Genomic DNA, 57,671 nt, shown 5'->3' with positions numbered 1-57,671 from the left:
TTTAACTGGCTTACTAACACGGATAAAGAGTCGAATTAAAACACTCAACGTGCCAAGAAGTTAGCGAGAAGCTGATGTCCTTGCTCTGTTTTAATCGATTCCGGGTGAAACTGCACCGCATCAATCGGCAAGGTTTTGTGTTGATAACCCATGATTTCATCCATGCTGCCATCTTCAAATTCCGTCCAAGACGTTAATTCAAAGCAATCCGGTAGCGTGCCATTTTTCACGACTAAAGAGTGGTAACGCGTTACGGTCAGAGGATTATTAAGCCCTTGAAAAACGCTTTTGCCGTTGTGACGTATAGGAGAAGTTTTACCATGCATCACTTGTCTAGCTCTTACCACTTCACCACCAAAAACTTGGGCAATGGCTTGATGACCCAGACACACACCCAAAATAGGCAATTTACCAACGAAGTGTTCAATCACCTGTAGAGAGATTCCCGCATCATCAGGCGTGCAAGGGCCCGGCGAGATAACAAGATGGCTAGGATTTAGCGATTCAATACCTTCGATATCAATCTCATCGTTGCGTACAACTTTCACAGTCACCCCTAACTCACAGAAGTACTGATACAAGTTATAAGTAAAAGAGTCGTAGTTATCGATGATAAGTAACATGGGTCGAAATCGTTTGCTAAATACTAAGTGATTGGAAGATATAGGGGCGGTATTGTGCAATACCCATGACGAAAGGCAAGTGGAAACTGCATTTCGCCAACAATTAAGGCCAACCTAAGTTGACCTTAATTGTTTACAGATAGTATGAAGTTATCTGAATTGGCTCGCTTATAAAGCTTATAACGAACCTACTTGCGACGGCGCCACATTGCTAAACCAAACAATGACATCAGTGCACCAAAGCCAAATGAACCGCCTACTCGTAGTTCAAGAACAGCAGGATCATGATCCGATGAACGGAAGTGATCTTGATACTTAGGTAGGTCACCTTTGAACTCTTCGTTGTAGTCAAACAACGTCGACTCACCACCATTGATGTGCCAGTCGGTTGCATCTACTACCATCTCTTTCAAGCTGTCACTGATCAACAGATGATCCAGAGCACCAACTTCATCGTTGTATGAATAACTCCAGCTGTCCGGATGCTTTTGAGCCACAGCATTAATGTAGCCGTAATTCTTAGTGATCACAGCACCACTGTCACCAAACTGCTCAGCGCCATCAATGTAAGTGTTACGAGCCGCTTTAATTTGCTTGCCGTATTTCTCTTCAGAGTAATCAGTTAGCACTAGCATTGGATCTTCCATGCCGTACGAGTTCATATCACCCAGAATCACTTTATGGCCTTTGATACCGTCTAGCGCTTCACCTAGCGCAACCGCAGCAGCAACACGGAAGTTCTCACATGAACCTTGCTTATCGGCGTCAACGCCACCTTGGCCACCCTGTTCAACCGGTGCTGCATCTTCCCAACACTTAGAACCTTTCGATTTAAAGTGGTTAATCGCTACGGTGAGTTTCTCTTTGGTGCCTTTAACTTTAAAGGTTGGCGCCAATGAGTCGCGTTGGTAGTTCTTACCGTCTTCAATCACCTTGCCAGAATCGTCTAACACTTCTGGTGCTTGTTGGCTTGGCATCGCAATAACACGACTGTCTTTAAGCTTAACCACTTTCTTACGGTAGATAACACCCGTTGTGATTACGTCAGTACCAATCGAGTCCATCTCGTCGGTCACGCCATCTTCGTTCGAATCGACAGCCACAAAGGTATAGCGGTCTTTCTTACGCTCAATGCGATCATTCAGTTGGTTAACAAGCTGCCCAATGGCAGAGCCTTCACCAAAGCCGTTGTTCTCAATTTCCATCAAACCAATGATGTCAGCGTCTAAGCGGAGAATCGCATTCACAATCTTCTCTTGCTGCATCTCAAACTCAGTCATGGTGTTCGCGCCACGGTTATTACCGTGCTGATTCGCGTCACCACCAAATGGAGAGTTAAAATAGTTCAACACATTGAAAGTCGCGATGCGCAGGTCGCCTTCGTCCATATCAGGCTTGTCTGTGCGAGGGTCGTTGCGAACAAAGTTTTCAGCCGAGATCTGGTTAGTTGCCACTAATCGATACTCGCCGTAGCTGTAAGTCAGTACGCCTTCTAGACCAACAATGGTGTCATCAATACGTATGTAGTCTTCCGTTGAACCATCTTGGTCGATATCGGTGCGGCCAAAGTCAGGGTAAAAAGGAACTTGTCCATCACCCGCTTTTTGATCGGTTTCAACGAAAAGACGACGGTCTGCGTTATCTTCCGTTTGTTGTTTCGCGTCTTCAGAACCTGCTGCGAAAAGCTGGTTCGGTTGCATGTTAATACGCTCATGCGCCAGTACCATGTTGTTACGACGACCTGAATAGTCATAACCAAAGGTGCGAGTTACACGCATATCAAGCGCTTCCGTCGTTTTCACCAACATGCCTTCGTAGCGTTCAAGCGTTGCAGCGAAGTTTTCATCACTGCCTAGCGCTTCAATCGCCGTTGCTTCAGGCGCTTGTTGTTCGCCCTGTTTTAGCCATTGGTTGTTTTCAACTTTAAGCTGAGTATGGCTGTAGTATTCTTGAACCTTACCTTTCACACACACTACATCGCCCGCAGCCAGTTCTGAGCTCGATTGATTCGTGTGGATAAATAGACCTTCAGAAGTGCTTGAATTGAAGTCATCCTCAAGTGCTTGCAGGTAGAAGCCTTTGCTTATGCCCGTTGTCACGGCACTCACAACACCTTTTACGAAGTACTCATCGTCAGTGATGTACGGGTAGCCATCAATGAACGGTGATGTTGCCCCCTCACCTTGGATCTCTTGAATGGTTGTGAATACTGGGTCAGAGCCATCTTGTGTACAAGTGAACGCTTCTGGCAGTTCAACAGTGTCTAATGAACCTAGCCCTTCAATGCTGTCTTTTGGTAGCGATACCCACTGTGAAGCATCGAATGTCGCCGAAGGCGTTTGATCAGCTCGAACCAAAGTAACATCTTTACCCCAGTCCACATCGCCCATCAAACCGACAACATCGTGTACCGAACCATCTGAATTCAAGATAGCCAGTGGATCATCACCATTATGGTTAGCAATCGAAGCATTTAGAATGTCAGCGATTGCTTTAATCTCATCACTCGCACTCGTATGAGCGACCACAAGTACTTCACCGGGCGCTAAAACGTGGCCATCTAAAGGTAAAGTGGCGCCCCATGAGCCGTCGCCGTTCGCTGATTTAGCCAGTGAATAACCATCTAAGTTAATGCTGTTATCGCCGTTATTGGCAATCTCAACCGCTTTGTTGTAGCTGCCGCCTTCCACATATTGTGAAATAAACAAATCAGCGTGTGCACTTGCTGTTAGCAAGCTACCAATTGCCACTGCTAGCAATGAAGGTTTGTGTAAAAGAGCCATCCGTTTCACCTGAGTACATTGATTTATAGTCACTGCCATCTATAGGCAGTCATGTATTTTGTGGTAACTATCAGGTTTATTTATGAAAGGAATAAGTCAGTTGGCAAGAAAATGAGGAACTTATCACTTAGGGATTATCAATTGTTTGGCACGTTATGTATTTCCAACACAAATAGAAATGAGCTTTATTTTATAAAACTTAAAATCAGTGAATAAGATCAATAACACAGCATTAACAATATGAATATGTTAGTCCGACAATGTGTAAATCATCAATTCAAACAAGGGGAGTTACAGGGAATTCAAATAGGACGGGCACTAAAAAGCCCAAAGTAAACAAAATCCACTTTGGGCTTAAATTTTCAAACAGCTTGTTTTAGTTAAACTCTACGGGCGAGTAACAAAACCTACCGCTTCGTATGCTTTTTTCAGTGTTACGGCAGCACGCTCAGAGGCTTTTTCAGCTCCCGCTTTCATTACTGCGTCCATGTAAGCACGGTCAGCACGGATACGGTGGTATTCAGCTTGAATTGGTTCAAGCATCTCAACCAATGCTGCGCCTACATCTTTCTTAAACGGACCGTACATTTCAACGCCTTGGTATTGCGCTTCAATCTCTTCAAACGTTTTACCCGTCGCCGCAGAGTACAGACCCATTAGGTTAGAGATACCCGCTTTGTTTTCCCAATCGTGAGCAATACGTGGTGGCGTTTCTGCATCTGTCTGAGCTTTGTTGATCTTCTTGATGATCGACTTAGGCTCTTCTAGCAGAGTAATTACGTTCTTACGGTTGTCATCCGACTTAGACATCTTCTTAGTCGCATCTTGCAGGCTCATTACACGTGCATTCACTGTTGGAATATAAGGTTCTGGCACTTGGAAGATTGGCGTTTCAGGGCCGTAGATGTTGTTAAAGCGATTTGCGATATCACGCGCTAGCTCTAGGTGTTGTTTCTGGTCGCTACCTACTGGCACTTGGTGAGCACCGTAAAGCAGGATGTCTGCGGCCATCAACACTGGGTAGTCGTATAGGCCTACGTTTACGTCATTTGAGTGACGTGCAGACTTATCTTTAAACTGAGTCATACGGCTCAGTTCACCCATTTGTGTGTAACAGTTAAGAAGCCAACCAAGTTGAGCATGCTCTGGTACGTGTGACTGAACAAATAGCGTGCTCTTCTTTGGGTCAACACCGACAGCAAGACAGATTGCTAATGCGTCTAGAGTCGCTTCATGCAGTGCTTTCGGGTCTTGACGAACCGTAATTGCGTGAAGGTCTACAACACAGTATTGGCAATCGTAGTCATCTTGCATCTGTTGCCATTGACGTAGAGCACCCAAGTAGTTACCGATACTTAGTTCACCAGATGGTTGAACACCACTCAATACGATGGGCTTGCTCATGGTTTTAATTCCTTTGCTTGTTGCTTAGCTTTTTAACTTAGTTTCTTAACTTCGCGTCTTAGCCTAGCTTCTTAACTTAAATATAGAAAAGCCGCACAGCTCTTTCTGTACGGCTCATCCAGTGTACTCATTGATAAGTATTTTGCTAGTAGGTTAACTAACTTTTGTCCGCTTTATGCTGAAACTAAAACGACATCTAGTAATTGCGCAATGTTGTCTGCGACATAGTCAGGGTTTGATACTGAAATTGGCTCGCCGTGGTTGTAACCGTAAGTCAAACCAAACGAGTGACAACCTGCATTTTTAGCGGCTTTGATGTCGTTGCTTGAATCGCCAACCATCAGCATCTCTTCAGCCTTCACATTGTGCTTTTCCAGCAACCAATTCAGTGCCACTGGGTTCGGTTTTTTCTTTGGGAAAGAGTCACCGCCCAACACATCAACAAAGTACTTATCGATACCGTGTTGCGCGAGAACATCTGGCACAAACTTCGATGGCTTGTTAGTGACAAGCGCCATGGTGAAGCCCGCTTTATCTAACTCAGCTAACGTCTCTTTAACCGATGGATAAAGGTGACTCAGCTTATGGCCACCCTGTTCGTAGAAATCATCAAACAGGATGCGCGCTTTCTTTAGCAATTCAGGCTCAAGGCTTGGATCAACCGTAAGATTACGGCTCAATGAACGTCCGATAAGAACATCAGCACCATTACCAACATAGTCGCGAACTTGTTCTTCGCTAACTGAAGCGAAACCCAGTTCCTGACATGCTTGGTCAGCAGCGACAGCCAAATCAGGTACGCTATCTAACAAGGTTCCATCCAAATCAAAGGCGATCAGTTTTATTGAGCTTAATGACATCTTACTTTCCTATTTATTATGTTCGTCTTACCAGTCGAGTAACAAGACGTAAAAAAGGGGCTAATTAGCCCCTTAATCTGAATTTTTGATTTTAGGTCAACAGACCCTAGTTCTACTTTTATGCGTTAACTTTTGCAAGCTCTGCACGCATCTCATCAATCACTTCTTTGTAATCCGGTTGATTGAAGATAGCTGAACCAGCAACGAACATATCAGCGCCCGCTTCTGCAATTTCACGGATGTTATCCACTTTCACGCCACCATCAATCTCAAGGCGGATATCGCGGCCTGACTCATCAATTAGCTTACGAACAGCACGCAGCTTATCAAGCGTGTGTGGAATGAAAGATTGACCGCCAAAGCCAGGGTTCACAGACATCAATAGAATCATGTCTACTTTATCTAGAATGTAATCAAGGCAAGACAACGGTGTTGCCGGGTTTAGAACGACACCCGCTTTACAGCCGTGTTCTTTGATTAGCTGTAGAGTACGATCAACGTGCTCAGATGCTTCAACATGGAAGGTAATCATTGATGCGCCGGCTTTAGCAAACTCAGGAACGATGCTATCCACAGGCTTAACCATTAGGTGAACATCGATAGGTGCAGTAATACCGTAGTCGCGCAGCGCTTTACAGATAGGTGCGCCAAAAGTCAGGTTAGGTACGTAGTGGTTGTCCATCACATCGAAGTGCACAACATCAGCACCCGCTGCGAGTACTTTCTCTACGTCTTCACCAAGACGAGCAAAATCTGCAGACAAAATCGATGGAGCAATTAGAAAATCTTTCATACCAAACCTCTTAAGAGTGAGTAAATTGCGAATATCACCGCCTTGTGAGAACTCATACACAAATACAAGACTCAATCCCAAGACTATTTGGTGTGCAATTCTACCTAAGCACCTAAGCAGATCCTAGCAGTTCGAAAGATTAGTTTATGAAAGTACCCTTTGGTCACTCAATTTAATGAGTTTTAGGGTTATTTTGACCGCTACAATTCTGCTGAAGCGTGTTGCTGGTTTTTCTCTTTATGAAAAAGTGCCAGTAACTCATCAACTTTATTACGCCCAGCGCCATTACGGCTAATGGTGCGCTTAACCTTGACCACATTCAATTCCGCACCATGGTATAAACGGCGCGTTAAGGTGGTGTCATGGTTTGAAATCAAGACAGGGATGTCTCGTTCCATCGCCGCTCTTTCTGCAACATCAGCCAAGGCCGCTTGATCATCTAAGCTGAAGCCATTACCGACATAAGAGGTAAAGTTAGCGGTACTCGACAACGGTGCATAAGGAGGATCACAATAGACGACACACCCTTTACGGGCGCGGCTGAAGGTCTCAGTATACCCTTCACAGACGAACGTTGCTTTTTTCGATTTCTCTGAGAAAAATTCAAGCTCTGCTTCTGGGAAATACGGCTTTTTATAAGAACCAAACGGAACGTTAAAACCACCTTTCTTGTTGTATCGACACAGACCATTAAAGCCAAATCGATTCATATACAAGAATGCAAGCGAGCGATACATGATGTTATCGGTAGCATTGAACTGAGCTCGAACATCTAAAAAAACTTCTTTACGGTTGTTCTCGGGGCAGAACCAACGCTTCGCTTCAGATATGTAGGTTTCAGGATCAGTTTTAAGAAGGTTATACAGGTTGATAAGATCGGGATTGATATCCGCAAGCAGGTATTGTTCAAAATCAGTATTTAGAAATACTGAGCCTGCACCGACAAATGGTTCAACCAATTTCCGAGCAGGTGGCAGGTGACGTTGGATGTCTTCAACTAGGCCATATTTACCACCAGCCCATTTTAGAAAGGCACGCTGCTTTTTCATTTACTGCTCTATCTATCAACTCAAAAATAAGGCTGCGGAATGTAACATATTTTAAGGCTAAGCTCAGGGTTATTTCGCACGTTCTATCTCTCGATGTACCTGATTCATCGATTTTGCCCAAGGTTCCAACTCTTGAAGGGCTTTTGGTAGCGAACTCACCGCATCTCGCGCGACTTGAATCGTCGGGTAATCTTGGTAAGTGATAATAAACCACTTGGTATCATTTCGTAGTGTTGGATAAATACGAACCTTGTTTTCGACTTCATACTCTTCAATAAAAGACTGAACATCTTCTAATGAGGTCATCGCACTCAACTGTAGGGTATAAGCGCGTGGGGAGATAGCTTGTAGCTCCTCGCGAGAAAATGAAAAGGTGATTTTTTTAGTCGGCGGCGTTGATTGTGTCAGGTCCGCATCTTGATCGACTGAAGATTGTGATTCATTTCCTGTTGCATCAGATTGCGAGTTAACTGGTGATCCAGTGCTTTCTTCAACGGCAGCATCAATCGCACTGGTATCGGCACTCTCTGGCTTATCATCAAGCAAAGCATCAACGACATCAGAAGTAATCACCACGCGCTGCTGGTTTTTATCTACCTCACCAACACTGGCAGTATCTTCAACCACAACTGGCGGTAGAGACGAACTATCATCGTCAGCACCTTGGTAACTCATGTCAGTTGTTATTTCTGAATCAACCGTTCCTTCAGCACCAACTTGCTCGCTACCAGTCTTCACTTCAAAAGTAGGGATAGCAGTTTGTTCAATTGGCGAGATAAGAGATTGTACTTTATCGTCAGGTGTTGGTTGACTGAACATCCACCAATAACCGCCACCAATTAAAACCAACAACAAGGCCACCACAATCGCAATGTTGATTGGTGAACCAATAATTGAGCGAATAATAATCCTTTTTTCCACTTTCAATTCTCCTAAAGCCATTAACTCTCCGGGCAGAGGTTGCGCTTTCTTATACGCATGTCGCACGCGAGATTCAGACTCATCATCAACATACCGAATCACTAAAGATTCAAAGAAATGTTCAGCTTCTGGCTGAGAAAGATTATCGATCTCTAGATCGATAGGCTTATGTTGTTGGCCATAACTCAGACGTGTTAATAGCGTGTCTAAGTGGCCAGTGTCAGAAAAGAGAACGATATTGATCGTCCATTGGGGGTTAGATTGAGCTTCCAGTACCAACATCCATAATTCGGATACCAATAGCTCGGAGAGTCGGTGGGCATCATCAACAACGATAACCACGTTACACGCCTCTCCATCAAGTAACCTAGCTAGGCTATCTGATAAGGAATCATGTTGATTAAATAGGGGGTCAGAAACAATTTGGCTAAGAATAAGCGCGCGACGTTGTTGATCGTCTTGGCTCGGGTGACAAAGCAGTAAGCATTGATTTTTTTCTGTCGACCACGCCTCAAGATAACGCTGAGCTAACCAAGAACGGCCTGAACCAGCTTTACCCGCAACCGTCACTAGGTTTGAACCAAAGTTAGTCAAAAGCTGTAAGCGTTCTAGCAGCTCAACTTGAGACTCTAACTCTAATACTCTTAATTCATGAGCCAAACTCATTGGGGATCCCTACTGATAAGACCGATCAGTAAAACGCTTCAGTTGCCTAGAGTTTAGCTAGGCAACCTCACAACCAAATTTAAAGAGTACGGCAGAAATCAATCGCTTGTTTAATGATGTCCTGAGGCACATCAGCAACCACTTCAGCAGTACCAATACTTGTTGGTAATACCAGGCGTAATTGACCAGACAGCACTTTTTTATCACGCATCATGTGCTTCATAAAGTCTTCAAAAGACATGCTTTCTGGCGTATGAACTGGCAGTTTCGCATCCTTGAGTATAGAAATAATTCGCTCAAGCTGCTGCTGAGAGATCAGTCCCTGTAATTGAGCGGTTTTCGCTGCCATTACAGTTCCTGAAGACACAGCTTCACCATGTAGCCAATTACCATAGCCTAGTTCAGCTTCGATCGCATGACCAAATGTATGACCTAGGTTCAATAACGCTCTGATTCCTGACTCTTTTTCATCTAGAGCAACCACTTCTGCCTTAATTGCACAACAACGAGCAATTGCGGTAATCAGTGCTTCTTCATCAAGTTGATAAAGTTTCTCTAGATTCAGTTCCAACCAATCAAAGAAGGCTTCATCGTAAATGATGCCGTATTTGATTACCTCAGCAATACCCGCTGCGAACTCACGCTCAGGAAGCGTTGATAAACAGTGAATATCAATGATGACAGATTTTGGTTGGTAAAAAGCGCCGATCATATTCTTACCAAGAGGATGGTTCACTGCGGTTTTACCACCTACAGAGGAATCCACTTGAGAAAGAAGTGTCGTCGGGATTTGAATGAAATCAATACCGCGTTGATAACAAGATGCAGCAAAACCGACCAAATCACCGATAACACCACCACCTAAAGCAATCACAACCACATCGCGGCTGTAATTCCCTTCAAGCATGTAGCTCATCACTGAGTTGAACGTTTCGAGGGTTTTGTACTGCTCACCGTCTGGCAACTCTAAAAGAGAAGTTTGACAGCCTACTTGATCCAATAGCGATAAAATTTTATCAGCATAAAGAGGCGCTACTGTCACATTACTGATAACAACAACTTTCTGTTTGCCTGATAAAAAAGAAAGGTACGCCGGGTCTTCAAATAACCCGGCGCCAATAGAGATTGGGTAGCTACGCTCAGCTAGATTGACCGTAATCCGTTCCATGGGTTTGCTCTCCGAAAAATGAACTTAACGTTCTTCTAGCATTTTTACGATCTGGTTGGCTACCACTTTTGCACTTTGGTCGTCAGTACGAACTGTGTAGTCCGACACTTCCTCGTATAGTGTGTTGCGGGATACAGCTAGATCTTCTAGCACGTCACGCGGGTTGTCTGTTTGAAGTAGAGGGCGTTTCTTGTCGCGGTTAGTGCGAGCAAGTTGCTTTTCAATTGTTGTCTCTAGGTATACAACAATGCCTCGTGCAGATAGACGGTTACGGTTTTCTTTGCTCAGCACTGAACCACCACCTGTCGCAAGAACAATACCTTGTTCTTCTGTCAGATCGTTGATTACAGATTCTTCGCGTTTACGGAAACCATCTTCGCCCTCAACATCAAAAACCCATGCGATGTCTGCGCCAGTGCGCTCTTCGATCACAGTGTCAGAGTCTAAAAACTCCATATGAAGTTGGGAAGCTAGGTGTCTACCAATTGTACTTTTGCCGGCGCCCATTGGACCAACAAGAAAAATATTGCGTTTCTCAGCCATGTTTTTAGCAGTAATTTACAACGTTAATTCAATGACATCGCCACAAGGTAGGTCAGTACAAGTACTGAAATTAAAAGGCCCGTGGCACCGATTCCTCACAGATAATTCGTGATAAGACCCGAAATTATCAAGGTTAGGTGCCACTAATGCAACTTTATTTTTAATCTAATTGTTCATTACTGAATCACAACTTTAGGTGTAACAAAAATAAGTAGTTCACTTTTGCCCACATTTTCATAGCTGCGACGGAACAATTCGCCTAAAACTGGCAAGTCTCCCAACAGAGGAACTTTATCGACCGTGCTGCTGACACTGTGTTGAAAAATCCCACCGAGCACGACCGTTTCACCATTATTAACAAGCACTTGCGTGCCAATCCTTTGGGTATCAATGGCCACAGCCTCACCTGTTCCCGTTTTCACAACTTGCCCTGGTCTATCTTGAGTCACACTCAAATCCAACACCAAGCGATTATCTGGCGTGATCTGCGGTGTCACCTTCAGACTCAATACCGCTTTCTTAAATGCGACCGATGTTGCACCACTAGAAGAGGACTCTAAATAGGGAATTTCCGTGCCTTGCTCAATATAAGCCGGTTTTTTATTGGTGGTGATTAATCGTGGGCTAGAAATAATTTCGGCTTTCGACTCTTGTTGTAGTGCTGATAACTCAAGGTCGAGCAGAGTATCAGAACCGAGCTTAGCAACCTGAAAAGCAATGCTTGAAGCATTCGGAGATGTCGCACCCAAGTTTACATTTAGAAAGTCATCAATCACGCTGTTTCCACTATTGTCGTCATAAGGAGTAATTGAAGATAAATGGTTACCTTCTATCGAACCGCCAACAGTGAAGCTACCATTTGTTGAAGAAACGCCCCAACGTACCCCAAGTTCATCAAGGTTACCCTCAGTAACCGTCACAATGCGTGCCTCTATCTGTACTTGTTTTACCGGGATATCCAAGGATTCAATAATGCCTCTTATCACCGTAATGTTTTCTTCTAGCTCTCGAATCAAAAGCGAGTTGGTACGCTCATCAATAGTAATTGAACCTCGATCAGACAGCATACTCACCGAGCCATCACCGCCAATCATGTCTGCGATATCGGTCGCTTTGGCAAAGTTAATCTTGATAATTTCCGACTTAAGCTCTCCCAACTCCTCTTCTAAGCGAGATTTTTCTAACGCTTGTTGCTCGCGAAGATCGAGCTCAGCTTTTGGTGCCACTAAGATAACGTTACCATCAACGCGTTTATCCAATCCTTTAACTTGCAAGATAATGTCGAGAACTTGCTGCCAAGGGACGCCATCTAACCGTAAAGTTAAATTTCCTGAGACCGAATCAGACACCACTAAGTTGAAATCATTGTAATCGGCTATCAATTGAAGAACATTACGAACAGGAATGTCTTGGAAGTTAATCGATATCAGCTTGCCTTCTTTTTCCAAGATGCTTTTCTCAACCGCCGCTTTATCGACCTTAGGCTGACTCACAACAACCTCAATAAAGCGTCCTTTAAGGTTGTACTCATATTGGTAGTCATTGGAGATGTTTACCAACAGCCGAGTGCTCGGCGATTCTCTAAAGACTTCAATACCCTCAACTAAGGTCGCAAAATCCCTGACGTCCAGTAGATACAGTTTATCGTCGTCTACCTGAGTATTGATCAACTCAATACTTAAGCCCTCTTGCACTCGCTGAACATCGACAACCGCAGTGGTGGTTGCCAATTCGATAATGATGATCGCGTCTTTGTCTTTATTTACCCTGAAATCAATATTCTCCAACTTGTTGGAGGTTTCGGCGTGAATCGTTACCGTAAAAAACAACATCAAAGACAACACAATGCCTTGCAGCGCTTTGTTCACTATCCCACTTATTCCTTTAATCATAGTTACATCTCATATCCACATCATGTGACATTGGTTTACTTCAGAGCTAACCTAACGTTGCGTTTGTGCCAACAACCTAGGCCATCTGGAAGAGTTTCATTTATCAGAACGTACTGGCTTGTCACTTTAGTGACCCGACCGTTATTTAAGCCGATGAATTGGCCTTTCTTTACATTCACAACGTTGCCTCTCGGCGTTTGCACTAATCCAAGTACATTTGAACCACTTCCCATTACGCCTTTTAAACGCAGCTTGCTCAGCGGGTACTTTTCTAACTTGCCATTCCGAGAGCGAACACTAGGCTGCCAACAGTTTTTCTTAACCAAAGGTTGGTTTTGCACGATCGCTTCTTTAGGAAGTTCAAAGGGGGGACGAAAAGCTCGACGTTGATAAATAGCGGCTGAAAATTCAGTGACCGGGACAAGCTGATCCACCTCTTTCCTGGCCTTAGCTTCGACGTGTACAACAAAGTCATCTAACGAATCCTCGTTCGCTTTGCAGCCCGACAACACAAGCAGTAACAATATGGAATAAAGCACGTTACTGGGTTTCATCATTGACCTCCGCTTTGAACTGGTAGGTATAAGCTCGAACCCTAAAATGCAGTGTGCTGCTTTCTTGACTGACTCGTTGCCAATTCACATCATCAAAGCTAATAATGCGCGGCAGCTTAGCGATGGCCGCAGAGAAATCACCAATCTCGTGGTAATCACCAGTCAGTTCGATATTGAGTGGCAATAGATACAGGAACGCCTTGTTTTGCTTCTGTCCCCAATCAATCCGCGTAAACGTCAGTTTATTATCCAACCCAAGCTCATTCACTGAGGCCAACATGCTGGCTAGCTCTTTCTGAACCGGTAGTTGCTCTAATAGGTAGTCGTAGCGACTGGTCAACTCATCTAGTTGGCTCTGCAGCTTAGGCAAAGCCGCCACCTTATTGGCTTTAATTCTCAAAGTGGCTTTAAGCGTCTGCTCTTGTTGCTTCATCTGTTGAAGTTCATCGTCCAACGGCAGAATATAGAGCCAAGTCCCTACCCCTTGGATAAGCACCATTAACACCATAATCACTAGCAGTTGAGGCAACAAAGGCCATTCAGTGATCTCATCAACATCGAGCTCTCGCAAACTCATCCTGTTTTGCCAACTAATCTTATTTTGAAGGTTAGCCATGATGCGCCCCCTTCTCTTTTCTGCTCGCGGTTGTGCTTTCTAAAGACACAGGGCTAAACACAAAAGAGACCTTGAAGGTCTGAAACTCTTTATTAAAGCGCTTGCGGTTATGAACGATAGAGTGCATCTCGACCCCTTTCAGAGAATCTGAACGCTCGAGGTTGTCCAACATCGTAGCGAGACGAGCAGTACTGTCGCTAATGCCCGACATTTCAATCTCCTGACCATTCATCTTTATCTTGTCGACATACACACCCTCGGGAATCAACTCAGGCATCAGGTTCATAAAGTCGGTAGTTTTATTGCGACCGAGTTGTAATGACTCCACAACATCGAGTCTGGTAAGAATGGCTTTGTGTTCTTGTTCCGCCACTTTTAATGATTGGATCTTCTGGTCGAGCTCTGCGATGTACTTATCGAGGTAACTGAGGCGAGATTGCTGCTTGGCGTGTTGGCCATGAAAATAGTTTCCCATCGCCCATTGCCCCAAGAACGCTATAATGGTGCCGAGAATAACCAAATGAACAAAACGCTTTTTATGCTGACCTCGAATCTCGTCACGCCAAGGCAGCAGGTTAATTTGATGCAACATGCTTTTCTCCTTGCCATTTAAGCCCACTCATTGCCATACCCGCCGCAATACCAAAATGTTGCCAATCCATAGGTAGTCGACGCTTCTTCGCAACCTTATTTTCAAACAAAGACAAAGGATTCAATGACTCACAACTCAACTGAAAATGTCGCTCTAGCTCATCAATGAGCATCGGTGTGCTTGCACCCTCACCCATCAGCCATATCCCTGCAATAGGTTGAAGCGTATTCACCGACGAATAGAGCTGTAACTGACGCTTGAGTTTTTCAATTAAATTGACAATAAATCGGTGCGTCTCCTCGGCTGTGACGAACCCACCTTCGATATCACTAGGTTTATCCGTACCGCGAAGATCTTGGGTACCAAAGGCAAGGTCTTTATAAAAAGGTACTGAACCTTGTGGGATAATCCCTAACGACGTTTGGTCGATGCCAACATCCACGAGCAACCAATTCTTTTTTTCTGGATACAAACGCGAAGCCAGTTGCCAAATATTGAGAAGGCCATGTGCCTGTGTATCAACCAAGATAGGTTTAAACCCTGCTTTCGTTAACGCATCGGCTCGGCTATCAACCACCTCTTTACGAGTCGCATACACTTGGTAGCTGCTTGTTGATCCTTTACCAAATCGTTTGTCTTCCAGCTTTACAAAATCTAAACTCAGCTCCTCGATAGGAAAGGGAGATTGGTGAGCAAAGGTTTGATAGATCGAGAACTCTTTTTCTCTGTCTTCTAGATCACTCTCTATTTGCAGTACTTTGCTGATCACTGTGTTCTCCGGTACCGAAATAGAGACGTTGCGACTTCCAAAAGGCAGCCCTTTCCTAAGTTCTTTGAGTTTCTTAACAGTTTTCTGATACTCCAGAGTATGGTTAGCTGTAAAAATGTCGTCCGAAATCGGCAGCTCTTTGTATCCCACTAGGGCATACGACTCCCCAACGGGTTTTAGGACCACAGCTTTGATGCTGTGATGATTTATATCTATACCTGTAATTAATGATGAACCCATGTGACCTAGCTCCTGAAGTGCCAAGCATTTCGTTGATTATCTAGGGGTTGTGATTATTAGTTAAATAAGCGTTAATAAACGAAAGCTAAGTTTTTAACCTAGAGTACAAGGGTTTGCTGCTTATCAGCCTTAACTAATCAGGGATTATCCGGTGAAGTTCATAAAGCGATTATTCATATTTACATTGATTTGCATGATTCTTGGAGTCAGTACAATTTTTGGGTTTTATTATTACGTAAAACCCGAGCTGCCTGATGTTGCTACTCTGCGTGACGTAAAACTCCAAACGCCAATGCAAGTCTTCAGTCAAGACGGTAAATTGATCTCTCAATTTGGTGAGAAGCGTCGTAACCCAGTGACTTATGACGAGATCCCTCGCCACTTAGTTGAGGCCCTGATTGCCACCGAAGATAGCCGTTTCTACGAACACCCAGGTATTGATCCAATTGGTATCACCCGTGCAGCGCTCGTCGTTGCGATGTCGGGGTCAGCCAAACAAGGGGCGAGTACCATTACTCAACAACTTGCGCGTAACTTCTTCTTATCTAATGAGAAAAAGATCATGCGTAAGATCAAAGAGATCTTCATTGCGATCCATATCGAGCAACTGCTTAGCAAAGAAGAGATCATGGAGCTTTATGTAAACAAGATCTTCCTTGGTCACCGCTCGTACGGTTTTGGCGCGGCAGCGCGTGTTTATTTCGGTAAGGATCTCCCTGAGCTTACCCTGAGTGAAATTGCTACACTGGCGGGTATGCCAAAAGCACCATCCACGATGAACCCTATCTATTCGATTGAGCGCGCGACTCACCGTCGTAACGTGGTATTACGTCGTATGTTAGACGAGAAATACATCACTCAATCAGAGTTCGATGAAGCTCGTAGCGAGACATTGATATCGAAATACCACGGTGCAGAGATTGAACTGAGCGCACCCTATGTTGCTGAAGTAGCACGAGCTTGGATGGTTGAACGCTACGGTGAAGCCGCTTATACGTCAGGTATGAAGGTTTACACGACTGTTGATTCAAAACTTCAAAAAGCTGCTAACCAAGCCGCGATTAAAAACCTACTTGGTTACGATGAGCGTCACGGTTACCGCGGTGCTGAAAAAGTATTGTGGCAAACCGCGCAATCGGCTTGGGATCATGAACAAATCGTTAAGCATCTGAAGTCTCAACCAACCTATGGTGACCTAGTCCCAGCGGTTGTTACGGCCGTTGATTCGAAAAGCGCACAAATCTGGGTTAAAAACCAAGGTGAAGGCTCTATCGAATGGCAGGGCATGAACTGGGCGCGTAAGTTCCTAACAGACAACCGCCAAGGCCCTGCTCCTTCTCAAGCGAAAGAAATTGTTGCGGTTGGTGAGCAAATTTGGGTTCGCCATGAAGCGATTACAGGTGACGAAGTCTCTGAAGAGCCAACAGAAGAATCAGCAACAACTGAACCTGAAACACCGGTTGTATGGCGATTAAGCCAAGTACCCAATGCGAATACTGCTTTTGTTGCCATGAACCCGAACAACGGCGCGATATTGTCGATGGTCGGTGGCTTTAACTTTGTTCACAACAAATTTAACCGTGCGACGCAATCTGTTCGTCAAGTCGGTTCTGGCATCAAACCATTTATCTACTCAGCGGCAATTGATAAAGGCTTAACGCTGGCATCACTGATCAACGATGCACCTATCAACCAATGGGATAAGAGCCAAGGTACGGCATGGCGACCAAAGAACTCACCACCGACATACGTGGGTCCTACGCGTTTACGCATTGGCTTAGCTCAATCTAAAAACGTAATGGCTGTGCGTGTGCTTCGTGAAGTGGGTTTGGATGACACTCGTAATTATCTAACACGTTTTGGTTTTGATATTGATGAAGTGCCTCGCTCAGAAACTATTGCGCTGGGTGCTGGCAGCTTAACACCAATGAAAGTAGCGCAAGGTTACTCGGTATTCGCTAATGGCGGCTACTACGTAGAACCGTTCTACATCAGCCATATTGAAACCCCATTTGGTGAAACTGAATTTGAAGCGACACCAAAAGTGGTTTGTAAGGACAATTGCGATCAGAAAGCTGCCACAGATCCAATGGCCGATGAATTTGCAGAGCAAGATGTCGATGCCAAAGTGCAATACGCACCTCAAGTGATCTCTGAGCAGAACGCATTCCTAGTTCGTGAAATGATGTACAGCAACATCTGGGGCGGCGGTGATTGGAGTGCAGGCACTGGTTGGAATGGTACAGGCTGGCGTGCTCAGCCGTTAAAACGTCGTGATATTGGCGGCAAAACTGGTACCACCAATGACTCGAAAGATACTTGGTACAGCGGCTACGGCCCTGGCATGGTTGCAACGGTGTGGGTTGGCTTTGATAACCACAACCGTAACCTAGGTAGAACCAAAGCAAACTCGAACCTTGGTAAAAACCAGATTACAGGTGCAGAAGCTGGCGCTAAAACAGCAGAACCGGCATGGGTTGATTTCATGGGCACTGCATTAGCAGGTGTACCTGCGCAGCGTAAAGAACTTCCGGAAAACATCATCCGTGTTCGTATCGACCGTGAAACTGGCTTACTGACGAACAAGTTCGATAGCTCATCAATGTTCGAGTACTTCGAAAAAGGCACAGAGCCAACCGAGTACATCACTGAACGTTTCAACGATGATATCTACTCAACGTCATCAGGCGAAGCCGTAGAAGAGCTGTTCTAGCTAGGGTTTGTTGAACCTAGTAAGATGAACCAACTAAAAAGGGTTGATATGAATTCATATCAACCCTTTTTTGTATCTACTGTTTGAACCTTTATATCTATTATTTTAAAACAAACAGCTAAACCACTTTCTCTAATTGCGTGCGAATAGTGTCAGCCAGTTGCTCAAATCGCCCCTTCAATGGAGAGCCTGGTCGGTATGCGACAACAATGCGACGTGAAGGCGTTGGATTAACAGCCGGTACGTAACACACACCATCTTTCTTCTTTTCCTTTGGAACCGATAGCTGAGGTAACAAGGTAATACCCGCCCCTGCCGCTACCATGTTACGCAGCGTCTCTAAGCTGGTCGCTTTAAAACGCTCATCGTCTTTTGCTCCCGCAGCAAAACAGAAGCCTAAGGCTTGGTCTCGTAAACAGTGGCCATCACCTAAAGACAGTACCGTTCTTCCATTGAGTTGCAACATGTCCACACTGTCTTGCTCAGCCCATTCATGGTCACACGGAACCGCAACACTTAATGGTTCATCATAAACATCAAGTTCTTTGAAAGAAGCCGTTTCATCTACAGCAGCCAATACCAAGCAATCCAACTTGCCATCTTCTAGCTGACTCACTAATTGATTCGTCTGAGCTTCATGCAAGTAGAGTTCAAGATCGGGGAAACACTCTTTAAGATGAGGAATAATTTTCGGCAATATGTAAGGCCCCACAGTCGGAATAAAACCGATGTGCATTGGCCCTGTCATCGCTTCACCGTGTCCGCTTGCCATATCTTTAAAGGTCTTCACTTCATTGAGAATGCGTTTTGCCTGTTCCACAAGTTGTAAGCCAGATTCTGTAAAGATCACCTTCCTTGGACTACGCTCGGTTAACTGAAGACCAATTTCATCTTCGAGTTTACGTATCTGCCCACTCAAAGTAGGTTGACTGACGAAGCACGCCTCTGCCGCTTTTCTAAAGTGCTTATGCTCTGCGAGCGCCACCAAATATTCAAAGTCACGAATGTTCATGCTCAGTCTCTTACCTCAGGTTTTAATAAGAACAAGGGTTTTAATAGAAACATTTAAAAGAAAAATGTTCTTGATAGAATTTACCTATCAAAACCATAACATCAAACGATTAGAGCTATCAAAGGATTTATCTAATAATGGGCTCAACGAAACGAAACAGAGCAAAGAAAAACGTTAAGCTCTGAGTGAACAAAATTAAAAATACTATTTAAGGAAATCAATATGTTTGCATCTAAAGAAGGTCAATCAATCCCTCAAGTAACATTCCCAACTCGCCAAGGTGATGCATGGGTTAACGTAACGACGGAAGAGCTATTCAAAGACAAGACAGTTATCGTATTCAGCCTGCCAGGTGCATTTACACCAACATGTTCTTCAAGCCACCTACCTCGTTACAACGAGCTGCACTCTGTCTTCAAAGAAAACGGCGTTGATGACATCCTTTGTGTTTCTGTAAACGACACGTTCGTTATGAACGCATGGAAAGCAGACCAAGAAGCTGAAAAAATCACATTCATCCCAGATGGCAACGGCGACTTCACAGACGGTATGGGTATGTTAGTTGAGAAAAATGACATTGGTTTTGGCAAACGTTCATGGCGCTACAGCATGCTGGTTAAAAACGGCGTGGTAGAAAAAATGTTCATCGAAGAAGACGTACCAGGCGACCCGTTCAAGGTTTCTGATGCTGATACTATGCTTAACTACCTTGCTCCTGAACACAAAGAGCAAGAGTCAATCACAGTATTCACTAAGCCAGGCTGTCCTTTCTGTATGAAAGCGAAACAAAACCTAATCGACAAAGGTCTAAACTACGAAGAAGTGGTTCTAGGTAAAGACGCAACAACAGTAAGCCTACGTGCAATCTCTGGTCGCACTACAGTTCCTCAAGTATTCATCGGTGGCAAACACATCGGTGGCAGCGAAGAACTAGAAGCTTTCCTAGGTTAATCACTTAGTCGCTAATAAACGTTTAGCAATTAAATGACCTAAGTAATTAAATAGCTTAGTAATACCAGCTAACCCACCCTCTTGTGGGTTAGCTATTCCAAATCACTCTTATATGAACTTTGGAAAAGATACAGCTTCTGACTCGCCAACTTTTAACTAACCTATAGTTAGTAACAAGAAGCAGTAAGTAACAAGAAGCAGCTAGTAACAAAAGCTGAATCACCAGCTAAACCTAATAAAACAGAATCACAAAACTGACCCGCTATCCTGACTCTCAACAAATCACCAGAGTCGGAGGGGTTTGTTCAAACTAAATTTAGCCATTGCGAGAAAATTATTATGAAACAAGTCAATGTAGATGTAGCAGTTATCGGGGGCGGTACGGCAGGTCTAGGTTCTTACCGCGCTGCAAAAGCACACACTGACAGTGTTGTGATGATTGAAGGCGGCCCTTACGGTACAACCTGTGCTCGTGTTGGTTGTATGCCATCTAAACTGCTTATTGCAGCTGCAGAAAGTGTACATCACATCGAGAAAGCTCCGGCTTTTGGCGTTCACCCACAAGGTGATATCGTGATTAACGGCCGTGAAGTGATGGACCGAGTGAAGTTTGAACGTGACCGTTTTGTGGGTTTTGTTTTAGAAGGTGTTGATGAAATCCCAGAGCAAGACAAAATCTCTGGCTACGCTAAATTCTTAAATGACAACACGCTACAAATTGATAACCACACAGTAGTGACTGCTAAGCGCATTGTTATCGCAACAGGTTCTCGCCCTGCATACCCTGCAGCTTGGAATGAACTGGGTGATCGCTTAATCATTAACGATGACGTGTTCAGCTGGGATGATTTACCAGAATCGGTTGCCGTATTCGGCCCTGGCGTTATTGGCCTAGAGCTTGGTCAGTCACTGCACCGCTTAGGTGTGAAAACAAAACTATTCGGCTTAGGTGGTCAAGTTGGCCCAGTGACAGACCCAGAGATCATGGCTTATGCAGATAAAGCCTTCAATGAAGAGTTCTATCTTGATGCTGACGTAAAAATCGAAAGCATGAAGCGTATTACCATTGAATCGGGTGAAGCTCGTGTCGAAATCCAGTTCATCAATAAGCAAGGTGAGCTAGAAACTAACGTCGTTGAGTATGTGCTGGCAGCAACAGGCCGTCGTCCAAATACCGATAAACTTGGCCTAGAAAACACCTCTTTAGAGCTTGATGAACGTGGTATTCCAATTGCCGATCACTACACGCTACAAACGTCGCTACCATCAGTATTTATTGCAGGTGATGCAAGTAACCAGCTGCCTCTACTGCATGAAGCCGCAGACCAAGCACGTATTGCGGGTGACAACGCAGGTCGCTTCCCTGAGATTCGAGCAGGCTTGCGCCGCTCAAAAATCTCAGCCGTATTCTCAGACCCGCAAATTGCGATGGTTGGCGAAACGTATAAAGAGATCACAACACGCCTAGGCACATGTGGTTGTTTTGCAACAGGTGAAGTGTCTTTCGAAAGCCAAGGCCGTTCACGAGTGATGCTGCGTAACAAAGGTATTCTGCACGTTTACGGCGAACAAGGTACAGGCCGCTTCCTTGGAGCTGAAATGATGGGACCAAACGCAGAGCATTTAGCTCACTTATTAGCTTGGGCACACCAGAATAAGATGACGGTTTCTGAAATGCTAGATATGCCTTTCTACCACCCAGTGATTGAAGAAGGTGTTCGAACAGCGCTACGTGACCTCAATGCAAAACTGCACCTTGGTCCAGAGACGGTGAAACACTGTCTAGATTGTGGCCCTGGTTGTTAATGACAAATATCAGGTCTTTAATATCAGGCTATCGCTAATCAATTGGCAGTTAGCAGTTAGCAGTTAGCAGTTAGCAAACACTAGATACTAAAAAGGAAAGCCATTGGCTTTCCTTTTTGTTTTTGGTAACAAGCTAATAATAGAATTCCAGAACCGAGTATCGAGGTATCTTTCTTGAAGCCATTACCTGTAGCTAAAGGTTAGCTATTACTTCTCAGCAGCAATCACAGAGATCTCAACAAGTAGCGCTTCGCGAGCCATATCACCCGTCACACATGCACGAGCTGGGGCATGACCTTCTGGAACCCATGCATCCCATACTGCATTCATTTCTTGGAAGTCTTTCATGTCTTTCAAGTAAATCGTTGCTGATAGCATGTGCTCTTTGTCACTGCCTGCTTGCTCAAGTAGAGTTTCAACTTTATCTAGCATGGTCTGTGTTTGTTCTGTGATGTCTTTTGTTGCATCAGCACAAACTTGGCCACATAGGTAGATAGTGCCGTTATGTTTAACAATACGGCTCATGCGTTGTTTGGTTTCTTGGCGCTCAATCATCGACTTTCTCTCTCTGTGTCACCGTGATCCAATATCTTGTGACGTGTTATTATCAGGGCAACAAGCATAACGCGAATCTAGCCCAAGATGACATGTATTCATTGCAATAAAAGTGAAAAAATCCGTGACAAACTCGGTCGCTGCCAGCGCTGCATGAATCAACTAACGGTATTGTCGATAGCCAGTTGGGGAGCGTGGTGGATATTTTTCAAAGATGATCCGAAAGCCATAAACTCTATCGCTTTAATGATGGCCGCTTGTGCATTCAGTGGTTTGTTGTCGCTGCATTGGATAATGAAATTTGTCGTGCTGCCTTTACGAAATAACAAACACTAGATTGAAATTGGAATCGTTTATGGGAATGACAGTGTCAGCAAACAATGTGCGATCCTACCTAAAGGCTCCGTGAGTGAATTCATCCTGAAAAACAGCCTACAAACCAATTCCCAAACAGCAGATAGAAAAAAGCCCCAGAACCAATCGATTCTAGGGCTTTCTTAGAAATTTCTAAGAAAAAGCAGTGGTACTTTAATAGACCGGACTTTTCTTAGTTTGTTCCCAAAAAAGATCAGATTTTTGATCTTTTTTTTAGGAGCTATAAAATCAATGATTTATGCAACATTAACCTTAGCGATAATCTGCTCTACCAAGTTCACTTCCAAGGCCACTTCATCACATGCATGTTGACGAGGACACTGGTCACAATCTTTTAGCACCTTCTCTGGCAGCAAAGACTTTGATGTTGGCAAGAAGTCATGCTTCATAAAGAACTCAGGAGTACGAGTCAGTACAAACACCTTCTTGATTGCCATTTGTCGTGCTTTATCAACCAAATTCTGAACAATCGCAGTACCTTGACCTTGGCCTTGCCAACCCGCTTCGACGCCGAGGGAGCGAATTTCAGCTAAGCCAGAATCATAGACATAGAGTGATGCACAGCCTGTCACTTCACCATGATGTTCAGCCACCGCGAACGAGCCAATATCACGCACCAGTTCATTACGAGAACGAGGCAGGTTTTCACCCATGTTAGCCCAGTAGGCCACCATGCCTTCTAACGCTTCGATATCCGTCAAACGAGCAGGACGAACCTTAACAATTGAAGTATCACGCTGTGATAAACGCTTCTCGGCTTGATCAACCGCGTAAGCGACTTGCTGCGGTGACACACCACCTAGCGCACTACGTTTTTCAAGACACGATTCAATGGTCAAGATGCTATACACATCTTCTTCGATCACATCGGAGAATTCTTTCAACTCTGCGATGGTCAATTCTTCTAGTGCACAGCCTTTAGCAATGGCCGCAACTACCGTCACACCTACAATGTGGTGAGCTTCACGGAAAGGAATGCCTTTCGCAACTAGGTAATCAGCCAGTTCGGTTGAGTTTGCATAACCTTGCTTCGCCGCTTCAAGTGTACGCTCGCCATTCACTTTAATGCCGTCAAAACAAAGTGCCGCCATTTCCATACAATCATTCCAAGTATCTAAAGCGTCGAACAGACCTTCTTTATCTTCTTGCATGTCTTTGTTGTACGCCAAAGGCAGAGCTTTTACTGTCATCATCATTGCCGCTAATGAACCATATACACGGCCAGTTTTGCCACGGATAAGTTCGAGCGCATCCGGGTTTTTCTTTTGTGGCATCAGGGATGAACCTGAAGTCACGGTATCCGCTAACTCGATGAAATTCGATTCACCAGAGTTGTAGAAAATCATATCTTCTGCAAGACGTGAAAGGTGAAGCATAGAGATAGATGCAATCGACATCAGCTCCATCACATGATCACGGTCAGATACTGAATCTAGAGAGTTGCGTGTTGCACGACGGAAACCTAAGTTGTGAGCTAACTCTTCACGGTCCATCGGGTAAGCAGTTCCTGCAAGGGCACCAGAACCCAGCGGACATGTATCTAGACGCTTAATCGCATCATTCAAACGAGAGTAGTCACGCTCAAGCATTTCAACGTAAGCCAGGCACCAGTGAGCAAAAGTTACTGGCTGAGCACGTTGCAAGTGAGTATAGCCAGGAAGCACGGTTTCTTGATGCTGGGAAGCAACGTTCACCATTTGGCTTTGTAGGCGATCAAGCGCTAACAGTAATTGGTTACCTTGTTGACGACACCATAGTTTAAGGTCTGTCGCTACTTGGTCATTACGAGAACGGCCAGTGTGAAGCTTTTTACCCAAATCACCGACCTTGCCAATAAGTTGTTGCTCAACCCAGCTGTGAATATCTTCTGCATCAGAACGTAAGATCTGTTCAGGGTCTTCCATCACTTCGAGTTTTAGCTCATTCAGTGCAAGCTCTAGTCTTTGCTGTTCTTCTTCTGTTAGAACATTGACCGACTGTAGAGCTTTTGACCAAGCAATAGAGCCAACAATGTCTTGCTCAGCCAATCGGTAATCAAAACGAAGAGAATCGTTAAAATCTTTGAACCGAGTGTCTGCTGCTTGGGTAAATCTACCGCCCCATAATGCCATTGTGTATCTCCTAATTGCACAGTGCTCACTGTTTTTTGCAAATGATAATTCTGATTAAGATTCAGTATTTTTCTGATGGTTTAAACTTACGGCAATTCAAAATGAAAATAAAGTATTAATTCATTATTTTCACATATCTATTCACCATAAGTTCGCGCATTGATTGTTTTCAGATTGGAGAGCGAATTATATGCCATTCATTGGTAAAAACCGAAGCTGATTTATTCGGCTAACCGGAAGCAAAAAGCCCATTCACTAATCAGTAGTGAATGGGCTTTGAATAATGATGTCTCGTTTACTGGCCTTTAATCTTTCGCTAAAGACGAGCTCACTAACTCATTGTTAGAATTACTTTTGGCTATTCAGAGCACGGATACGGCTTGATAGAGAGTAAAGACGGATGAAGCCTTCAGCATGGCTTTGGTCGTAAACTTCATCTTCACCAAAGGTTGCAAACTCTTCAGAGTACAGGCTGTTATCAGAACGTTTCTGAGTCACTGTTGCATGGCCTTTGTAAAGTTTGATAACCACTTCGCCATTCACGTCTTGTGCTAGTTCTTCTGTCGCGGCAAGAATTGATTTACATAATGGAGTGAACCAACGGCCATCGTATACAAGGTGAGAAGCCTTAACACCTAGCTCTTCACGGAATTCGAATGCCGCTTTATCAAGAACCAGTTGCTCTACTGCACGTAGTGCTTCCATCATGATTGTGCCGCCCGGAGTTTCGTAACAACCACGAGACTTCATACCAACAAGACGGTTCTCTACGATATCAATACGACCAACACCGTGCTTCGCACCCTTCTCGTTTAGGTAAACCAGTGCGTTGTATGGCGTCATTGTTTCGCCATCTACCGCTACCACTTCACCTTTTTCAACTTTAAGCATCACTGTTTCAGATTCGTTTGGTGCTTGTTCTGGATCTACCGTCCATGCCCAGCAATCTTCATCAGGTGCGTTCCATGTATTTTCTAGCACGCCACCTTCTGTAGAGATATGCCATGCGTTTGCATCACGCGAGTAAATCTTAGTAAGAGAAGCCGTACAAGGAATGTTACGCTCTGCTAGGTAATCCAGACACTCTTCACGGCTCACTAGATCCCATTCACGCCATGGTGCAATTACGTGTAGGTCTGGTGCCAGTGCAGCAAATGCACCTTCAAAACGAACTTGGTCATTACCCTTACCCGTACAGCCGTGACATAGTGCGTCGGCACCTACTTTACGGGCTACTTCAACTTGTGCTTTCGCAATGATTGGACGAGCCATAGAAGTACCTAGTAGGTATTTACCTTCGTAATAAGCACCCGTTTTGAGGGTTGGGTAGATGTAATCAGCCACCATCTCTTCTTTAAGGTCAGCGATGTAACACTCAGATGCACCAGATGCGATCGCTTTTTCTTCGATACCAATCAGTTCTTCATCACCTTGGCCTACATCAGCAACAAATGCGATAACTTCGCAGTCATAGTTCTCTTTCAACCATGGAATAATTACTGATGTGTCTAGACCGCCAGAGTAGGCTACTACAACTTTCTTTACGTTAACTTTGCTCATTTTCTTTCTCCTAGTTTCCATACTGCACATGGCGGTCAGCGTTGGAAATGACTTTAATAGTTATTATTTAAATTTATTTGTCTAAATTCTTTAAGTAGTGACTCGTTGTGAGGCCTACTGAGGTAAAAACTGTGTTCCTATGCTTTTACCTGAAAAAAGTTGTGTCAGTTTGTCTGGGTATCGCCAAGTGGCAACTTCGATTGGTCGTCCAAGGTCGTTAGCGGCTTCTAATGCGGCTTTGACCTTAACGATCATGCCGTCAGTAATGACTTTACCTTTAATAAGGTCATCAGCTTGTTGTTGATTAAGGCTTGGAATGAGGTGACCTTTGCCATCCAAAACACCACTCACATCAGAAAGTAGTACCAATTCAGCATCGAGTGCACCTGCCACAGCCACAGCCGCTTGGTCTGCATTGACGTTCATCAGTTGTCCTTGCTCAGTCAGACCAATGGAACTAATGATTGGCAATGCACCAGCATTAAGGATGGCTTGCAGAACGGTTGAGTCGCCCGGCTCAGCTTTACCTACTGCACCCAATTCAGGGCTCAGCTCGCTGACTTTACATAGACCACCGTCGGCGAGGCTCAAACCAACGGCGTTGATACCGTCTTTAATTGCCTGACCTTGAAGTAATTTATTCGCGGTGCCCGCTAGCGCGCCTGCGATCAAAGGAATTTGATCGTAAGGGGTAACACGTAGCCCTTCTTTCTTAACCGTTTCGAGGTTTAGCTTACTCATCAAATCATCAACAAGGTAACCACCACCGTGAACGATCACGATTGGTCGCTGTGCTTGTTGTTGGTAAGCAGAGATAGCACCAAATAACTTGCTAAGTGTTTCACCACAAGATAGCGCAGCGCCACCTAACTTTATGATTAATGGTTGATTATTAAGGCTCATATCTAGATTTCCTTACACTAACGCAGTTAATGGCGCAAAACCATAACGTAAATTCAAACACTGCATCGCTTGGCTAGATGCACCCTTTAATAAGTTATCAATCGCTGAAACAACGATGATATGTTGACCCTGAACCTTCCAGCCTAAATCGCAGAAAGGTGTCTGTTCTACATCTTGAATTCTTGGCAATGTCTCTTCGAGTAATCTCACAGCCGGCTTACCTTGATAAGCTTGCTCGAAGGCATCTTGTATCTGTTGTTCTGTCACACCGTCAGCCAATTTCATGGTGATGGTCGCTAAAATGCCGCGTTTAAAATTCCCTAGATGCGGAGTGAAAATCACATCACATCCTAAGTGTGCAGCCATTTCAGGTTGATGACGGTGATTGAATACCCCATAAGCTTGTAAGCTCACTTCACAGAAGCTGTTTACCATGCTCGCCTTACGACCTGCTCCGGTTACACCACTGGTTGCGTTAATCACTGGCCATTGGTTTGTATCAAGTAGCTTTGCTTCAACCAAAGGCTTAATCGCTAATTGAGAAGCTGTTGGGTAACAACCGGCTACTGCGACAAGTTGAGCTTCTTTAATTTCTTGCTCGTTCCACTCAGCTAAGCCGTAAGCTGCTTTATCGAGCCACTGTTCATGTTGATGCTCAAAACCGTAGAACTCTTGATAAAAGTTTTCGCCTTTAACTCTAAACGCGCCCGATAGGTCGAATACTTGGCAATCATTCTCAAGAAAGATGGGGGCTAGGTCGTGGCTTACTTCATGCGCAGTTGCTAAGAAAATTACGTCTGATTGCTTTGCCACTTCTTCCGGATTTGTTAAAGGTTGCACTGGCATATCAATCAGGCCAGCTAACTTACCGTGCAGTGCAGCGATAGGTTTACCCGCGTCTACACTATTGGCTGAGACATATAAACCTGATAGCGTGAGCTCAGGGTGTCTGTTTATCATTAGAGCCAGTTCTGCTCCTGTGTAGCCGCTTGCGCCAATGATCGTGGTTTTCAACATCTCAACACATCCATTCCTGAGGTAAGTAACATTTCAAATTTGACTATTCATACTTAATTTTTAGCTTTATTTGATTTCTTATGCATTAAATATGATTTAATATGTGTTTTACCGACTTATGGTTTTCCTGTCAATAGTAGAAGTGAAGATATTATGCAATTACCGAGTTTCCTTGAGGTCTATAAAGGCCTAATTTCAACCGACTCTATTAGCTCTACCGATCCAAGCTGGGATCATGGCAACGAAAAAGTCATCGAGAAAATGGCTCAATGGTTTAAAGACTTGGGCTTTAGTGTAGAGGTCGTAGAAGTCGAACCCGGCAAACATAATATGGTCGCAAAAATGGGTTCTGGAGAAGGTGGCTTACTACTCGCAGGACACAGCGACACCGTGCCATTCGATGAAGGACGTTGGAACTTCGATCCTCATGCACTGACTGAACACAACAATCGCTTCTACGGATTAGGCACAGCCGATATGAAGGGCTTTTTTGCTTTCGTTTATGAAGCAGCTAAGAAAATGGATTGGAACAAACAAGCCAAGCCACTTTATGTACTGGCGACTTGTGATGAAGAAACGACCATGCTGGGTGCTCGCCATTTCACTGAAAACGCCCCATTCAAACCGGACTACTGCATTATTGGTGAGCCAACTAGCCTTGTTCCTATTCGTGGTCATAAAGGCCATGTGGCAAATGCCGTGCGAGTGACGGGTAAATCAGGTCACTCTTCTGATCCGGCATTAGGCGTGAATGCGATAGAAATCATGCATGAGGTGCTATTTGCTTTGATGCAGCTGCGTGACAAGTTGGTTAAAGAATACCACCACCCTGGATTCGCAATCCCAAGTCCAACGCTAAACCTTGGTCATATTCATGGTGGTGACAGTGCCAACCGCATTTGTGGTTGTTGTGAGCTGCATTACGATGTTCGTCCTTTACCAGGAATCAGCTTAGACGGTTTAGATAACATGCTGCGTGGTGCTCTCAAGGAAGTCGAAGCAAAATGGCCAGGTCGAATTGAAATCACGCCATTGCATGAACCGATTCCGGGGTATGAGTGCCAGCACGACCATCCATTTATTGGTGGCATGGAAGCGGTATGTGAGATTGAATCGCAGACCGTGAACTACTGTACTGAGGCTCCTTTCCTTCAAGAATTATGCCCGACCTTAGTGTTAGGTCCAGGCTCAATTGACCAAGCTCACCAACCCGATGAGTTCTTAAGTTTCGATTTTATTGACCCAACGATTGATGTTTTGAGTAAATCCATCCGTAAATATTGCTTCTAGTTATTCGCTACCCATTCGATATATTCCGATAAAAGCCACCCTAAAAAGTGGCTTTTATTCTGTTATCGCTGACACAGCCTGATCTTGTAATTAAATTTCACTTTTTCCCTAAGTTTTGAAAAATTTACTTCTCCCGCATTTTTAAACCTAATAATTGCAAACTTAGAATGCTTTATTTGACTAGATACAGCACTTTTCGCTAGATTGTGTACTTAACAAGGAACAATGGATGTAATTTTTTTACGAGGCAGGATGACAATGAACGAGAAATACGCCGCTCTCAAGAGTAACGTAAGCATGCTGGGACGCTTGCTAGGTAACACAATCCAAGATGCACATGGTGACGTTATCTTAGAGAAAGTGGAGACTATCCGTAAACTTTCCAAATCCGCCCGCGCAGGCAACAAAGCTGACCGTGACAGCCTAGTTGAAGAAATTAAAAACCTGCCGAACGAACAACTCACTCCTGTTGCTCGTGCATTTAACCAATTTCTCAACCTCACTAACATGGCAGAGCAATACCACACGATCTCTCGCCACTGTGAGGAGCATGTTTGTGAACCAGATGTGCTGCAATCTCTATTTTCCAAATTAAATCAAAATGACATCAGCAAGCTAGACGCAGCTCAAGCTGTTCGCGATCTGAACATTGAACTCGTTTTGACCGCTCACCCAACAGAAATTACTCGTCGCACCATGATCAACAAACTGGTTAAGATCAACGAGTGTTTGTCAAAATTAGAATTAAGCGACCTATCACACAAAGAACGTGTGAAAACAGAACGTCGCCTAGAGCAGCTTATCGCTCAAGGTTGGCACTCTGATGTGATTCGTCAGCAACGCCCGACACCACTTGATGAAGCGAAATGGGGCTTTGCGGTTGTAGAAAATTCTCTATGGGAAGCCGTGCCTGATTTCCTACGTGATATGGATGGACGACTCAAAGATTACCTTGGTGAAGGCTTGCCAATCGATGCGCGCCCAGTGCACTTCTCATCTTGGATGGGCGGTGACCGCGATGGTAACCCATTCGTAACGCACACCATCACCAAAGAAGTACTGCGCCTATCTCGCTGGAAAGCCGCTGACCTGTACCTAGGTGACGTGAACGAGCTGATTACCGAACTGTCGATGACAAAGTGTAATGATGCTGTTCGTGAATTGGCTGGCGATGAGCACGAAGCTTACCGTGCAATCCTTAAGAGTCTACGCACTCTGCTGAACAATACGCTAGAAGTGCTTGATGCAAAACTGCACGACGCTGAAGTACCGAAGAAAGAAACACTACAGAACATCGACCAACTTTGGACACCACTTTACGCCTGTTACCAATCGCTGCACGAGTGCGGCATGGGCGTAATTGCTGACGGTTCACTGCTTGATACCCTGCGCCGCCTGAAAGCATTTGGTGTGCACTTGGTTCGTCTCGATGTTCGTCAAGAAAGTACACGTCACTCAGATGTCCTATCTGAACTGACTCGCTACCTAGGCATTGGCGATTACGACCAGTGGAGCGAGCAAGACAAGATTGCTTTCTTAACCAATGAATTAAGCTCAAAACGCCCACTGCTACCGCGCGATTGGGAACCATCTGAACAGGTCAAAGAGGTTTTAGACACCTGTAAGGTCGTTGCTGCTCAACCTCGTGAAGCCTTTGGTGCTTACGTAATCTCTATGGCTCGTACAGCATCGGATGTGCTGGCTGTTCACTTACTGCTACAAGAATGTGGTTGCCCGTACCGTATGGACGTATGTCCATTGTTCGAAACGTTGGACGACTTGAACAACTCAGAAGCCGTAATGAAACAGCTAATGAGTATCGATTTGTACCGTGGCTTTATCCAAAACCACCAAATGGTGATGATCGGATATTCTGACTCAGCGAAAGATGCCGGCGTAATGTCTGCAGGTTGGGCGCAATATGACGCGATGGACAAGCTGGTTAAGGTTTGTGATGAAGAAGGCATTGAACTAACCCTATTCCACGGTCGTGGTGGTACGGTTGGTCGTGGTGGTGCTCCAGCGCATGCTGCCCTTCTTTCTCAGCCACCAAAGAGTTTGAAAGGTGGCTTACGTGTCACTGAGCAAGGCGAAATGATCCGCTTTAAGCTTGGCTTGCCAGATGTTGCAGTAAACAGCTTCAACCTATACGCAAGTGCGATTCTAGAAGCGAATCTTCTTCCGCCACCAGAACCAAAACAAGAATGGCGCGACCTAATGGAAGTGTTGTCTCAAGTATCTTGTGAGGCTTACCGCAATGTGGTTCGTGGCGAAGAAAAGTTTGTTCCTTACTTCCGTCAGGCAACTCCGGAGCTAGAGCTCGGCAAGCTGCCACTCGGTTCTCGTCCTGCAAAGCGTAACCCGAACGGTGGTGTAGAAAGCCTACGTGCTATTCCATGGATCTTCTCTTGGAGCCAGAACCGCTTAGTTCTTCCTGCATGGTTAGGCGCGGGCGAAGCGATTCAATATTCAGTAGATCAAGGCCATCAAGCGCTACTGGAAGAAATGTGTCGTGAATGGCCATTCTTCTCGACTCGTCTTGGTATGTTAGAAATGGTGTACTCGAAGTGCAACATGGAAATTGCCGAGTATTACGACCAGCGTCTTGTTGATAAAGAGCTATTACCACTGGGTGAACTACTGCGTGATCAACTGCAGAAAGACATCAAAGCTGTACTGAATGTCGAGAACAACGAAAACTTGATGCAAAGCGACCCGTGGGGACTTGAATCAATCCGTTTACGTAACATCTACGTTGAGCCACTAAATATGCTTCAAGCTGAACTGCTTTACCGTACTCGGAAGTGTGAAACACCACCAGCGGAGCTAGAAGAAGCGCTAATGGTGACGATTGCAGGTATTGCAGCAGGTATGCGAAATACAGGTTAATTAGTAAACCCTACTATAATCTAGTTAGCATTTACATCTAAAAAAAGAACAAAAGGTCGCCATGTGCGACCTTTTTATTTTGCAGAATAACCTCTATTGAGTTTTTTGTCAGTTTTTCGGGTTATTTTGTCCATGTATTCTACTTTATGCTTATTATTTAGATATACTACTGCTCCGCTGCGGAAACACTCAAAAAAAATAATCTGCAGCAGTTTGACCAATAAACTGGTCGACCTAGGTGATAAACGGCTTTATTAAGGTGACATAACCAACAACGATGTTGGTGCTACTTAAACATAACCAATATAACGTGCCACAAGAAGCACACTTGATGTTTAAGTATTTGTTTACTGTTTACCATTTGGATTTCAGACATGTCATTACCACACGTAATTCTAACCGTTTTAAGTACACGCGATGCTACTGGTTACGATATCACAAAAGAATTCTCAGCAAGCATTGGTTACTTCTGGAAAGCTAGCCATCAACAAGTTTACCGCGAGCTAAATAAAATGGCTCAAAACGACCAGGTAACTTGCGTGCTTGAACCTCAAGAAGGCAAACCGGATCGTAAAGTTTACTCTATCACTGACGCTGGTCGTGGCGCTTTAGGTGCATGGTTTGAACAACCGACAGCACACCCGACAGTTCGTGATGAGTTCTCAGCTAAGCTAATGGCTTGTGCTGTTCAAGCCTCTGACCCGTACCGTGTACAACTTGCTGAACTAGTAGAAGAGTCTCGCAAACTGGTTTCTCACTACAAAGAAATTGAAGCAGCGTACTACGCAACGCCATCAACACTAGACAAACAAGCACGCCTTGAGCGTCTAACGCTTCGTCGTAACCTACTGATCCGTGAAGCATGGATTGTATGGGCTGAAGAAGTACTGCTTGAACTTGGTGCTCTTGCTTAAGCGAAGCTAGAAGCTAGAAGCTAGAAGCTAGAAGCTAGAAGCTAGAAGCTAGAAGCTAGAAGCTAGAAGCTAGAAGCTAGAAGCTAGAAGCTAGAAGCTAGAAGCTAGAAGCTAGAAAAGCAAAAGGCTTGAACTCTTAGAGTTCAAGCTTTTTTTGTATCTGTAGGATTTGAGATTTTATCGCCGACAGCTTTTGCTCGGGAGCCTAAGTCAACTACAGCGCAGCGACTTGTGGGCGAACGCCTAGCGTATGGCAAAGTGCGTAAGTCATTTCTGCACGGTTTAGTGTATAAAAATGAAAATCTTTCACACCTTCACGACTCAACGTACGAACCATATCGATCGCTTGACTAGCACCTACCAATTGACGAGTCGTTGGATCATCATCCAGACCTTCAAACTGCTTCGCCATCCAGCCTGGAACTTTTACGTTGTTCATTGCTGCAAAGCGAGAAGCTTGCTTAAAGTTAGAGACTGGCAAGATGCCTGGTACGATTTCAACGTCGATACCAGCAGCAACACAACGGTCACGAAAACGTAAGTAGCTTTCAACATCGAAAAAGAACTGCGTGATTGCACGGTTAGCTCCGGCATCCACTTTACGCTTTAGATTAATAAGATCAGACTGAGCGCTTTTTGCTTCAGGGTGAACCTCAGGGAAAGCTGCAACTGAAATATCAAAGTCGTGGCGTGATTTAAGCAGCTTTACGAGGTCAGATGCGTACATGTCTGGAGCGCCACCGCCTGCTGGAATATCACCACGTAGCGCAACAATACTTTCAATACCATTTGCCCAATAATCGTCAGCAATTTGAATCAATTCTTCGCGACTAGCGTCAATACACGTTAAATGTGGCGCAGCAACTAAGCCTGTTTGGTTTTTGATTTCTTTAATGATTGAGTGGGTACGATCACGCTCACCGGAGTTTGCACCATAGGTTACCGAGACAAATTTTGGTTGAAGTGTCTTAAGACGGTGAACTGAGTTCCACAGCGTTTCTTCCATCTTTTCGCTGCTTGGTGGAAAAAATTCAAATGACACATTAATGTTGTCAGAAAGCTCAGCAATATTCTGATTTAAAGCGTCGATATGGCCTGCGTGTGTGTATCCCATCTTACTCTCCCTGTGGCAAAAGCAACCACTAAATAATCTCAAATCCTTAGCGACGTTTAGACGTCTATATGTCTCCAGAATGTATTGAATACGATTTAATGTCAACAGATCGATTATGAATTTTTTTCAAGTAGATCGTGAGTAAAACTCAAGTCAGTAAATGAGCCGCAAAGCAAAAATAAGATAGAAAAAAGGCTGAAAAACACATCGTGCTTTCAGCCTTATTTATCTTAGTGAATAGTATGCTATTTACGTATTAAACTAATTGATCTGAGTATTAAACCAACCGATTTGCGTATTAAAACAAGCTCGACATTCTGTTTAAGTCAGATTGGATTGCGCCTGCTGTCACTTCACGACCAGCACCAGGGCCTCGAATAACTAATGGATTATCTTTATACCATTTACTCTCAATCGCAAAGATGTTGTCGCAAGGCAATAAGTTCGCCAGTGCATGCTCTTTCGATAATGCCTCAACACCTACCGTAGCCTTACCATTCTTCTCTAGACGCGCGACGTAACGTAGAACTTTCTGCTGAGAATGTGCTTTTTCCAAACGCTCGGCCAACTCTTCACTCAGCACAGAGGCCTTATCAAAGAAATCATCCACCGATAAACCTTTCAGCTCTTCAGGTACTAGTGATTCTACTTTTACGTTTTCAGGTTCAATATCTAAACCCGATTCACGCGCCAGAATTACCAGCTTACGCATCACGTCTGAGCCATCGAGATCAGCACGAGGATCCGGTTCTGTTAGGCCTTGCTGCCAAGCTAGATCAACCAACTCGCTGAACGGTACCGTGCCATCAAACTGTTGGAACAACCAAGACAGCGTGCCCGAAAAAATACCAGACAGTGCAAGAATATCATCACCGCTTTCACGCAGGTCACGTACCGTGTGGTTAATCGGCAAGCCAGCACCAACGGTCGCGTTGTACAACCAATGACGGCTGATCTTAGCGAAAGCATCTTGCACTTGATGGTAATACTCGCTTGATGCAGAGCCTGCAACCTTGTTCGCCGAGATCAAATGGATGCCTTGTTGTGCGATTTGCAGATATTTTGCTGCAAGCACTGGGCTCGCAGTAACATCAAGAACCACCGCTTCATCGTAACCCTGAATCGAACCTAAGCGCTCTAACCAATCGTTACCATTATTAGCAATCGCTTCATCATCAAAACGCTTACCAACAGACGTCGCATCAATGCCTTGATCGTCGAACCAATAGGTCTGGCTATCAACCACTGCGACCAATTCAAAGTTCATTCCACGACGCTTTTCAAGCTCAGCCTTTTGTTCAGCAAACAGACTTAACCAACTTGAACCAATGTTGCCCTTACCACATAAGGCAATCGCAACACGTTTCTGCGCTTGGAACAATTGAGAATGAATGCCTTTCACTAGGCTTGATGTTTCACTTTTACGAATCACAGCAACCAAGCTTAAGCCTGAGTTCGCTTCTGAGATAAACTCAACCGGTGAGCTCTTTAGTTGCTGGTAGAAGCCGTAGCAATGGTTCGGGTTTTTGGTCACGCCCGCACCCACTGCTGCAATCAGAGAGAAACCTTCTTTAAGTTTGATTTCAGCTTCAATCGCGTGGTCTTGTAGATATTCCAATGCACCACCAGCGATCTCCTCGGTATAAGCAAGACGCAGGCAGTGTTGATCTGGTTCAAGTTCATAAGCAAGCGGCTCTAGTTGAGCACGCTTAAGACCTTCCAACACTTCGCTTTCTAGACGGTCGAAATCATGTCCATGACCAAACGTCAGTTGCACGATAAGAACTTCATCTAAAGAGGTAATGATTTTTGCACCACGACCGGATGCCAATACACGCTCTATCTGTGTAGAACCCGCCTCTGGCTGATAACTGCAACGTAAGCTCAGATCCATAGCACTTTGAGCCACAGGCTGTAGCGTTCGGCTATGAAGCACAGGAGCCGCTAGGCGAGCCAGTTCACTCGCTTCATCAAGGCGAAGCAGAGGCAACAAACACGCATCCGAAACTAAACGAGGATCAGCGCTGTATACACCAGCCACATCACTCCAAATCGTTACGCGTTCAACTTCTGCCAGAGCACCAATCACAGTTGCCGAGTAATCCGAACCGTTGCGGCCGAGCAGCACTGTTTCGCCCTCGCAGTTCTGAGCCATAAAACCAGTAATCACCACACGGCAATGCGTATGCTGAGCCAGAACTTCTTTAATCAGAGAGTAAGAACGTGCGCGATCAACTTCAGGTTGAGCGCCTACTTCTGCACGTAAAAAAGCACGCGCATCTTGAGCGACGGCTTGTAAATCATTTTGGCACAACAAAGCCGCCAATAAGCGTGAAGACCAAACCTCACCGTGCCCAAGCACTTGCGCTTTTTGCGCTTCACTCAAGGGAGCCGTTAACTCGCCTAAGGCGGTAAATTCTTGTTGGATGGTTGCCGTTAGTTGCGCAGCAGATTCACCTTCAAGTAACGTTTCAATCAATTCAAGTTGAAACTGACGAAGGGTTTGCAGACATTCATGAGCAATACGACCATCTTTGTCGAGCGCTTCGACAAACTCGATTAAGCGGTTGGTTGTTTTACCCGCAGCGGATACCACGACCAAATCTGTTGCTGATGAATACTCTCTAAGAATGTTCACTACTCGTAGGTAACATTCAGGGTTCGCTAAACTGCTGCCACCAAATTTATGTAGCTGGCGAAAGGTTGCCATTATTAACCCTCCCCTTCAGCGATAAAGCGTTGTGTTTTTTCAAAGGCTTGTTTGAGATCGTCAATCAGATCTTCGGCATCTTCAAGGCCAACCGAGAGGCGCAATAGTTGCTGAGAAATACCAGCTTCTGCCAATGCTTCTTCACCCATAGCACGGTGAGTCATCGACGCGGGGTGACAAATCAGGCTTTCAACGCCACCCAGAGATTCAGCCAAAGAGAACAACTCTAACTCGCCAACAAAATATTTAAGCGCGTCGAATGAACCCGAAAATTCAAAACTCAACATTGAACCAAAGCCAGACTGCTGTTTCTTCGCGATATCATGACCAGGATGATCAGGTAAGCTTGGGTGATAAATAGTGCCAACCAGATCTTGTTGTTGTAGCGAAGTTAGGATTTCACGAGAACTCTCTTCATGAACACGCATACGAGCACCAAGCGTACGAATACCGCGTAGCGTCATGTAGCTATCAAATGGTGTGCCAGTCGCACCAATGCAGTTGCCCCACCAAGCTAACTCTTCAGCATGCTCTTCTGTTTTAGTAACGACTACGCCACCAATCACATCTGAGTGACCGTTAATGAATTTCGTTGTCGAATGGATAACAAAATCGGCACCTAGCTCTAAAGGCTTTTGGAATACAGGCGTCAAAAATGTGTTATCGACAGCAACCAATGCACCGACTTTTTTCGCTTTACGGCAAGTTTCTGCAATATCGACAACACGAACCAATGGATTCGATGGCGTTTCTAATAAGATCAATTTTGGCTTAAGTGCGATCGCCGCATCCAACGCAACTTGATCCGATTGATCAACAAACAGCACCTTAAAGTCGCCTTTGATCGAACGCGTGTTAAACAGACGGTAAGTACCACCATAACAATCGTGTGGTGCGATAATAAGATCATCGCCACCCAAGAAAGCAGACACCCATAAGTTAAGCGCCGACGTACCACAGTTAGTGACAACTGCACCTTTACCAGATTCTAGTTCAAACAGCGCAGTTTCTAATAAACCACGGTTTGGATTACCAGAACGGGTGTAATCGTACTTTGGTACTTCACCAAAAGCGGGAAAACCGTAGTTAGTCGACAGATAAATAGGTGGAACTACGGCATGATGTTGAGTGTCTGACTCGATGCCAGTACGTACGGCGATGGTTGCTGGCTTCCGGCTGCTCATAGGTGCTTCCTTACAAGTTTGGCGTCTGGGTATCACAGCCGCTTGTGGGGTTTTTGCGGCTGTGTTAGATATATGTTATTCACTTTACTTTCATAAACGTGAGACGTCAACACTTCTAGACGTCTATATGTCTTTGCTTATGGCAGTAAATCCCGCTAAAATCACCACTATTAATTTATTCTAACAACTAAAGTGATGAAGGTACGCAATGGCCGACTGGAATGGTGAATACATAAGCCCATATGCTGAGCATGGAAAGAAAAGCGAACAGGTAAAAAAAATTACAGTTTCTATCCCTCTAAAAGTGTTAAAGGTTCTCACTGACGAGCGCACTCGCCGCCAGATTAATAACCTACGCCATGCAACAAACAGTGAGCTACTGTGCGAAGCCTTTCTACATGCGTACACAGGCCAACCACTGCCAACGGATGAAGACCTTCGTAAAGATCGCCCAGATGATATCCCTGCAGAAGTAAAAGAACTGATGACAGCAATGGGTATCGAATTCGAAGCGTTTGACGAAGAATAACAATAACTCAGTCACTGCCTTCAATATTGATTCGCTATAGCTGAACCCTATTTTTAGCGTCACTCGCTAAGCTTTCTGTAGAAGCTGCCTGTAATTGCGCGGTGAGTAATAGATATAAAAAAACCGACTCCTAGTGAGTCGGTTTTTTATTATTCTTTTTTGCTTCAATAGAGCAACAGCGATAACAAGCTATTAAGCTATTAAGCTATTGAGCTATTGAGCTATTGAGCTATTGAGCTATTAAACCATATAGTTAGCAGGCATCTCAATACGAGCTACGCCAGATTCAACGGCTGCTACCGCTACCGCTTTTGCTACGCAAGGAAGCAGACGTGGGTCCATAGGCTTAGGAATAATGTAACCTTTGCCAAACTCCAGTGCAGTCTCACCCGCAGCGGCGAGTACTTCAGCCGGAACTTCTTCTTTCGCTAGTTCACGAATCGCTTTAACCGCCGCCAACTTCATCTCATCATTGATTTCGCTCGCACGCACATCGAGTGCACCACGGAAAATGAATGGGAAACAAAGTACGTTGTTTACTTGGTTAGGGTAATCACTGCGGCCTGTACCCATAATAAGGTCGGTACGAACTTCGTGAGCAAGCTCAGGCTTGATCTCTGGATCTGGGTTTGAACATGCAAACACTACCGGCTTATCAGCCATCAGCGTTAGTGCTTTAGCTGGTAATAGGTTAGGGCCAGATACACCCAAGAAAAGGTCAGCACCTTCGATAACATCTTCAAGCGTACGTTTATCCGTATTGTTTGCGAACAGCGCTTTGTACTCATTCAAGTCTTCACGACGAGTATGAATCACACCTTTACGGTCCAGCATGTAAATTTTCTCACGCTGAGCGCCACACTTAATCAACAGCTCCATACAAGCAACGGCTGCCGCGCCAGCACCTAAACAAACGATCTTACACTCTTCAAGTTTTTTACCTTGAAGCTCAATTGCGTTCAGCATACCCGCTGCCGTTACAATCGCAGTACCGTGTTGGTCATCGTGGAATACAGGTACATCACAACGCTCAATCAAGCGACGTTCAATCTCAAAACAGTCTGGTGCCTTGATGTCTTCTAGGTTAATACCGCCGAATGTATCCGCGATATTCGCAACCGTATCAACGAACTCATCGATTGTGCGGTGTTTTACTTCAATATCGATAGAATCTAAACCAGCAAAACGCTTAAACAGTAGCGCTTTACCTTCCATTACAGGTTTAGAAGCAATTGGGCCAAGGTTACCTAAGCCAAGAATCGCCGTACCATTAGAGATAACAGCAACCATGTTGCCTTTACCTGTGTACTTGTAAACGTTCTCTACGTTCTGTGCGATCTCTCGAACTGGCTCAGCCACGCCAGGGCTGTATGCGAGTGCTAGGTCTTCTGCAGAATTTGCAGGCTTCGTCAGTGCTACGGCAATTTTGCCTGGAATTGGGAACTCATGGTAATCAAGAGCTTGCTGACGGAATTGTTCTTGAGGCGATAATTCTTGAGAGGATTGATCTTGGCGGCTGTCTTCAGACATAGGTGTAGGTTCCTAGGATATTATTATTTGGGGGATCTTGTTCATGTTAATAGATGTACTTCAAAGTTCCTAGGTGGTTAAAGCCTCTGTCTCATTAAAAAACGAGATTTCACTACTAATAAGACCAGTGAGCAGTTGAAATTACTGTCGCTTGTTGAACTTTCGAGCGGATTTCAATTCGGTATGATTTGATAGGAACGTTGAGAATTAAGCTTAGTCAGTAAGAAAGTATTGGAAAAGGTTAAGAGCAGAATAATATTCATCTTTTCCTCAAACGCCAGGCAACAAAAAAGGACACCGAAGTGTCCTTTTTATGTCTAAATAGCGAGAATTACTTCTTGCTAGAAAGAGCACCGAAACGCTTGTTGAAGCGATCAACACGGCCGCCCGTATCTACGATACGTTGCTTACCAGTGTAGAATGGGTGACATTTGTCACATACGTCTAGGTGAATAGATTCTTTTGCAAGCGTTGAGTTGAACTCAAATGTGTTGCCGCAAGAACAAGTTGCAGTAACTGCTTTGTATTCTGGGTGGATACCAGTTTTCATGGGATAACCTCAAGTAGGCCGTGTCGCTATACGATTCTAAGCCGCACACCACACGTAGTTAAAAAAATAAATAAAGACACCGCTGCATCACTAAATAGAGATAAAGCCATACCTTTAAGGCGCAGTATATTAATGAATCTGTGAGGTAGGATCAACTGATTTGATACATTTTTCACCAATAGTGTCTTTATTTCCTTTATCAGCTGGGATTTAAACGTGCTAACCGCCTTCACGAGCTCGCTAAGCCTACTCAACCAAACTGCTCCTCGAATTTAACTGTCTTATCCTTTAGACTGTTCGCTCTCGTCAACTCAGATAAAGCCGTCTCTTTATGCGTCCAATGATTGCCCGTGTGGCACTGCCTGTTCCACTAGACAAGCAGTTCGATTACAAGATTCCCAACCACCTGTTTCCAATTATTGGCGGTCGAGTCTCTGTGCCATTTGGACGACAAACCTTAACTGGCATCGTCACGGCTCTGGTTAACGAATCGGAATTCGAGTTAGATAAACTCAAGCCCATTAAAGCCTTATTAGATAATCAGCCTGTTTGGCCTGAATCGGTCTACTCACTATTAGTGTGGTGTAGCCAATTTTATCAGTATCCTCTTGGTGAAACCCTTGCTAACGCACTACCGAGCGCCTTAAGAAAAGGCAAAGCCGCTGACTTCGCGACGCTTGTTGAATGGCGACTGACGACATCAGGCAGGGACCAGCTCATGCAAGGTTTTGGTCGCGCAGTCAAACAAGCCAAAGTCATGCAAATGCTTGAACACGGCCCTGTTCCTCATCAAGAGTTCATTGACGAGGAAGTAGGCAGCGCAGTGCTCAAGACGCTGGAAGAAAAAGGTTGGATTGAATCGGTAGAGAAAAAGCCGAAACGCCAGGCATGGCCAGTTGATCTCGAAAACGACCAAGATAAGCCAAAGCTCAATGAAGAGCAGGCTATCGCAATTGCGACAGTAAATAGCCAAACCGATTTTAGCTGCTTTTTATTAGAAGGAGTCACCGGCTCAGGTAAGACCGAAGTCTACCTCAATATGATTAAGCCGATTCTCGACCAAGGTAAACAAGCGTTAGTCTTAGTGCCTGAAATAGGCTTAACACCTCAAACGATTAATCGCTTTAAGCGACGCTTCAATGTGCCAATTGAGGTCATCCACTCTGGTTTAAACGATTCCGAACGACTGAACGCTTGGTTATCGGCTCGCGATAAAATAGCAGGTATTGTCATCGGTACACGCTCGGCGCTGTTCACACCCTTTGCCGATTTGGGCATTATTATTGTCGATGAAGAACATGACGCTTCATATAAACAACAAGATAGCCTGCGTTACCACGCTCGTGATGTCGCGATCATGCGAGCTCATAAAGCTCAGATTCCCGTCGTCCTTGGATCCGCTACTCCCGCTTTTGAAACGCTACACAACGCGCAGATAGGTAAATATAGTCACCTTACCCTCACCTCTCGTGCGGGTGTCGCACTGCCAACTACCAATAAAGTATTGGATGTGAAGGGCGAATATCTAGAAAGCGGTTTGTCGGCCTCTTTGATTGCTGAAATGCAAAGACACCTCAAAGCAGGCAATCAGGTAATGTTGTTTCTCAATCGCCGTGGATTTTCCCCAGCATTGATGTGTCACGATTGTGGTTGGACGGCTGAATGTAAACGCTGTGACGCTTACTACACCTATCACCAATACAGTAACGAGATGCGCTGCCACCATTGTGGATCTCAACAACATATCGTACATAACTGCCAAGGCTGTGGCTCATCCAACTTAGTAACGGTTGGTGTCGGCACTGAACAATTAGAAGCTCAGCTTGGTCAGCTATTTCCAGAATACAAAACGATTCGTATTGACCGCGACAGTACTCGCCGAAAAGGTAGCTTAGAAAGTGCCCTAGAATCGATTCGTAAGGGTGAATTTAAAATTCTAATTGGTACGCAGATGCTTGCGAAAGGTCACCACTTTCCTGACGTGACACTTGTGGCGTTATTGGATGTTGATGCCTCTTTATATAGCAGTGACTTTCGCGCCTCTGAAAGACTGGCGCAGTTATTCACTCAGGTTGCAGGGCGTGCAGGGCGTGCCAGTAAACCAGGTGAGGTTATCTTACAAACTCACCATCCAGAACATGGATTGCTGCAAGCGCTACTGCACAAAGACTATAACCACTTTGCTCAGACAGCTCTGGCCGAACGCAAACAAACGATGTTGCCACCTTATACGTTTATGACGTTGTTCAGAGCGGAAGCCAACGATACGCGCTTGGTTGAAGAATTTTTGCGTCAAGTTCGTCATACATTAGAATCACATCCATTGTTTGACCAATATTGCATGGTGCTAGGTCCAACGCCTGCCCCACTCGCAAAACGTGCAGGTAAATCTCGCTGGCAACTGATATTACAAACACAGACTCGTTCATTAATGCAGAAGCTCTTAATGAGTGCGAAGCCAGCAATTAATCTGTTACCCGCCGCGAAAAAAGTGCGTTGGTCGCTCGATATAGAGCCTCAAGATTTAAGCTAAACCTTACGGGGTTAAAACTAATGATAAGTTTGTTCACAATTATTTCATATTTCTCGTGAGCAACCTCACACTAGTCATGTGATTTTTGTTAATCTAGCCGTAACTTTACACGGATGAAACGAATAAAATATTGCAATAAAAAAAGTGTTAGCAACACTTTCATAATATCTATCCGATTGTATTAATTATTCACGCCTTAGATACTTAGGCAGCAAAGGAACTTAAAAGAGGGTTTAATTTATGGCGACAATGAAGGATGTTGCCCAGCTAGCAGGCGTCTCAACTGCAACGGTATCACGTGCATTGATGAACCCTGAAAAAGTCTCGGTTTCTACTCGTAAACGAGTGGAAGCAGCAGTACTTGAAGCTGGATACTCACCCAATACATTAGCTAGAAATTTACGTCGCAACGAATCAAAAACCATCATCACTATCGTTCCTGATATCTGTGACCCTTATTTCGCCGAGATCATTCGTGGCATCGAAGACGCCGCAGTAGAAAATGATTACCTCGTTCTACTTGGCGACAGTGGTCAACAAAAGAAACGTGAATCATCATTTGTAAACTTAGTCTTCACCAAACAAGCTGATGGCATGTTGCTGCTTGGAACTGATCATCCATTTGATGTCAGCAAACCTGAACAAAAAAATTTACCGCCAATGGTTATGGCCTGTGAATTTGCTCCTGAGCTTGAATTACCTACAGTACACATCGATAACCTAACCTCTGCATTTGAGGCGGTTAACTACCTAGCTCAATTAGGTCATAAGCGTATTGCTCAAATATCTGGGCCCGCGACTGCAACCCTGTGTAAGTTCCGTCAACAAGGTTACCAACAAGCCCTACGCCGCGCTGGAGTATCAATGAACCCTGCTTACAGCACAGTGGGTGATTTTACCTTTGAAGCTGGTGCGAAAGCGGTTCGTCAATTATTGGCACTTCCAGAGCAACCAACCGCGATTTTCTGTCATAACGATGCGATGGCGATTGGTGCAATTCAAGAAGCGAAGAAGTTAGGCTTACGTGTTCCTCAAGATCTATCAATTGTTGGCTTCGATGACATCCAATTCGCTCAATACTGCGATCCACCGCTAACGACGATTTCTCAGCCTCGTTACGAGATTGGACGTCAAGCCATGTTAATGATGCTTGATCTCCTTAAAGGTAACGATGTTCAAGCGGGTTCACGTCTGCTTGAAGCTAAATTGGTGGTTCGAGGCAGTACTGCACCACCACGAATTTAATAGCACAAAATACCGATATCAAGCCGCGGCACATTTTGATGTGCCGCTTCCATTTCTGCACTATTATCCTCACTCAATCTGGATTACCATGAGAGCAGAATCATCAACTATTGAATTGTCTTGTGGCTAATAGAGATTATGTAAAGCGCGGTCGTGGCACAAAAAAAACGACTAAGAAACAAGCCCCTCGCCGTAAACCTTGGCGCAGTGGTCTTTTGGCGATCCTGCTTGCCGGCGGGTTTGGCTACGGACTTTACTTACTGAGTAATGACCCTGAGCCACCAACACCGGCACCAGTGGTTAGTAAACCTAAGCCAAAACCAACCAAAGTAATTCCACCACCTCCTGAAGAGAAGTGGGATTACGTTGAAACGCTGCCAAGCCGCGAGATTGAAGTTAAAGCGAAAGAGCAGCAGATATCAAAGATCCCTTACGTTATGCAGTGTGGTGCTTACAAAACATCTTCACAAGCAGAAGCTCGTAAGTTAGATATTGCCTTCCAAGGTATCTCAAGCGAAATCCGCAAGAAAGATGGCAGCAGCTGGTATCGTGTGGTTCTTGGACCATACAAACTGAAGCGCGATGCCGAGCGAGATCGCCATAAACTGCAACGTGCCAAAATCGAGCCTTGCGCGATTTGGAAAGACACGGACTAATCGCTGTACTTGGAATAACAGTTGCAATAGCAATTCCAATCCCAGTCCCAGTCCCAGTCCCAGTAAAACATCGAAAGCCTCCCATTATGGAGGTTTTCTTTTATCCCCTGCCCCTTTAGCCAAAATTACTTACAACTTCCCCCCCATTAGTTGCGCGACATCACTCGCGGTTCCTTGAATTATCCGTGTGTCATCCTCATATAGCTTTTATACCCAAAGATAAGAATATTTAAGAGGCCCTACTCGTGACTACCATAGTATCTGTACGTCGTAATAATAAAGTCGTCATCGCGGGTGATGGACAAGTATCTCTAGGCAATACTGTAATGAAGGGCAATGCCCGTAAAGTACGTCGCCTATACAACAACAAAGTACTGGCTGGTTTTGCTGGTGGTACTGCTGATGCTTTTACGCTATTCGAAAAATTTGAAAGCAAGCTGCAAATGCACCAAGGCCACCTAACCAAAGCTGCCGTTGAGCTTGCGAAGGAATGGCGTAGTGATCGCGCTCTACGAAAATTAGAAGCTCTACTTGCTGTTGCGGATGAAACAGCTTCACTGATCATCACAGGTAATGGCGATGTTGTTCAGCCTGAAAATGACCTAATTGCGATCGGATCCGGCGGTAACTTTGCGCAAGCTGCTGCAACGGCTCTATTAGAAAATACAGATTTAGATGCTCGTGAAATCGCAGAAAAGTCGCTGAATATTGCTGGCGATATCTGTGTGTTCACCAACCATCATCACACTGTTGAAGAACTAGAAAGCACCGTTGAATTACCAAAACCAGAGTAACCTTCAACGGATCAATTGCGCGCTACTAACAGTGATAAAAGAATTAAGGAAATACCATGTCTGAGATGACTCCTCGCGAAATCGTTCACGAACTGAATCGCCATATTATTGGCCAAGACAACGCAAAACGTTCAGTTGCTATCGCACTGCGTAACCGTTGGCGCCGTATGCAGCTTGAAGAAAGCTTGCGTGTTGAAGTATCACCAAAAAATATCCTAATGATCGGCCCAACGGGTGTAGGTAAAACTGAAATTGCTCGCCGCTTAGCAAAGCTTGCTAATGCGCCGTTCATTAAAGTAGAAGCGACTAAGTTCACCGAAGTTGGCTACGTTGGTAAAGAAGTTGAGACCATCATTCGTGATCTTACGGATGTCGCGATCAAAATGACACACCAACAAGCGATGGAAAAAGTACAATACCGCGCTGAAGAACAAGCTGAAGAGCGTATTCTTGATGCTCTTTTACCGCCAGCACGTGATGCTTGGGGTCAAAATGAGCAATCAACTGAAGAGACTACCTCTTCAAACACTCGCCAAATTTTCCGTAAGAAACTACGTGAAGGTAAGCTAGACGACAAAGAAATCGAAATCGATGTCGCTGCACCGCAAATGGGCGTTGAAATCATGTCACCTCCAGGCATGGAAGAGATGACCAACCAGCTACAAGGCATGTTCCAAAACCTAGCTGGCGACACCAAGAAAAAGCGCAAGATGAAAATCAAAGACGCATTCAAAGCACTGACGGAAGAAGAAGCTTCGAAGCTTGTGAACCAAGAAGAGCTAAAAGAGAGCGCGATTTTCAACGCTGAAAATAACGGCATTGTATTCATCGATGAGATCGACAAAATCTGTAAGCGTGGCGACAGTTCAGGTCCAGATGTATCTCGTGAAGGTGTTCAACGTGACTTACTGCCTCTAATTGAAGGCAGCACAGTATCGACTAAGCACGGTATGGTAAAAACTGATCACATCTTGTTTATCACATCAGGTGCATTCCAAGTGGCTAGGCCATCAGACTTAATCCCTGAACTACAGGGCCGTCTGCCTATCCGCGTAGAACTTGAAGCGCTTTCAGCACATGACTTTAAACGTATCCTAACTGAGCCAAAAGCATCTCTAACAGAGCAATACATTGCCCTGATGAAAACAGAAGATGTGAACATTGAGTTCACTGAAGATGGCATCAACCAAATCGCTGACGCTGCATGGCGTGTTAACGAAACCACTGAGAACATCGGTGCGCGTCGTCTACACACAGTAATGGAGCGCCTAATGGATGAGATTTCATTCGACGCAACAGACAGAGCAGGCAGCAAATTGGTGATTGATGAAGCTTATGTAATATCTAAGCTTGGCGAGCTCGTAGAAGACGAAGACCTAAGTCGCTTCATCCTGTAGCACAGGAAACTCCAACTTATTGCTCTATCTCAAAGAAATAGCAGCTAATAAGCGAATTCAAGGCCCACTTTCGAGTGGGCTTTTTATTACCCGAAAAATGGGCGTATACTCAAATCACAGTTTGAAACGAAGACTTACAAAGAAATAGACCTACGATGAAACAATCTCTACTGATTTGGCTTGATGCCGCACGACCGAAAACTCTGCCTCTCGCACTCGTCTCTATTCTTACAGGAAGTAGTTTAGCGTTCGCCAGCGATCAGTTTTCTCTATCGATAGCACTATTGGCGTTTTTAACGGCCACCCTATTACAGATTTTGTCGAACCTAGCGAATGACTATGGCGATGCGGTTAAAGGCACAGACAATGAAAACCGTCTAGGGCCAACGCGCGCAATGCAGTCTGGCGTAGTGACAGCTAAAACCATGAAGCAAGCGATCATCCTCAACATCGTATTTACCGTGTTAGCTGGGCTGATTCTGATTTTCCATGCGTTGAGCTCAATTGAAAGCATTCTATCTTTCATCGCACTCGGCGTATTAGCAATTGTCGCGGCTATTGCATACACCGTGGGCAACAAACCTTATGGTTATATTGGCCTTGGTGACTTATCTGTCTTTATCTTCTTTGGCCTACTCGGTGTATCCGGTACTTACTTTTTACACACTGGCCATGTTGAACCAAGCTTATTCCTTCCAGCACTAGGCTGTGGACTAATGGCGGTTGCCGTTCTCAACATCAACAACATGCGTGATATTGAAAACGACAGCGAATGTGGTAAGCGCACCATGGCGGTTCGCCTAGGCCAACGTAAAGCCAAGCACTATCATTTTGCTCTGCTTGGCCTTGCCCTTGCCTCTTTCGCTCTATACCTGCTCATTCAAGAGAAACCGGTCTGGATCAGCCTGCCGTTTTTGCTCAGTATTATTATTGTCTACAAGCATGGCAAGGCCGTTTGGGAAACAGAGAAACCTGCACAGATCGCGCCAATGATGCCTGTTATTGTTAAATGCTCACTGGTCACTAACCTATTGTTTGCAGGGGTTGTCGTAGCTCAAACTCTATTGAGTTAATTGAGACTAATCATTGCAAAGGGATCAAGCACCGATATACTCAAACTAAGCTCATTGTTCAAAAGGTACGCAAATGGAATACAACACTTCAGCACTGTGCGACATATATTTGGATCAAGTTGATGTCGTGGAGCCAATGTTCAGCAACTTCGGGGGACGAGCATCCTTCGCAGGACAGATCACGACATTAAAGTGTTTTGAAGACAACGCTTTAATTCGCTCCGTATTAGAGCAAGATGGTCTAGGACGAGTGTTGTTAATCGACGGTGGCGGCTCACTACGCAAAGCGCTGATCGATGCTGAGATTGCCCTGCTTGCCGAAGACAATGAGTGGGAAGGTATTGTGGTTTACGGCTGTGTACGTGAAGTCGATGAGCTTGAAGACATGAACCTAGGAATTCAGGCTTTGGCCTCTATTCCTGTTGGTGCTGGCCAAGAAAATATTGGCGAGGTTGACGTTCCGGTCAACTTTGGTAGCGTAACCTTCTTACCGGAAGATTACCTCTATGCAGACAACACGGGCATTATTCTTTCGGCAGAGCCTCTCGATGTAGAGCTCGACCTGGATGTTGAAGAAGAGGTAGAGTAATTCACTCAGCTTTAAATAATAAAACAAAGCATAAGAACACGAAGTATAAAAATACAAACAAAAACGCCCGCTACTCAGTAGCGGGCGTTTTTTAAATCCGAAGAGTCGATTACTCTACGTCATCCATTTTACCAAGAAGGTTACGGATGCGATCTTGCCATGCTGAATGCTCTTCCTGCATTTCCTGAGTTTTTTGCTCTAGCTCGTGACGGCTTGCTTTAAGCTCACCAGCTTCTGTTGCTAGTGCTTGTTTCTCTTCTTTAAGCTCTTCCACTTCCATTTGAAGAAGTGCAATTGTATCTACTGCTGTTTGAATTTTTGCTTCTAGCTGCTCTAGTACTTCAAAAGACATTCTGGCCTACCTTTAAGTTATCCGTTTGATGGTGAAGGTTCACTCCACTTATTTCCCCATTCTACTCAGCAGAGCAAGGATAAACACTCAATATATTCGTTATTTTGCGCCATTCGATGAAAAAAACAGCGCTTTTTACCGAATATTGACGTGAACTATTCCCAACACAACAACAGACTGATTATTTTGATGAATATTACCTATTTTCCACCGCAAATTGATCAAGAGCAATCCCTAAAAAACAAAAAGGCAAACGTTTCCTTCGGGATATGGTAAAATTCGCCGCGAAATTTCTATTCCCCCTTTGAAAATTTTGGAGTCCGCATGAAACGCGATTTAGCAATGTCATTCTCTCGTGTCACAGAAGGTGCAGCACTAGCTGGTTACAAGTGGCTTGGCCGTGGCGATAAAAACGCTGCAGATGGCGCTGCTGTAGAAGTAATGCGTAGCCTACTGAACAAAACCGAAATTAGCGGTGAGATTGTTATTGGCGAAGGTGAAATCGATGATGCACCTATGTTATACATCGGCGAAAACGTAGGCGTGGGCGGCGATGCTGTCGATATCGCCGTTGACCCAATTGAAGGGACGCGCATGACAGCAATGGGCCAATCGAATGCATTGGCTGTACTTGCAGCAGGCGAAAAAGGCAGCTTCCTTAAAGCACCTGACATGTACATGGAAAAGTTAGTTGTAGGCCCTGGTGCTAAAGGCGCTATTGACCTAAACCTACCACTAACCGAAAACCTAGAAAACATTGCCAAAGCATTGGGTAAAACACTCGATACTCTCGTTGTAACGACACTTGCTAAGCCTCGTCACGATCAAGTTATCGCCGATATGCAGGCAATGGGCATTCGTGTATTCGCAGTGCCAGACGGTGATGTAGCTGCTTCTATCCTAACGTGTATGCCTGATAGCGAAGTAGACGTAATGTATTGCATCGGCGGCGCACCTGAAGGTGTGGTGTCAGCTGCTGTTATTCGTGCGCTTGACGGTGACATGCATGGTCGTCTTCTTCCTCGTCATGAAGTAAAAGGCGATACAGAAGAAAACCGTAAACACGGTGAAATTGAACTAGAGCGTTGTGCTGAAATGGGCGTAACGGCAGGCATCGTTCTGAAGATGGAAGACATGGCTCGCAGCGATAACGTTGTGTTCTCAGCAACAGGTATCACCAAAGGTGACTTGCTAGAGGGAATTACTCGTACAGGTAATATCGCAACCACAGAAACTCTGCTTATCCGTGGTCGCTGCCGTACGATTCGCCGCATCAAGTCTATCCACTACCTAGAGCGTAAAGACCCAGAAGTAATAGGCCATATCCTGTAGACCTAAACTAGGTTAAATAGAACATTCGAAGGCTGATACCAAGTATCAGCCTTTTTTTATTGGTCTGCGACAATCACATCATTGACTGTCGTTATAGTAAATCACTATCAATATAGTAAATGGTTTGCTTTATAAACACCTTACCCCATAATAGTAAGGTTCATGAGGTAGGGATAGTATGAAAACAAGCGACAAAATCTTACAAACCATTAAGCGTCAAGGCGCGGTAACCGCGAAACAATTGTCAGAAGAATTTGGCATGACGACGATGGGTGCAAGACAGCACCTACAAAGTTTGGAAGATAACGGTATTCTTGCGTTTCATGACGTAAAAGTAAAAGTAGGACGCCCTACCCGCCACTGGTCTTTGACTCAACAAGGCCATAGCCAATTTTCAGATCGACACGGCGAACTCACCATTCAAGTGATTGATGCTGTCGAAAACCTATTTGGCAAAGAAGGCTTAGCCAAAGTTGCAGCTGAGCGTGAACAGCACACTCTTAAACAATATCAAGCCGCTCTATCCGACTGTAATAATCTGATCAGTAAGCTTGAAAAACTCACTCAACTTCGCGAAGAAGAAGGCTACATGGCTGAACTTCAAGAACAAGGTGATAACTACATATTGATCGAAAACCACTGTCCTATCTGTAAAGCAGCCACTCGCTGTCCGAGCCTCTGCCAATCTGAGCTCAATGTATTTACTGAGTTACTCAAAGATGAATGTCATGTAAGTCGTACTGAGCACATTATCGCTGGCGAGCGACGTTGTACTTATACTTTAACGCCAGTGCTTTTATCGTAATATCAATACCAATACCAGCAGCCTAACACCAAGCCATTGATCTTGTCTCAAAATTGAGAAAATACGAATTGATTAAAATTTGTACTGATTTCTTTCTTAAGCTTAAAGCATATGAAACATGCTTAATGCTAAGGAAGGAATCATGGCTCATCCACAGCCGGATCAAAAACTGCCCCCGTTTGACGAACTCGTCCAACTCGCGAAACGCGATCCGAAAGCATTCGATCAATTCAAACACGAGATGTGTGAACAAATGATTTGTTCTGCCTCAGAGGAAATGCAAGACCGGCTTCGAGCCCAGCAAAGCCACCTCGATTTAGTCGTCAGCCGTTGTAAAAATCCACACCATGCGAATGTCGTACTCATGCAAGAGTTGCGTTGCCAAGTCTGCAAATTCCAAGATGCACTTCAAGGCCGCTGTAGTTTTGAAGAACCTACGGCTGAAAATGTGGTTCCCTTTAGGCCAAATACAGAACCTAAAATGTACTAGACAAGCTTTACTCAGTCGTCCAAACATCAGTAGCCAAAATATTAGAGACCAAAAACAAAAAGGGAGCACAATGCTCCCTTTATATACTCATCATTCAATGTTTACACTGGGTCTTCACCGTAATCATTACGGCCTTCTGTACCCTTGAGCAATCCACATTCAATCAAAATCCATAAGCCACACACTAATGCTGCAACCGTTGCTGCCATGTGAATTGGCGATACCGATTCTGTCGTCGTTGCTACCATTGGCGAAGCCAAACGTCCAAGTACCAGTGGCACATTCAACAATAGCCAGTAATTCGACTTATTACGGTCATGCCAACGCTTGGCGGTGACCGCAAGATCTGGGATAACCAGCAGCAGTAAGAAGATTGGTAGCAGGATATAGGAGTATGCAGGGAACAGAACCGAAATACCGGAAGCAAAACCAGTAATCGCGACATAGTAGAAAATATTCCAAATCCAGTAAGTCTTACGACCAATTCTCCCTTTGAAAGAGAGCAATAAATCTTTCATCGACATCTTAAAATACTCAAAAATTAATACGCTACCAAAAAGTTAGCAGCAAATGGCCAGTTAATCACTGTTAGTTAGTTAGTTAGTTAGTTAGTTAGTTAGTTAGTTAGTTAGTTAGTTTTAGCTAGTTAATCACTTTCTGAAAGCAACTTTTATCCATATCTCGTATGTTGACCGTTAGGCTACGGATATGGCTTGCCTGTTCTTGTAAGGTTTGCATTAACAAACGAGACAATTCTCTTTTTTGCTCTTCCGTACGTCCTGAAAGTAACTCAAAGCTAATATGAACGAAATCCACATTATCCTCTTCATCACCGACCAGCCAGTTATGACAACGCAGTGAACGAGACTTCACAGAAGGAACATCAAACAAGCCACAGTTTAATGTAACTTGATGAAGATCTTCTAGTAAACCTTGGATATTCACTCGCTCATCCACTGAATTTGAGTACTCTAGAACTAGATTCGGCATTATTACTTCCTATTGTTAACGCAATCGTTTGTCCCTTAATAGCAACTAACGGTGAAAAATCCGAGAAGTTAGCTATTATTCTGTCTGCCGGATCACTGATATATGCTCAAAATCTACTCTGACCATTGAGTAAGATCCAAGAAAGTAATGACCACAGTCATGATCTGTTGATATTAATCTGTTATATTATTTCGTAATAAAGTTTACTTTTTTACATTCGATTTATTTAAATACTTTGGAGATATTCCTATGCGTCATCCTGTAGTTATGGGTAACTGGAAACTAAACGGCAGCAAAGAAATGGTTGTTGATCTACTAAACGGTCTTAACGCTGAACTTGAAGGCGTTACAGGCGTAGACGTAGCAGTTGCTCCACCAGCACTTTTCGTTGATCTTGCTGAGCGTACGCTTACTGAAGCGGGCAGCGCGATCATCCTAGGTGCTCAAAACTCTGACCTAAACAACAGCGGTGCATTCACTGGCGACATGTCTCCAGCAATGCTTAAAGAGTTCGGCGCATCTCACATCATCATCGGTCACTCTGAGCGTCGTGAATACCACGCTGAGTCTGACGAATTCGTTGCTAAGAAATTCGCATTCTTAAAAGAGAACGGCTTAACTCCAGTTCTTTGTATCGGTGAATCTGACGCACAAAACGAAGCAGGCGAAACTGTTGCAGTATGTGCACGTCAACTTGACGCAGTTATCAACACTCAAGGTGTTGAAGCTCTTGAAGGCGCTATCATCGCTTACGAACCAATCTGGGCTATCGGTACTGGTAAAGCAGCTACAGCTGAAGATGCACAACGCATCCACGCTCAAATCCGTGCACACATCGCAGAGAAATCTGAAGATGTTGCTAAGAAAGTTGTTATTCAATACGGCGGTTCTGTTAAACCAGAGAACGCAGCAGCTTACTTCGCACAACCAGACATCGACGGTGCTCTAGTTGGCGGCGCAGCGCTTGACGCGAAAAGCTTCGCAGCTATCGCTAAAGCAGCAGCTGAAGCAAAAGCTTAATTTAAACTTCACCGTTTAGGTTAAATGAAAGGTCAACTTAGGTTGGCCTTTTTTATTGCCTATTGTTTTCTATTACCTGTAATTTAGTTTCAAAGCTAAACCGACAGGTACAAAAAACCGCTGATAAATCAGCGGTTTTTAAATTCTTTAAGCAAACACTAAGTGTGGCTTAGAATAACTCTTCAGCAACGCGGAACAACTCAGAACGGTCTGGGTTCTGCATGTTCTCGATACAATCGATGATGTCGTGGTGCACAAGCGCTTCTTTCTCGATACCAACACAACGACCACCGTGGCCTTCTTGAAGAAGGTGAACAGCGTAGTTACCCATGCGAGAAGCCAGTACACGGTCAAATGCAGTAGGACGACCACCACGTTGGATGTGACCAAGAACCGTTGCGCGAGTTTCACGACCAGTTGAAGATTCGATCTCTTTCGCTAGTTCGTTCGCGTCCATCATTAGCTCAGTTAGAGCGATGATTGCGTGCTTCTTACCTTTCGCAATACCATCTTGGATATTGTTGATCAGCTGCTCTTTATCTAGACCAGTTTCAGGAGTAATGATGTACTCACAACCGCCTGCGATTGCTGACATAAGCGTAAGGTCACCACAGTGACGGCCCATGATTTCAACAATAGAAATACGTTGGTGAGAAGAAGACGTGTCACGTAGACGGTCGATTGAATCGATAACTGTGTTAAGCGCAGTTAGGTAACCGATTGTGTAGTCAGTACCTGCGATATCGTTATCAATAGTGCCTGGAAGACCGATACATGGGTAGCCCATCTCTGTCAGTTTCTTAGCACCCATGTAAGAGCCGTCGCCACCGATAACAACAAGTGCTTCGATACCGTGCTTCTTAAGGTTCTCGATGCCTTTCTCGCGAACTTTAACATCTTTGAATTCAGGGAAACGTGCAGAACCTAAAAAAGTACCGCCGCGGTTGATGACGTCAGAGACGCTTGAACGGTCAAGCTTTTCAATACGGTCTTCAACAAGGCCTTGGTAGCCATCGTAAATGCCGTAAACTTCAATGCCAACTGATAACGCGGTACGAACTACGCCGCGAACTGCTGCGTTCATGCCCGGAGCGTCACCACCACTGGTCAAAACACCGATCTTCTTAATCATGCTCACCCTCGATTTTTGGGAATCTATTATTCAATTCTTTTGCTTGCTGATTGTATATCAACAAGATTTTAAATCTATATTTGTGCTTTATGTTACATTTCCTCAATAGGAATAGCACTTAAATCGCTTAAATTTATGTAACATTTCTACTTCTGTAAGAGTATTACAGTTTTACTCAATAATTTTGTTGATTCACATCAGAATCAACATTAATTGTTATACGGTGGTTTTTGTATCACCAAACAATTAGTGATTTTTACTCACTCTAGTCCAAAAGCTAGCCACTTGCCATTTGCGTACGGCTTTCACTCTCATTACCAAGAATGAAATTTCTGTTGTTTTTCTGGGCCAAATACCACCGAATACGGGTCTTGATGAATTAATACATCAGCATCAGGGAAAACGGAGATAAGCTTGTCTTCTACTTCGTCAGAAATGCGGTGCGCTTCAATAAGTGGGATATTATCTTCAAGTTCTAAGTGCAATTGAATGAAGCGAATTGGTCCAGAGCGACGAGTTCGTAATTGATGCACACCCAACACACCTTCGATACTCAACGACGTCTCTTTAATCTGTTTAAGCTCTTCATCCGGTAGCTTTCTATCAAGCAATGATTGGATAGCTTCATTGGCCATTTGATAAGCGCTGTAAAGAATATAAATACCAATACCAATTGCGAATACCGAATCCGCTTGTCCAATGCCAAACCAACTCAACGCCAGTGCTAGCATAATCGCCGCATTCATGTAGAGATCCGTCTGGTAATGCAATGAATCAGCGGCAATCGCTTGGCTACCGGTTTTGTTCACAACATGTTTTTGGAATCGAACCAAACCGAAGGTCATTACCATCGCGAATAAGCTGACGTAGATACCAATTTCTGGGGAGTTCAGTTCATGAGGCCTAAAGAAGCGCTCAATACCATTGAGAATAAGGAAGCAGGCTGAGCCTGAAATGAACATCGCCTGAGCCAATGCCGCCAATGACTCCGCTTTACCATGACCAAAAGTATGTTCTTTATCGGCGGGCTGCAGTGAATAACGAACGACGATAAGGTTAACGACTGATGCCGCAATATCTAACAGAGAATCCACTACTGAAGCCAATAGGCTCACAGAACCGGTCACCCACCATGCTGCGACCTTCACGATCAATAAAATAGTGGCGATGGTTGTGGCTGCCCAAGCGGCGAGCGTAACTAGACGTGCGTATTCTTGTTTCATAAATTGGCTACAAAATGGCTGATAGGACAAAGTATAACCTGCAAACAATCAATTGAATATGACAGCCATGATGTAAAACATTCATTTAAAGGGATCAAAAAAAGCGGCACACGGCCGCTTTTTCACATCATTCTAGTGGCTTAGCACCAGATTAAACTAAAGACTATTTGTCTTTGTTCATGTGCTTTTCCATTTTGTCAGCACACTTAGTCATGCGCTCTTGTTGGATTTCTTTCAGCTGAGTTTTTTGCTCTGCTGTCAGTACGCTCATCATTTGATGCTGCTTTTTCATCATTGCTACGCGACGCTCAGTTTGCTTCTCTACCATTTGGCTTGCTAGGTCGTTAGCTGCCGCTTCATCAAAGTTGTCTGCTAGTACTAAATCTTGAACTTTCTCATGATGCGCCTTCATTTGCGCCATTTTGTCGGCTTTGTTACCTGAGTGTTTTGCTTTCATCTCTGCACGATTCGCTTCGCGCATTTCTTTTAATTCTGTTTTTTGAGCGTCAGTTAAGTCTAGTTGACGCATCACTTTTTTATCGAATCCGCCACATTTACCGTGCATGCCTTTGTGGTCGCCTTTATCGCCGCCGCCATATGCGAACGCGCTTGCTGTACCTAACATTAATGGAAGTGCCGCAGCTGCTAGTACAAGTTTCTTAGTCATTTTCATAATTGTTGCCTCAATTCGGTATAATAAGTCATGTGTTGCGTCTGTTTCTCAGCGCTTGAATATAGATTAGTCTTTCTCTCGTAAAGTGACGTTTAGAAAGCGTAAAGAATCGTAAAGAGTGCAAGCGAACAAATAATTAGCAGTATTATTAACGTGTAAATAACCGATTAAGGCTTCCCAA

52 protein-coding genes (1 of these 52 cut by a window edge) are annotated in these 57,671 nt (G+C 44.5%); 21 read left to right on the top strand and 31 right to left on the bottom strand.

Annotation, left to right across the window (positions count from 1 at the left end; translation table 11 throughout):
• Positions 1–44: 44 nt before the first annotated feature.
• The 14 genes from OCV36_RS01280 to pilM all read right to left on the bottom strand — a co-directional run bounded on the left by OCV36_RS01280 (position 45) and on the right by pilM (position 15,473).
• The gene (locus OCV36_RS01280; protein ID WP_029224873.1) at positions 45–623 is read right to left on the bottom strand and encodes an aminodeoxychorismate/anthranilate synthase component II; all 579 of its coding nucleotides are present in this window, start codon (positions 621–623) and stop codon (positions 45–47) included.
• A gap of 188 nt (positions 624–811) precedes the next feature.
• A complete protein-coding gene (locus OCV36_RS01275; RefSeq protein WP_135457731.1) occupies positions 812–3,406 on the bottom strand; it encodes an ExeM/NucH family extracellular endonuclease in 2,595 nt (864 codons plus the stop codon).
• Positions 3,407–3,793: 387 nt separating this feature from the next.
• Complete coding sequence (gene trpS / locus OCV36_RS01270) at positions 3,794–4,810, bottom strand: tryptophan--tRNA ligase (RefSeq protein ID WP_004729658.1); 1,017 nt, start codon at positions 4,808–4,810, stop codon at positions 3,794–3,796.
• 173 nt (positions 4,811–4,983) lie between these two features.
• Positions 4,984–5,670, bottom strand: coding sequence for a phosphoglycolate phosphatase (locus OCV36_RS01265; protein WP_135457729.1), 687 nt, complete (start codon positions 5,668–5,670; stop codon positions 4,984–4,986).
• Between the two features lie 118 nt (positions 5,671–5,788).
• Positions 5,789–6,463, bottom strand: coding sequence for a ribulose-phosphate 3-epimerase (gene rpe / locus OCV36_RS01260; RefSeq protein ID WP_029222055.1), 675 nt, complete (start codon positions 6,461–6,463; stop codon positions 5,789–5,791).
• A gap of 200 nt (positions 6,464–6,663) precedes the next feature.
• Positions 6,664–7,512 carry a Dam family site-specific DNA-(adenine-N6)-methyltransferase gene (locus OCV36_RS01255; protein ID WP_135457727.1) on the bottom strand — a complete coding sequence of 283 codons (849 nt, stop codon included), beginning with the start codon at positions 7,510–7,512 and terminating at the stop codon, positions 6,664–6,666.
• Between the two features lie 69 nt (positions 7,513–7,581).
• On the bottom strand, positions 7,582–9,099 hold the full coding sequence (locus OCV36_RS01250; RefSeq protein WP_135457725.1) for an SPOR domain-containing protein: 1,518 nt from the start codon (positions 9,097–9,099) through the stop codon (positions 7,582–7,584).
• 79 nt (positions 9,100–9,178) lie between these two features.
• Positions 9,179–10,267 (bottom strand): 3-dehydroquinate synthase, encoded by a 1,089-nt coding sequence (gene aroB, locus OCV36_RS01245; RefSeq protein ID WP_017073702.1) that lies wholly within the window; start codon positions 10,265–10,267, stop codon positions 9,179–9,181.
• A gap of 24 nt (positions 10,268–10,291) precedes the next feature.
• Positions 10,292–10,810, bottom strand: coding sequence for a shikimate kinase AroK (aroK, locus tag OCV36_RS01240; RefSeq protein ID WP_017073703.1), 519 nt, complete (start codon positions 10,808–10,810; stop codon positions 10,292–10,294).
• 176 nt (positions 10,811–10,986) lie between these two features.
• The gene (locus tag OCV36_RS01235; protein ID WP_135457723.1) at positions 10,987–12,702 is read right to left on the bottom strand and encodes a type IV pilus secretin PilQ; all 1,716 of its coding nucleotides are present in this window, start codon (positions 12,700–12,702) and stop codon (positions 10,987–10,989) included.
• Positions 12,703–12,737: 35 nt separating this feature from the next.
• A complete protein-coding gene (locus OCV36_RS01230) occupies positions 12,738–13,256 on the bottom strand; it encodes a pilus assembly protein PilP (protein ID WP_029224876.1) in 519 nt (172 codons plus the stop codon).
• Entirely contained in the window at positions 13,243–13,872 is a 630-nt protein-coding gene (gene pilO, locus OCV36_RS01225; protein WP_135457721.1) for a type IV pilus inner membrane component PilO, read from the bottom strand. The genes OCV36_RS01230 and pilO overlap by 14 nt, the downstream gene beginning before the upstream one ends.
• Complete coding sequence (locus tag OCV36_RS01220; RefSeq protein ID WP_135457719.1) at positions 13,865–14,464, bottom strand: PilN domain-containing protein; 600 nt, start codon at positions 14,462–14,464, stop codon at positions 13,865–13,867. The genes pilO and OCV36_RS01220 overlap by 8 nt, the downstream gene beginning before the upstream one ends.
• Positions 14,448–15,473: a type IV pilus assembly protein PilM gene (pilM, locus tag OCV36_RS01215; protein WP_029224878.1), complete on the bottom strand. Its 1,026-nt coding sequence runs from the start codon at positions 15,471–15,473 to the stop codon at positions 14,448–14,450. Before pilM ends, OCV36_RS01220 begins: the two co-directional genes overlap by 17 nt.
• Positions 15,474–15,624: 151 nt before the next feature.
• Here pilM and OCV36_RS01210 point away from each other — a divergent pair, with 151 nt between their 5' ends.
• On the top strand, positions 15,625–18,186 hold the full coding sequence (locus OCV36_RS01210) for a penicillin-binding protein 1A (protein ID WP_167853048.1): 2,562 nt from the start codon (positions 15,625–15,627) through the stop codon (positions 18,184–18,186).
• 118 nt (positions 18,187–18,304) lie between these two features.
• On the opposite strand, the gene oxyR is transcribed toward OCV36_RS01210, so the two are convergent.
• Positions 18,305–19,198 carry a DNA-binding transcriptional regulator OxyR gene (gene oxyR, locus OCV36_RS01205; RefSeq protein WP_017073710.1) on the bottom strand — a complete coding sequence of 298 codons (894 nt, stop codon included), beginning with the start codon at positions 19,196–19,198 and terminating at the stop codon, positions 18,305–18,307.
• Here oxyR and OCV36_RS01200 point away from each other — a divergent pair.
• The 3 genes from OCV36_RS01200 (at position 19,197) to OCV36_RS01190 (ending at position 21,955) form a co-directional block, all read left to right on the top strand.
• Positions 19,197–19,376, top strand: a complete 180-nt coding sequence (locus tag OCV36_RS01200) for a hypothetical protein (protein ID WP_017073711.1) — start codon at positions 19,197–19,199, stop codon at positions 19,374–19,376. The two genes, oxyR and OCV36_RS01200, sit on opposite strands and share 2 nt — an antisense overlap.
• A gap of 44 nt (positions 19,377–19,420) precedes the next feature.
• Positions 19,421–20,149 carry a glutathione peroxidase gene (locus tag OCV36_RS01195; RefSeq protein WP_017073712.1) on the top strand — a complete coding sequence of 243 codons (729 nt, stop codon included), beginning with the start codon at positions 19,421–19,423 and terminating at the stop codon, positions 20,147–20,149.
• 339 nt (positions 20,150–20,488) lie between these two features.
• On the top strand, positions 20,489–21,955 hold the full coding sequence (locus tag OCV36_RS01190; RefSeq protein WP_135457717.1) for a dihydrolipoyl dehydrogenase: 1,467 nt from the start codon (positions 20,489–20,491) through the stop codon (positions 21,953–21,955).
• Between the two features lie 207 nt (positions 21,956–22,162).
• Here the strand turns inward: OCV36_RS01190 and OCV36_RS01185 are convergent, their stop codons facing one another.
• The gene (locus OCV36_RS01185; RefSeq protein WP_017073714.1) at positions 22,163–22,510 is read right to left on the bottom strand and encodes a RidA family protein; all 348 of its coding nucleotides are present in this window, start codon (positions 22,508–22,510) and stop codon (positions 22,163–22,165) included.
• A gap of 87 nt (positions 22,511–22,597) precedes the next feature.
• Between OCV36_RS01185 and OCV36_RS01180 the strand changes: the two genes are divergently transcribed.
• Entirely contained in the window at positions 22,598–22,846 is a 249-nt protein-coding gene (locus OCV36_RS01180; protein WP_102553494.1) for a DUF3624 domain-containing protein, read from the top strand.
• Positions 22,847–23,121: 275 nt separating this feature from the next.
• Here OCV36_RS01180 and argH read toward each other — a convergent pair whose 3' ends face one another.
• The 4 genes from argH to argC all read right to left on the bottom strand — a co-directional run bounded on the left by argH (position 23,122) and on the right by argC (position 28,476).
• Positions 23,122–24,996, bottom strand: a complete 1,875-nt coding sequence (gene argH, locus OCV36_RS01175) for an argininosuccinate lyase (RefSeq protein WP_017073715.1) — start codon at positions 24,994–24,996, stop codon at positions 23,122–23,124.
• A gap of 348 nt (positions 24,997–25,344) precedes the next feature.
• The gene (locus OCV36_RS01170; protein WP_135457716.1) at positions 25,345–26,556 is read right to left on the bottom strand and encodes an argininosuccinate synthase; all 1,212 of its coding nucleotides are present in this window, start codon (positions 26,554–26,556) and stop codon (positions 25,345–25,347) included.
• Positions 26,557–26,670: 114 nt separating this feature from the next.
• The gene (argB, locus tag OCV36_RS01165; protein ID WP_135457714.1) at positions 26,671–27,459 is read right to left on the bottom strand and encodes an acetylglutamate kinase; all 789 of its coding nucleotides are present in this window, start codon (positions 27,457–27,459) and stop codon (positions 26,671–26,673) included.
• 12 nt (positions 27,460–27,471) lie between these two features.
• Entirely contained in the window at positions 27,472–28,476 is a 1,005-nt protein-coding gene (gene argC, locus OCV36_RS01160; RefSeq protein WP_102553496.1) for an N-acetyl-gamma-glutamyl-phosphate reductase, read from the bottom strand.
• 153 nt (positions 28,477–28,629) lie between these two features.
• Here argC and argE point away from each other — a divergent pair, with 153 nt between their 5' ends.
• The 3 genes from argE to OCV36_RS01145 all read left to right on the top strand — a co-directional run bounded on the left by argE (position 28,630) and on the right by OCV36_RS01145 (position 33,569).
• A complete protein-coding gene (gene argE / locus OCV36_RS01155) occupies positions 28,630–29,766 on the top strand; it encodes an acetylornithine deacetylase (RefSeq protein ID WP_102553497.1) in 1,137 nt (378 codons plus the stop codon).
• Positions 29,767–30,018: 252 nt separating this feature from the next.
• Positions 30,019–32,655 (top strand): phosphoenolpyruvate carboxylase, encoded by a 2,637-nt coding sequence (gene ppc, locus OCV36_RS01150; protein ID WP_017073720.1) that lies wholly within the window; start codon positions 30,019–30,021, stop codon positions 32,653–32,655.
• A 374-nt stretch (positions 32,656–33,029) separates the two neighbouring features.
• Positions 33,030–33,569, top strand: coding sequence for a PadR family transcriptional regulator (locus OCV36_RS01145; protein WP_017073721.1), 540 nt, complete (start codon positions 33,030–33,032; stop codon positions 33,567–33,569).
• Between the two features lie 214 nt (positions 33,570–33,783).
• On the opposite strand, the gene metF is transcribed toward OCV36_RS01145, so the two are convergent.
• The 3 genes from metF to OCV36_RS01130 all read right to left on the bottom strand — a co-directional run bounded on the left by metF (position 33,784) and on the right by OCV36_RS01130 (position 38,577).
• The gene (gene metF / locus OCV36_RS01140; RefSeq protein ID WP_029224881.1) at positions 33,784–34,683 is read right to left on the bottom strand and encodes a methylenetetrahydrofolate reductase; all 900 of its coding nucleotides are present in this window, start codon (positions 34,681–34,683) and stop codon (positions 33,784–33,786) included.
• A 298-nt stretch (positions 34,684–34,981) separates the two neighbouring features.
• A complete protein-coding gene (locus OCV36_RS01135) occupies positions 34,982–37,393 on the bottom strand; it encodes a bifunctional aspartate kinase/homoserine dehydrogenase II (RefSeq protein WP_135457712.1) in 2,412 nt (803 codons plus the stop codon).
• 2 nt (positions 37,394–37,395) lie between these two features.
• A complete protein-coding gene (locus OCV36_RS01130; protein ID WP_135457710.1) occupies positions 37,396–38,577 on the bottom strand; it encodes an O-succinylhomoserine (thiol)-lyase in 1,182 nt (393 codons plus the stop codon).
• Positions 38,578–38,785: 208 nt separating this feature from the next.
• Between OCV36_RS01130 and metJ the strand changes: the two genes are divergently transcribed.
• Positions 38,786–39,106, top strand: coding sequence for a met regulon transcriptional regulator MetJ (gene metJ / locus OCV36_RS01125; RefSeq protein ID WP_010435330.1), 321 nt, complete (start codon positions 38,786–38,788; stop codon positions 39,104–39,106).
• 240 nt (positions 39,107–39,346) lie between these two features.
• On the opposite strand, the gene OCV36_RS01120 is transcribed toward metJ, so the two are convergent.
• On the bottom strand, positions 39,347–40,636 hold the full coding sequence (locus OCV36_RS01120) for a malic enzyme-like NAD(P)-binding protein (RefSeq protein ID WP_135457708.1): 1,290 nt from the start codon (positions 40,634–40,636) through the stop codon (positions 39,347–39,349).
• Between the two features lie 331 nt (positions 40,637–40,967).
• Positions 40,968–41,186, bottom strand: a complete 219-nt coding sequence (rpmE, locus tag OCV36_RS01115; protein WP_017073726.1) for a 50S ribosomal protein L31 — start codon at positions 41,184–41,186, stop codon at positions 40,968–40,970.
• Positions 41,187–41,517: 331 nt separating this feature from the next.
• On the opposite strand from rpmE, the gene priA reads away from it, so the two are divergent.
• The 7 genes from priA to rraA all read left to right on the top strand — a co-directional run bounded on the left by priA (position 41,518) and on the right by rraA (position 49,473).
• The gene (gene priA / locus OCV36_RS01110; RefSeq protein WP_135457706.1) at positions 41,518–43,719 is read left to right on the top strand and encodes a primosomal protein N'; all 2,202 of its coding nucleotides are present in this window, start codon (positions 41,518–41,520) and stop codon (positions 43,717–43,719) included.
• 240 nt (positions 43,720–43,959) lie between these two features.
• Complete coding sequence (gene cytR, locus OCV36_RS01105; RefSeq protein ID WP_017073728.1) at positions 43,960–44,964, top strand: DNA-binding transcriptional regulator CytR; 1,005 nt, start codon at positions 43,960–43,962, stop codon at positions 44,962–44,964.
• Positions 44,965–45,086: 122 nt separating this feature from the next.
• The gene (locus OCV36_RS01100; RefSeq protein ID WP_029224883.1) at positions 45,087–45,620 is read left to right on the top strand and encodes an SPOR domain-containing protein; all 534 of its coding nucleotides are present in this window, start codon (positions 45,087–45,089) and stop codon (positions 45,618–45,620) included.
• Between the two features lie 245 nt (positions 45,621–45,865).
• Positions 45,866–46,414 carry an ATP-dependent protease subunit HslV gene (gene hslV / locus OCV36_RS01095; RefSeq protein ID WP_017073730.1) on the top strand — a complete coding sequence of 183 codons (549 nt, stop codon included), beginning with the start codon at positions 45,866–45,868 and terminating at the stop codon, positions 46,412–46,414.
• Positions 46,415–46,470: 56 nt separating this feature from the next.
• On the top strand, positions 46,471–47,811 hold the full coding sequence (hslU, locus tag OCV36_RS01090) for an HslU--HslV peptidase ATPase subunit (RefSeq protein WP_017073731.1): 1,341 nt from the start codon (positions 46,471–46,473) through the stop codon (positions 47,809–47,811).
• A 155-nt stretch (positions 47,812–47,966) separates the two neighbouring features.
• A complete protein-coding gene (locus OCV36_RS01085) occupies positions 47,967–48,884 on the top strand; it encodes a 1,4-dihydroxy-2-naphthoate polyprenyltransferase (protein WP_017073732.1) in 918 nt (305 codons plus the stop codon).
• 73 nt (positions 48,885–48,957) lie between these two features.
• Positions 48,958–49,473 (top strand): ribonuclease E activity regulator RraA, encoded by a 516-nt coding sequence (gene rraA / locus OCV36_RS01080; RefSeq protein WP_135457704.1) that lies wholly within the window; start codon positions 48,958–48,960, stop codon positions 49,471–49,473.
• Between the two features lie 109 nt (positions 49,474–49,582).
• Here rraA and zapB read toward each other — a convergent pair whose 3' ends face one another.
• Positions 49,583–49,825 carry a cell division protein ZapB gene (gene zapB, locus OCV36_RS01075; protein WP_017073734.1) on the bottom strand — a complete coding sequence of 81 codons (243 nt, stop codon included), beginning with the start codon at positions 49,823–49,825 and terminating at the stop codon, positions 49,583–49,585.
• Between the two features lie 324 nt (positions 49,826–50,149).
• On the opposite strand from zapB, the gene glpX reads away from it, so the two are divergent.
• The 3 genes from glpX to OCV36_RS01060 all read left to right on the top strand — a co-directional run bounded on the left by glpX (position 50,150) and on the right by OCV36_RS01060 (position 52,452).
• Positions 50,150–51,157 (top strand): class II fructose-bisphosphatase, encoded by a 1,008-nt coding sequence (glpX, locus tag OCV36_RS01070; RefSeq protein ID WP_017073735.1) that lies wholly within the window; start codon positions 50,150–50,152, stop codon positions 51,155–51,157.
• Positions 51,158–51,335: 178 nt separating this feature from the next.
• Positions 51,336–51,962 (top strand): helix-turn-helix transcriptional regulator, encoded by a 627-nt coding sequence (locus OCV36_RS01065; RefSeq protein WP_135457702.1) that lies wholly within the window; start codon positions 51,336–51,338, stop codon positions 51,960–51,962.
• 142 nt (positions 51,963–52,104) lie between these two features.
• On the top strand, positions 52,105–52,452 hold the full coding sequence (locus OCV36_RS01060; protein ID WP_017073737.1) for a DUF3135 domain-containing protein: 348 nt from the start codon (positions 52,105–52,107) through the stop codon (positions 52,450–52,452).
• A gap of 101 nt (positions 52,453–52,553) precedes the next feature.
• Here the strand turns inward: OCV36_RS01060 and OCV36_RS01055 are convergent, their stop codons facing one another.
• Together OCV36_RS01055 and OCV36_RS01050 are read right to left on the bottom strand one after the other, a co-directional pair.
• Positions 52,554–52,976 (bottom strand): DUF805 domain-containing protein, encoded by a 423-nt coding sequence (locus OCV36_RS01055; RefSeq protein ID WP_017073738.1) that lies wholly within the window; start codon positions 52,974–52,976, stop codon positions 52,554–52,556.
• Between the two features lie 118 nt (positions 52,977–53,094).
• Positions 53,095–53,442, bottom strand: a complete 348-nt coding sequence (locus OCV36_RS01050; RefSeq protein ID WP_004729703.1) for a 5-carboxymethyl-2-hydroxymuconate Delta-isomerase — start codon at positions 53,440–53,442, stop codon at positions 53,095–53,097.
• Positions 53,443–53,691: 249 nt separating this feature from the next.
• Here OCV36_RS01050 and tpiA point away from each other — a divergent pair, with 249 nt between their 5' ends.
• Positions 53,692–54,462 carry a triose-phosphate isomerase gene (gene tpiA, locus OCV36_RS01045; protein WP_004729704.1) on the top strand — a complete coding sequence of 257 codons (771 nt, stop codon included), beginning with the start codon at positions 53,692–53,694 and terminating at the stop codon, positions 54,460–54,462.
• Positions 54,463–54,631: 169 nt separating this feature from the next.
• On the opposite strand, the gene pfkA is transcribed toward tpiA, so the two are convergent.
• From pfkA to OCV36_RS01030, 3 genes are all read right to left on the bottom strand, one after another.
• On the bottom strand, positions 54,632–55,594 hold the full coding sequence (pfkA, locus tag OCV36_RS01040; RefSeq protein WP_029224884.1) for a 6-phosphofructokinase: 963 nt from the start codon (positions 55,592–55,594) through the stop codon (positions 54,632–54,634).
• Between the two features lie 314 nt (positions 55,595–55,908).
• On the bottom strand, positions 55,909–56,817 hold the full coding sequence (gene fieF / locus OCV36_RS01035) for a CDF family cation-efflux transporter FieF (protein ID WP_135457699.1): 909 nt from the start codon (positions 56,815–56,817) through the stop codon (positions 55,909–55,911).
• Positions 56,818–56,980: 163 nt separating this feature from the next.
• Positions 56,981–57,490 (bottom strand): CpxP family protein, encoded by a 510-nt coding sequence (locus tag OCV36_RS01030; RefSeq protein WP_017073741.1) that lies wholly within the window; start codon positions 57,488–57,490, stop codon positions 56,981–56,983.
• A 180-nt stretch (positions 57,491–57,670) separates the two neighbouring features.
• Here OCV36_RS01030 and OCV36_RS01025 point away from each other — a divergent pair, with 180 nt between their 5' ends.
• On the top strand, position 57,671 holds a 1-nt sliver of the coding sequence (locus OCV36_RS01025) for a response regulator (RefSeq protein ID WP_017073742.1). The gene runs 689 nt beyond the window's last position; a 1-nt sliver of its 690-nt coding sequence is all that appears in the window; only part of the start codon is in view: it crosses the right edge, with 1 base visible at position 57,671; the stop codon falls past the right edge of the window.

This window comes from Vibrio echinoideorum, assembly GCF_024347455.1.
Taxonomy (GTDB): domain Bacteria; phylum Pseudomonadota; class Gammaproteobacteria; order Enterobacterales; family Vibrionaceae; genus Vibrio; species Vibrio echinoideorum.
Note: the sequence above shows the minus strand (reverse complement) of the source record. Positions and strands in the feature narration are given on the sequence as shown.

Bases quoted from the DNA above. Each gene is read 5' to 3' on its own strand.
- OCV36_RS01280 (WP_029224873.1), bottom strand. From the start codon at position 623: ATGTTACTTATCATCGATAACTACGACTCTTTTACTTATAACTTGTAT.
- OCV36_RS01275 (WP_135457731.1), bottom strand. From the start codon at position 3,406: ATGGCTCTTTTACACAAACCTTCATTGCTAGCAGTGGCAATTGGTAGC.
- trpS (WP_004729658.1), bottom strand. From the start codon at position 4,810: ATGAGCAAGCCCATCGTATTGAGTGGTGTTCAACCATCTGGTGAACTA.
- OCV36_RS01265 (WP_135457729.1), bottom strand. From the start codon at position 5,670: ATGTCATTAAGCTCAATAAAACTGATCGCCTTTGATTTGGATGGAACC.
- rpe (WP_029222055.1), bottom strand. From the start codon at position 6,463: ATGAAAGATTTTCTAATTGCTCCATCGATTTTGTCTGCAGATTTTGCT.
- OCV36_RS01255 (WP_135457727.1), bottom strand. From the start codon at position 7,512: ATGAAAAAGCAGCGTGCCTTTCTAAAATGGGCTGGTGGTAAATATGGC.
- OCV36_RS01250 (WP_135457725.1), bottom strand. From the start codon at position 9,099: ATGAGTTTGGCTCATGAATTAAGAGTATTAGAGTTAGAGTCTCAAGTT.
- aroB (WP_017073702.1), bottom strand. From the start codon at position 10,267: ATGGAACGGATTACGGTCAATCTAGCTGAGCGTAGCTACCCAATCTCT.
- aroK (WP_017073703.1), bottom strand. From the start codon at position 10,810: ATGGCTGAGAAACGCAATATTTTTCTTGTTGGTCCAATGGGCGCCGGC.
- OCV36_RS01235 (WP_135457723.1), bottom strand. From the start codon at position 12,702: ATGATTAAAGGAATAAGTGGGATAGTGAACAAAGCGCTGCAAGGCATT.
- OCV36_RS01230 (WP_029224876.1), bottom strand. From the start codon at position 13,256: ATGAAACCCAGTAACGTGCTTTATTCCATATTGTTACTGCTTGTGTTG.
- pilO (WP_135457721.1), bottom strand. From the start codon at position 13,872: ATGGCTAACCTTCAAAATAAGATTAGTTGGCAAAACAGGATGAGTTTG.
- OCV36_RS01220 (WP_135457719.1), bottom strand. From the start codon at position 14,464: ATGTTGCATCAAATTAACCTGCTGCCTTGGCGTGACGAGATTCGAGGT.
- pilM (WP_029224878.1), bottom strand. From the start codon at position 15,473: ATGGGTTCATCATTAATTACAGGTATAGATATAAATCATCACAGCATC.
- OCV36_RS01200 (WP_017073711.1), top strand. From the start codon at position 19,197: ATGCTCAGTCTCTTACCTCAGGTTTTAATAAGAACAAGGGTTTTAATA.
- oxyR (WP_017073710.1), bottom strand. From the start codon at position 19,198: ATGAACATTCGTGACTTTGAATATTTGGTGGCGCTCGCAGAGCATAAG.
- OCV36_RS01195 (WP_017073712.1), top strand. From the start codon at position 19,421: ATGTTTGCATCTAAAGAAGGTCAATCAATCCCTCAAGTAACATTCCCA.
- OCV36_RS01190 (WP_135457717.1), top strand. From the start codon at position 20,489: ATGAAACAAGTCAATGTAGATGTAGCAGTTATCGGGGGCGGTACGGCA.
- OCV36_RS01185 (WP_017073714.1), bottom strand. From the start codon at position 22,510: ATGATTGAGCGCCAAGAAACCAAACAACGCATGAGCCGTATTGTTAAA.
- OCV36_RS01180 (WP_102553494.1), top strand. From the start codon at position 22,598: ATGACATGTATTCATTGCAATAAAAGTGAAAAAATCCGTGACAAACTC.
- argH (WP_017073715.1), bottom strand. From the start codon at position 24,996: ATGGCATTATGGGGCGGTAGATTTACCCAAGCAGCAGACACTCGGTTC.
- OCV36_RS01170 (WP_135457716.1), bottom strand. From the start codon at position 26,556: ATGAGCAAAGTTAACGTAAAGAAAGTTGTAGTAGCCTACTCTGGCGGT.
- argB (WP_135457714.1), bottom strand. From the start codon at position 27,459: ATGAGCCTTAATAATCAACCATTAATCATAAAGTTAGGTGGCGCTGCG.
- argC (WP_102553496.1), bottom strand. From the start codon at position 28,476: ATGTTGAAAACCACGATCATTGGCGCAAGCGGCTACACAGGAGCAGAA.
- argE (WP_102553497.1), top strand. From the start codon at position 28,630: ATGCAATTACCGAGTTTCCTTGAGGTCTATAAAGGCCTAATTTCAACC.
- ppc (WP_017073720.1), top strand. From the start codon at position 30,019: ATGACAATGAACGAGAAATACGCCGCTCTCAAGAGTAACGTAAGCATG.
- OCV36_RS01145 (WP_017073721.1), top strand. From the start codon at position 33,030: ATGTCATTACCACACGTAATTCTAACCGTTTTAAGTACACGCGATGCT.
- metF (WP_029224881.1), bottom strand. From the start codon at position 34,683: ATGGGATACACACACGCAGGCCATATCGACGCTTTAAATCAGAATATT.
- OCV36_RS01135 (WP_135457712.1), bottom strand. From the start codon at position 37,393: ATGGCAACCTTTCGCCAGCTACATAAATTTGGTGGCAGCAGTTTAGCG.
- OCV36_RS01130 (WP_135457710.1), bottom strand. From the start codon at position 38,577: ATGAGCAGCCGGAAGCCAGCAACCATCGCCGTACGTACTGGCATCGAG.
- metJ (WP_010435330.1), top strand. From the start codon at position 38,786: ATGGCCGACTGGAATGGTGAATACATAAGCCCATATGCTGAGCATGGA.
- OCV36_RS01120 (WP_135457708.1), bottom strand. From the start codon at position 40,636: ATGTCTGAAGACAGCCGCCAAGATCAATCCTCTCAAGAATTATCGCCT.
- rpmE (WP_017073726.1), bottom strand. From the start codon at position 41,186: ATGAAAACTGGTATCCACCCAGAATACAAAGCAGTTACTGCAACTTGT.
- priA (WP_135457706.1), top strand. From the start codon at position 41,518: ATGCGTCCAATGATTGCCCGTGTGGCACTGCCTGTTCCACTAGACAAG.
- cytR (WP_017073728.1), top strand. From the start codon at position 43,960: ATGGCGACAATGAAGGATGTTGCCCAGCTAGCAGGCGTCTCAACTGCA.
- hslU (WP_017073731.1), top strand. From the start codon at position 46,471: ATGTCTGAGATGACTCCTCGCGAAATCGTTCACGAACTGAATCGCCAT.
- OCV36_RS01085 (WP_017073732.1), top strand. From the start codon at position 47,967: ATGAAACAATCTCTACTGATTTGGCTTGATGCCGCACGACCGAAAACT.
- rraA (WP_135457704.1), top strand. From the start codon at position 48,958: ATGGAATACAACACTTCAGCACTGTGCGACATATATTTGGATCAAGTT.
- zapB (WP_017073734.1), bottom strand. From the start codon at position 49,825: ATGTCTTTTGAAGTACTAGAGCAGCTAGAAGCAAAAATTCAAACAGCA.
- glpX (WP_017073735.1), top strand. From the start codon at position 50,150: ATGAAACGCGATTTAGCAATGTCATTCTCTCGTGTCACAGAAGGTGCA.
- OCV36_RS01065 (WP_135457702.1), top strand. From the start codon at position 51,336: ATGAAAACAAGCGACAAAATCTTACAAACCATTAAGCGTCAAGGCGCG.
- OCV36_RS01060 (WP_017073737.1), top strand. From the start codon at position 52,105: ATGGCTCATCCACAGCCGGATCAAAAACTGCCCCCGTTTGACGAACTC.
- OCV36_RS01055 (WP_017073738.1), bottom strand. From the start codon at position 52,976: ATGTCGATGAAAGATTTATTGCTCTCTTTCAAAGGGAGAATTGGTCGT.
- OCV36_RS01050 (WP_004729703.1), bottom strand. From the start codon at position 53,442: ATGCCGAATCTAGTTCTAGAGTACTCAAATTCAGTGGATGAGCGAGTG.
- tpiA (WP_004729704.1), top strand. From the start codon at position 53,692: ATGCGTCATCCTGTAGTTATGGGTAACTGGAAACTAAACGGCAGCAAA.
- pfkA (WP_029224884.1), bottom strand. From the start codon at position 55,594: ATGATTAAGAAGATCGGTGTTTTGACCAGTGGTGGTGACGCTCCGGGC.
- fieF (WP_135457699.1), bottom strand. From the start codon at position 56,817: ATGAAACAAGAATACGCACGTCTAGTTACGCTCGCCGCTTGGGCAGCC.
- OCV36_RS01030 (WP_017073741.1), bottom strand. From the start codon at position 57,490: ATGAAAATGACTAAGAAACTTGTACTAGCAGCTGCGGCACTTCCATTA.